The sequence below is a fragment of the Amycolatopsis sp. CA-211722 genome (genome assembly GCF_056828465.1).
In genome coordinates this window covers 8,669,929-8,726,615 of the sequence record NZ_CP184752.1, presented here as the reverse complement: position 1 = coordinate 8,726,615, position 56,687 = coordinate 8,669,929, and the positions used below count along the sequence as shown (strand labels likewise).

53 protein-coding genes (2 of these 53 only partly in view) are annotated in these 56,687 nt (G+C 69.2%); 33 read left to right on the top strand and 20 right to left on the bottom strand.

The annotated features are described in order from the left end of the window. The 7 genes from ACOCEP_RS40040 to ACOCEP_RS40010 all read left to right on the top strand — a co-directional run. On the top strand, positions 1–222 hold the end of the coding sequence (locus tag ACOCEP_RS40040; protein WP_482335130.1) for a benzoate-CoA ligase family protein. The gene continues 1,299 nt to the left of window position 1, outside the view; the window shows 222 of its 1,521 coding nt (coding positions 1,300–1,521); the start codon falls outside the window, past its left edge; the stop codon is at positions 220–222. Then, positions 215–1,126 (top strand): arylamine N-acetyltransferase family protein, encoded by a 912-nt coding sequence (locus ACOCEP_RS40035; protein ID WP_482335129.1) that lies wholly within the window; start codon positions 215–217, stop codon positions 1,124–1,126. The genes ACOCEP_RS40040 and ACOCEP_RS40035 overlap by 8 nt, the downstream gene beginning before the upstream one ends. Then, on the top strand, positions 1,060–2,424 hold the full coding sequence (locus tag ACOCEP_RS40030) for an acyltransferase family protein (RefSeq protein ID WP_482339910.1): 1,365 nt from the start codon (positions 1,060–1,062) through the stop codon (positions 2,422–2,424). The genes ACOCEP_RS40035 and ACOCEP_RS40030 overlap by 67 nt, the downstream gene beginning before the upstream one ends. Before the next feature lie 133 nt (positions 2,425–2,557). Continuing rightward, a complete protein-coding gene (locus tag ACOCEP_RS40025) occupies positions 2,558–3,667 on the top strand; it encodes a serine hydrolase domain-containing protein (RefSeq protein ID WP_482335128.1) in 1,110 nt (369 codons plus the stop codon). Beyond that, positions 3,645–4,511, top strand: coding sequence for a tryptophan 2,3-dioxygenase (locus tag ACOCEP_RS40020; protein WP_482335127.1), 867 nt, complete (start codon positions 3,645–3,647; stop codon positions 4,509–4,511). The genes ACOCEP_RS40025 and ACOCEP_RS40020 overlap by 23 nt, the downstream gene beginning before the upstream one ends. 55 nt (positions 4,512–4,566) lie before the next feature. Then, positions 4,567–5,799: a tryptophan 2,3-dioxygenase gene (locus tag ACOCEP_RS40015; RefSeq protein WP_482335126.1), complete on the top strand. Its 1,233-nt coding sequence runs from the start codon at positions 4,567–4,569 to the stop codon at positions 5,797–5,799. Then, positions 5,792–6,805 (top strand): methyltransferase, encoded by a 1,014-nt coding sequence (locus ACOCEP_RS40010; protein ID WP_482335125.1) that lies wholly within the window; start codon positions 5,792–5,794, stop codon positions 6,803–6,805. The genes ACOCEP_RS40015 and ACOCEP_RS40010 overlap by 8 nt, the downstream gene beginning before the upstream one ends. 361 nt (positions 6,806–7,166) lie before the next feature. On the opposite strand, the gene ACOCEP_RS40005 is transcribed toward ACOCEP_RS40010, so the two are convergent. The 6 genes from ACOCEP_RS40005 to ACOCEP_RS39980 form a co-directional block, all read right to left on the bottom strand. Beyond that, the gene (locus ACOCEP_RS40005) at positions 7,167–8,711 is read right to left on the bottom strand and encodes a 4-hydroxyphenylacetate 3-hydroxylase family protein (protein ID WP_482335124.1); all 1,545 of its coding nucleotides are present in this window, start codon (positions 8,709–8,711) and stop codon (positions 7,167–7,169) included. Beyond that, entirely contained in the window at positions 8,708–10,063 is a 1,356-nt protein-coding gene (locus ACOCEP_RS40000; RefSeq protein ID WP_482335123.1) for a condensation domain-containing protein, read from the bottom strand. Before ACOCEP_RS40000 ends, ACOCEP_RS40005 begins: the two co-directional genes overlap by 4 nt. Positions 10,064–10,113: 50 nt before the next feature. Next, positions 10,114–11,547: a tryptophan 7-halogenase gene (locus ACOCEP_RS39995; RefSeq protein WP_482335122.1), complete on the bottom strand. Its 1,434-nt coding sequence runs from the start codon at positions 11,545–11,547 to the stop codon at positions 10,114–10,116. 255 nt (positions 11,548–11,802) lie between these two features. Beyond that, positions 11,803–12,690: a phytanoyl-CoA dioxygenase family protein gene (locus ACOCEP_RS39990; protein WP_482335121.1), complete on the bottom strand. Its 888-nt coding sequence runs from the start codon at positions 12,688–12,690 to the stop codon at positions 11,803–11,805. Positions 12,691–12,692: 2 nt separating this feature from the next. Beyond that, positions 12,693–14,228, bottom strand: coding sequence for an amino acid adenylation domain-containing protein (locus ACOCEP_RS39985; protein ID WP_482335120.1), 1,536 nt, complete (start codon positions 14,226–14,228; stop codon positions 12,693–12,695). 11 nt (positions 14,229–14,239) lie between these two features. Further along, entirely contained in the window at positions 14,240–15,574 is a 1,335-nt protein-coding gene (locus tag ACOCEP_RS39980; protein ID WP_482335119.1) for an extracellular solute-binding protein, read from the bottom strand. A 149-nt stretch (positions 15,575–15,723) separates the two neighbouring features. Here ACOCEP_RS39980 and ACOCEP_RS39975 point away from each other — a divergent pair, with 149 nt between their 5' ends. The 13 genes from ACOCEP_RS39975 (at position 15,724) to ACOCEP_RS39915 (ending at position 32,342) form a co-directional block, all read left to right on the top strand. Continuing rightward, positions 15,724–17,316 (top strand): MFS transporter, encoded by a 1,593-nt coding sequence (locus ACOCEP_RS39975; protein ID WP_482335118.1) that lies wholly within the window; start codon positions 15,724–15,726, stop codon positions 17,314–17,316. A 102-nt stretch (positions 17,317–17,418) separates the two neighbouring features. After that, a complete protein-coding gene (locus ACOCEP_RS39970) occupies positions 17,419–18,807 on the top strand; it encodes an FAD-dependent oxidoreductase (protein WP_482335117.1) in 1,389 nt (462 codons plus the stop codon). Then, complete coding sequence (locus ACOCEP_RS39965; protein ID WP_126733806.1) at positions 18,797–19,045, top strand: phosphopantetheine-binding protein; 249 nt, start codon at positions 18,797–18,799, stop codon at positions 19,043–19,045. Before ACOCEP_RS39970 ends, ACOCEP_RS39965 begins: the two co-directional genes overlap by 11 nt. Positions 19,046–19,049: 4 nt before the next feature. Continuing rightward, complete coding sequence (locus tag ACOCEP_RS39960) at positions 19,050–19,814, top strand: FkbM family methyltransferase (protein WP_482335116.1); 765 nt, start codon at positions 19,050–19,052, stop codon at positions 19,812–19,814. A gap of 100 nt (positions 19,815–19,914) precedes the next feature. Next, positions 19,915–21,288 carry a nucleotide disphospho-sugar-binding domain-containing protein gene (locus ACOCEP_RS39955; protein ID WP_482335115.1) on the top strand — a complete coding sequence of 458 codons (1,374 nt, stop codon included), beginning with the start codon at positions 19,915–19,917 and terminating at the stop codon, positions 21,286–21,288. A gap of 16 nt (positions 21,289–21,304) precedes the next feature. Next, the gene (gene rfbB / locus ACOCEP_RS39950; RefSeq protein WP_482335114.1) at positions 21,305–22,300 is read left to right on the top strand and encodes a dTDP-glucose 4,6-dehydratase; all 996 of its coding nucleotides are present in this window, start codon (positions 21,305–21,307) and stop codon (positions 22,298–22,300) included. Continuing rightward, complete coding sequence (locus tag ACOCEP_RS39945) at positions 22,300–23,454, top strand: DegT/DnrJ/EryC1/StrS aminotransferase family protein (protein WP_482335113.1); 1,155 nt, start codon at positions 22,300–22,302, stop codon at positions 23,452–23,454. The genes rfbB and ACOCEP_RS39945 overlap by 1 nt, the downstream gene beginning before the upstream one ends. A gap of 25 nt (positions 23,455–23,479) precedes the next feature. Beyond that, positions 23,480–24,214: a class I SAM-dependent methyltransferase gene (locus ACOCEP_RS39940; protein WP_034324463.1), complete on the top strand. Its 735-nt coding sequence runs from the start codon at positions 23,480–23,482 to the stop codon at positions 24,212–24,214. A gap of 341 nt (positions 24,215–24,555) precedes the next feature. Next, complete coding sequence (gene cmdF, locus ACOCEP_RS39935) at positions 24,556–26,166, top strand: tyrosine 2,3-aminomutase (RefSeq protein ID WP_482335112.1); 1,611 nt, start codon at positions 24,556–24,558, stop codon at positions 26,164–26,166. Between the two features lie 307 nt (positions 26,167–26,473). Continuing rightward, on the top strand, positions 26,474–27,598 hold the full coding sequence (locus tag ACOCEP_RS39930) for an ATP-dependent DNA ligase (RefSeq protein ID WP_482335111.1): 1,125 nt from the start codon (positions 26,474–26,476) through the stop codon (positions 27,596–27,598). A 65-nt stretch (positions 27,599–27,663) separates the two neighbouring features. Continuing rightward, the gene (locus ACOCEP_RS39925; protein WP_482335110.1) at positions 27,664–29,952 is read left to right on the top strand and encodes an ATP-binding cassette domain-containing protein; all 2,289 of its coding nucleotides are present in this window, start codon (positions 27,664–27,666) and stop codon (positions 29,950–29,952) included. Between the two features lie 18 nt (positions 29,953–29,970). After that, on the top strand, positions 29,971–30,951 hold the full coding sequence (locus ACOCEP_RS39920; RefSeq protein ID WP_482335109.1) for a DNA polymerase domain-containing protein: 981 nt from the start codon (positions 29,971–29,973) through the stop codon (positions 30,949–30,951). 116 nt (positions 30,952–31,067) lie between these two features. Continuing rightward, positions 31,068–32,342: a class I SAM-dependent methyltransferase gene (locus ACOCEP_RS39915; RefSeq protein ID WP_482335108.1), complete on the top strand. Its 1,275-nt coding sequence runs from the start codon at positions 31,068–31,070 to the stop codon at positions 32,340–32,342. A gap of 196 nt (positions 32,343–32,538) precedes the next feature. Here the strand turns inward: ACOCEP_RS39915 and ACOCEP_RS39910 are convergent, their stop codons facing one another. From ACOCEP_RS39910 to ACOCEP_RS39900, 3 genes are all read right to left on the bottom strand, one after another. Continuing rightward, the gene (locus ACOCEP_RS39910) at positions 32,539–33,972 is read right to left on the bottom strand and encodes a cation:proton antiporter (RefSeq protein WP_482335107.1); all 1,434 of its coding nucleotides are present in this window, start codon (positions 33,970–33,972) and stop codon (positions 32,539–32,541) included. 40 nt (positions 33,973–34,012) lie between these two features. Next, positions 34,013–35,146: a nucleotide disphospho-sugar-binding domain-containing protein gene (locus ACOCEP_RS39905; protein ID WP_482335106.1), complete on the bottom strand. Its 1,134-nt coding sequence runs from the start codon at positions 35,144–35,146 to the stop codon at positions 34,013–34,015. A gap of 134 nt (positions 35,147–35,280) precedes the next feature. Continuing rightward, complete coding sequence (locus tag ACOCEP_RS39900; RefSeq protein ID WP_482335105.1) at positions 35,281–36,783, bottom strand: leucyl aminopeptidase; 1,503 nt, start codon at positions 36,781–36,783, stop codon at positions 35,281–35,283. 122 nt (positions 36,784–36,905) lie between these two features. On the opposite strand from ACOCEP_RS39900, the gene ACOCEP_RS39895 reads away from it, so the two are divergent. After that, a complete protein-coding gene (locus tag ACOCEP_RS39895) occupies positions 36,906–37,760 on the top strand; it encodes a hypothetical protein (protein ID WP_482335104.1) in 855 nt (284 codons plus the stop codon). After that, positions 37,753–38,379, top strand: coding sequence for a DUF402 domain-containing protein (locus tag ACOCEP_RS39890; protein ID WP_482335103.1), 627 nt, complete (start codon positions 37,753–37,755; stop codon positions 38,377–38,379). The genes ACOCEP_RS39895 and ACOCEP_RS39890 overlap by 8 nt, the downstream gene beginning before the upstream one ends. Here ACOCEP_RS39890 and ACOCEP_RS39885 read toward each other — a convergent pair. Next, on the bottom strand, positions 38,376–38,696 hold the full coding sequence (locus tag ACOCEP_RS39885) for a hypothetical protein (RefSeq protein WP_482335102.1): 321 nt from the start codon (positions 38,694–38,696) through the stop codon (positions 38,376–38,378). The genes ACOCEP_RS39890 and ACOCEP_RS39885 overlap by 4 nt on opposite strands. 117 nt (positions 38,697–38,813) lie before the next feature. Between ACOCEP_RS39885 and ACOCEP_RS39880 the strand changes: the two genes are divergently transcribed. Then, a complete protein-coding gene (locus tag ACOCEP_RS39880) occupies positions 38,814–39,917 on the top strand; it encodes a branched-chain amino acid aminotransferase (RefSeq protein WP_457960775.1) in 1,104 nt (367 codons plus the stop codon). 96 nt (positions 39,918–40,013) lie between these two features. On the opposite strand, the gene cobT is transcribed toward ACOCEP_RS39880, so the two are convergent. Continuing rightward, positions 40,014–41,090 (bottom strand): nicotinate-nucleotide--dimethylbenzimidazole phosphoribosyltransferase, encoded by a 1,077-nt coding sequence (gene cobT, locus ACOCEP_RS39875; RefSeq protein WP_482335101.1) that lies wholly within the window; start codon positions 41,088–41,090, stop codon positions 40,014–40,016. A 93-nt stretch (positions 41,091–41,183) separates the two neighbouring features. Here cobT and ACOCEP_RS39870 point away from each other — a divergent pair, with 93 nt between their 5' ends. Beyond that, positions 41,184–41,852 (top strand): IspD/TarI family cytidylyltransferase, encoded by a 669-nt coding sequence (locus ACOCEP_RS39870; RefSeq protein WP_482339909.1) that lies wholly within the window; start codon positions 41,184–41,186, stop codon positions 41,850–41,852. Here ACOCEP_RS39870 and ACOCEP_RS39865 read toward each other — a convergent pair. Continuing rightward, positions 41,849–42,253 (bottom strand): hypothetical protein, encoded by a 405-nt coding sequence (locus ACOCEP_RS39865; RefSeq protein WP_482335100.1) that lies wholly within the window; start codon positions 42,251–42,253, stop codon positions 41,849–41,851. The two genes, ACOCEP_RS39870 and ACOCEP_RS39865, sit on opposite strands and share 4 nt — an antisense overlap. Positions 42,254–42,423: 170 nt before the next feature. On the opposite strand from ACOCEP_RS39865, the gene ACOCEP_RS39860 reads away from it, so the two are divergent. Genes ACOCEP_RS39860 through ACOCEP_RS39850 form a run of 3 tightly spaced genes read left to right on the top strand, consistent with a single transcriptional unit; the run spans position 42,424 to position 44,241 of the window. Continuing rightward, positions 42,424–43,173 (top strand): GntR family transcriptional regulator, encoded by a 750-nt coding sequence (locus ACOCEP_RS39860; RefSeq protein ID WP_482335099.1) that lies wholly within the window; start codon positions 42,424–42,426, stop codon positions 43,171–43,173. Beyond that, positions 43,170–44,021 carry a phosphoribosylaminoimidazolesuccinocarboxamide synthase gene (locus ACOCEP_RS39855; protein WP_482335098.1) on the top strand — a complete coding sequence of 284 codons (852 nt, stop codon included), beginning with the start codon at positions 43,170–43,172 and terminating at the stop codon, positions 44,019–44,021. The genes ACOCEP_RS39860 and ACOCEP_RS39855 overlap by 4 nt, the downstream gene beginning before the upstream one ends. Then, the gene (locus ACOCEP_RS39850; protein WP_039795309.1) at positions 44,014–44,241 is read left to right on the top strand and encodes a hypothetical protein; all 228 of its coding nucleotides are present in this window, start codon (positions 44,014–44,016) and stop codon (positions 44,239–44,241) included. Before ACOCEP_RS39855 ends, ACOCEP_RS39850 begins: the two co-directional genes overlap by 8 nt. Before the next feature lie 67 nt (positions 44,242–44,308). Here the strand turns inward: ACOCEP_RS39850 and ACOCEP_RS39845 are convergent, their stop codons facing one another. Both ACOCEP_RS39845 and ACOCEP_RS39840 read right to left on the bottom strand, forming a co-directional pair. Then, positions 44,309–45,298, bottom strand: coding sequence for an aldo/keto reductase family protein (locus ACOCEP_RS39845; protein ID WP_257485323.1), 990 nt, complete (start codon positions 45,296–45,298; stop codon positions 44,309–44,311). Between the two features lie 157 nt (positions 45,299–45,455). Beyond that, positions 45,456–46,112 (bottom strand): DUF3043 domain-containing protein, encoded by a 657-nt coding sequence (locus tag ACOCEP_RS39840; RefSeq protein ID WP_482335097.1) that lies wholly within the window; start codon positions 46,110–46,112, stop codon positions 45,456–45,458. A gap of 143 nt (positions 46,113–46,255) precedes the next feature. Between ACOCEP_RS39840 and ACOCEP_RS39835 the strand changes: the two genes are divergently transcribed. Further along, positions 46,256–46,633 carry a HesB/IscA family protein gene (locus ACOCEP_RS39835; protein WP_005164197.1) on the top strand — a complete coding sequence of 126 codons (378 nt, stop codon included), beginning with the start codon at positions 46,256–46,258 and terminating at the stop codon, positions 46,631–46,633. Positions 46,634–46,706: 73 nt separating this feature from the next. On the opposite strand, the gene ACOCEP_RS39830 is transcribed toward ACOCEP_RS39835, so the two are convergent. Continuing rightward, positions 46,707–46,895: a hypothetical protein gene (locus ACOCEP_RS39830; RefSeq protein WP_482335096.1), complete on the bottom strand. Its 189-nt coding sequence runs from the start codon at positions 46,893–46,895 to the stop codon at positions 46,707–46,709. Between the two features lie 141 nt (positions 46,896–47,036). On the opposite strand from ACOCEP_RS39830, the gene ACOCEP_RS39825 reads away from it, so the two are divergent. Next, positions 47,037–48,026, top strand: coding sequence for a carbohydrate kinase family protein (locus ACOCEP_RS39825; RefSeq protein WP_482335095.1), 990 nt, complete (start codon positions 47,037–47,039; stop codon positions 48,024–48,026). 58 nt (positions 48,027–48,084) lie between these two features. On the opposite strand, the gene ACOCEP_RS39820 is transcribed toward ACOCEP_RS39825, so the two are convergent. Further along, complete coding sequence (locus ACOCEP_RS39820) at positions 48,085–48,738, bottom strand: alpha/beta fold hydrolase (RefSeq protein ID WP_482335094.1); 654 nt, start codon at positions 48,736–48,738, stop codon at positions 48,085–48,087. A gap of 56 nt (positions 48,739–48,794) precedes the next feature. Beyond that, the gene (asnB, locus tag ACOCEP_RS39815) at positions 48,795–50,729 is read right to left on the bottom strand and encodes an asparagine synthase (glutamine-hydrolyzing) (protein WP_482335093.1); all 1,935 of its coding nucleotides are present in this window, start codon (positions 50,727–50,729) and stop codon (positions 48,795–48,797) included. Positions 50,730–50,922: 193 nt separating this feature from the next. On the opposite strand from asnB, the gene ctaC reads away from it, so the two are divergent. Beyond that, entirely contained in the window at positions 50,923–51,861 is a 939-nt protein-coding gene (ctaC, locus tag ACOCEP_RS39810; RefSeq protein WP_482335092.1) for an aa3-type cytochrome oxidase subunit II, read from the top strand. A gap of 40 nt (positions 51,862–51,901) precedes the next feature. Further along, on the top strand, positions 51,902–52,321 hold the full coding sequence (locus ACOCEP_RS39805) for a cytochrome c oxidase subunit 4 (RefSeq protein WP_482335091.1): 420 nt from the start codon (positions 51,902–51,904) through the stop codon (positions 52,319–52,321). A 65-nt stretch (positions 52,322–52,386) separates the two neighbouring features. On the opposite strand, the gene ACOCEP_RS39800 is transcribed toward ACOCEP_RS39805, so the two are convergent. Then, entirely contained in the window at positions 52,387–53,262 is an 876-nt protein-coding gene (locus ACOCEP_RS39800; protein WP_482335090.1) for a DMT family transporter, read from the bottom strand. A gap of 82 nt (positions 53,263–53,344) precedes the next feature. On the opposite strand from ACOCEP_RS39800, the gene ACOCEP_RS39795 reads away from it, so the two are divergent. Continuing rightward, positions 53,345–54,307, top strand: coding sequence for a GlxA family transcriptional regulator (locus tag ACOCEP_RS39795; protein ID WP_482335089.1), 963 nt, complete (start codon positions 53,345–53,347; stop codon positions 54,305–54,307). Here ACOCEP_RS39795 and ACOCEP_RS39790 read toward each other — a convergent pair. After that, positions 54,304–54,693, bottom strand: a complete 390-nt coding sequence (locus ACOCEP_RS39790; RefSeq protein ID WP_482335088.1) for a cupin domain-containing protein — start codon at positions 54,691–54,693, stop codon at positions 54,304–54,306. The two genes, ACOCEP_RS39795 and ACOCEP_RS39790, sit on opposite strands and share 4 nt — an antisense overlap. A gap of 52 nt (positions 54,694–54,745) precedes the next feature. On the opposite strand from ACOCEP_RS39790, the gene ACOCEP_RS39785 reads away from it, so the two are divergent. Next, positions 54,746–55,711: a helix-turn-helix domain-containing protein gene (locus ACOCEP_RS39785; RefSeq protein WP_482335087.1), complete on the top strand. Its 966-nt coding sequence runs from the start codon at positions 54,746–54,748 to the stop codon at positions 55,709–55,711. Positions 55,712–55,910: 199 nt separating this feature from the next. Here ACOCEP_RS39785 and trpD read toward each other — a convergent pair whose 3' ends face one another. Next, on the bottom strand, positions 55,911–56,687 hold the 3' portion of the coding sequence (trpD, locus tag ACOCEP_RS39780) for an anthranilate phosphoribosyltransferase (RefSeq protein ID WP_482335086.1). The gene runs 255 nt beyond the window's last position; the window shows 777 of its 1,032 coding nt (coding positions 256–1,032); the start codon falls outside the window, past its right edge; it ends in the stop codon at positions 55,911–55,913.

The following is a 56,687-nucleotide window of genomic DNA, read 5'->3' as shown; positions in this document are numbered from 1 at the left end:
GCGGTGGTCGGCTACGAGGACGGGGGACTGACGAAGCTGCGCGCTTACGTCATCACCTCGGAACCGCTGGAGGCCGAGGATCTGCGGGACTTCGCCAAGGCGAACCTCTCACCGCACAAGCGTCCGCACGACTTCCGGTTCGTCGACGTCATCCCGAAGACCCCGTCGGGCAAACTCGACCGGCGCGCGCTGCGCGGGGAAAGGAAGCCTCTCGATGTTTGAGGTGGATGTCGCCGGCTATCTGGCCCGGCTCGGAATGCCCGGCGAGCACCATCCTTCGCCGCACGGACTGCGGGCACTGCACCGCGCCCATGTCGAGCGCGTGGCCTATCAGACGGTCGACATCCACCTCGGCAGGCTCACCTCGGTCGATCCCCGGGCGAGCGCGGACCGGATCGTCCGCCTCGGCCGGGGCGGGTACTGCCTGGTGCTCAACGGGGCGTTCGGCGCGCTGCTCGGCGCGCTCGGTTACCGGTTCCGGCGGCATCGCGGCGCCGTCCAGATCCGCCCGGACCACCCCGCGCCCGCGCTCGGCAACCATCACGCGCTGACCGTGCACGACCTGCCGGGCGAGGACAACCCCGGCGGGGAGTGGCTGGTCGACGTCGGTCTCGGCGACGCGCTCCACGAACCGTTGCCGCTGGTCGCCGGCGAGTACCGGCAGGGTCCGTTCACCTACGACCTCCGGCCGTCGCCGACGTTCTCCGCCGGGTGGCGGTTGGGTCACGACCCCGCCGGGGCCTTCGTGGCGATGGACTTCCTTGCGGAACCCGCCGTGCCCGCGGATTTCGCGGCCCGGCACATCGAACTCTCGTCCGCGCCGAACTCCCGGTTCGTCCAGGTGTTCTCGGCGCATCGCCGGGACGCGACCGGGGCGGACGCGCTCCGCGGGTGCGTGCTCTCCCGGACCGGGGCCGGCGCCGATGCCGGTCCCGTCGAACTCGCCCGGCGCGGGGAATGGTTCGAAGCGCTCGGTGATCTCTTCGGAATCGGTCTCGGTGATCTGTCCGACGCGGACCGTGAGCGCTTGTGGCGCCGGGTTCGCACGGCGCACGGGATATGGCGCCAAGGGCGCAGTCCAGAAGACGTCACCAATCCGGCGATTCGGACAGGATTAATCGCGTAATAACCGGGCCGATCAGCAGAGGGGCCATAATCATGTCCAGTGGAAAGGCCGGGCGTGTCGGGACGTTAGAGGGACTTCGCGGGGTGCTCGCACTCGGAATTCTGCTCTATCACGTCGCGTTCATGACCGGAGTAGCCAGTTTCATCGATCAGCCCGGCCACCCGTTCTGGGGTGTCTTAATCGACGGCCTGATGATCCTCCTGCCGCCGTTCTTCGTGATGTCCGGCATGTTCCTTTTCCGGGCGCATGCGCGGAACACCGTCCTCGGGACGAAGAAGCCGTCGACGAAGTCCTTTCTCTGGGGACGTGCGCTGCGCATTCTTCCCGGTTATTGGGTACTGGTGATCGTCGGTCTGCTGACGATCAACCTGACGGCGATCGACAGCGCCGGTGACATTCTGCGCCCGCTCACGATGCTGCACTTCTTCTGGTGGGACGGTCAGCCCGTGATCGGGCTCGAACACACCTGGACGGTGCCCGCCGAATTCACGTTCTATCTGCTCATGCCGATTCTCGGCTGGATGGCGCACCGATTCGCGCGGAACGGCGCGACGCCGGCACAGCGTGCGCGCCGGATGCTGATTCCGCTCGCCGGTTTCTCGCTGATCGGTTTCGGCTGGATCCTGCTGACCAACTTCCCGGGCTTCACCGCGCCGTCCCAGCTGTGGTTCTGGCCGATCTACTTCTTCCCGGTCTTCGCGGTCGGCATGGCGCTGGCGGTGCTGGCGGCCTACGCGGAGGTCGCGCCGCGCAAGCCCGCGATCTATCGCATGGTGCTCAAGCGGCCGAACCTGTTCTGGGTCGTCGCGCTGGTGCTGTTCGCGGTCTACACCTGGAAGCCCATCGGTATCCCCGGTATGGGTGACGTTCCCGCCATGCTGCAGGAGTTCCTCGGCTTCTTCCTCGGTCTCGCCTTCGCGGTGCTGCTCGTGCTGCCGCTTTCGGTGCCGGGTGCCACTTCGAAGTTCCAGGAGCGGGTGCTGGCCAACCGGCCGATCCGGTTCGCGGGCAAGATTTCGTTCGGTATCTACCTCTGGCACGTCGTCATCGTCGAATATTGGTTCGCCAATGGCAGCATTTTCGGTGTCGAAGCCGTGCACGACATCGTTTTCCGCGGTACGACCGGATTCTGGCCGATGCTCGCGTTCGTTCTCGGCTTCACCGTGATCGCGGCGACGCTCAGCTATTACCTGATCGAGCGTCCGGCACAGCGGTTGCGGCACCGTCGGACCAAGGCGCCTGTCACCCAGTTGAGTGTTACCGGTGATCAGCCGCAGACCGACACCCGTGCCGCCTGAAGCGTAGAGCGAAATCGCAGCAACCAAGGAGATGCTTCACCGAATCGGACGACCCTATCGTTCGCTTCGAGGCGGCCTATGAGGTCGTCCTGATTCGGACTCCTGTTTTCGGGAATCTTCAGAGAGGAAACCGATGAGTGACATCCAGGCGAAAGTTCAGCAGGTACTCGACGAAGCCGTGGCATCCGGCGCGGAGCGAGGCGTGCAGGCGGCCGTCTACCAGAACGGCAAGCTGGTGGTCGACGCCGCGGCGGGCGTGACCGACGCCGAGTCGAACACGCCGGTGACGCCCGACACCTTGTTCTTCGCCACCTCCACCGGCAAGGGCCTGACCTCCACCATCGTCCACGTCCTCGCCGAGCGCGGCGTCATCGACTACGACGAGCCGATCGCGAACTCGTGGCCCGAGTTCGCGGCGCACGGCAAGGAGAAGGCGACGCTGCGTCAGGCGCTCTCCCACACCATCGGGCTGCCGGAGATGCCGAACGACATCACCCCCGACGGCCTCGCCGACTGGGACGCGGTCTGCTCCTTCATCGCCGACTCCGAGCCGTGGTGGACGCCGGGCACCAAGACCGGTTACCACGCGCTCAGCTTCGGCTACATCATCGGCGAGGTCGTGCGGCGCAAGACCGGCAAGCCGATCGACGAGGTGCTGGACGAGGTCGTCGCCGGCCCGCTCGGGATCTCGAAGGAGGTCTTCTTCGGCGTGCCGGAGTCGGAGCTGGGCCGGGTGGCCAAGCTGGAGGACGTGGAAGGCGCCGCCGAAGCGCTCGCCTCCATGCCGGCCGACATGCCGCTGTTCAAGGCGGTCCCGCTGGGTGTCGCGCCGCAGGCCGACATCTACAACCGTCCCGGCTACCTCAGGGCGAACGTCCCCGGTGGCGGCACCATGACCGCGCGCGGCGTGGCCAGGGTGTTCGCGGCGCTGGCTGGCGAGGTCGACGGCGTCCGGCTCATCTCGGACGAGCGTCTCCACGAGGTCGCCAAGCCCGCGGCGACGGACGAGGACCAGATCTTCGGCTTCCCCGCCACCAAGACGCTGGGCTACGACTTCGGCATGCCGTTCAAGAACACCAGCGAGACCCCGAACGAGTTCGGCGCGGGTGGTCTCAACGGGTCGGCGGCCTCGATCGACATCGCGACCGGTACGGCCATCGCGGTCAACAAGAACCGCATCACGATGGGTGACTACAGCCTCTTCGAGAAGGTTGCGGAAGTTGTCCGCGAGCACGTCAGCTGAACCCCGTGGTGACGGCGACCCGGAAGACGTCGCCGTCACCACTCCGGGCGAGGCGACGACCGCCGACGGTTCCCACGACACCGCGTACAGCACGTACCTGGCGCTGGACACGCTCCTCGCGATCCAGCGGCCGAAAACCGAACAGCACGACGAGCTCCTTTTCGTGATCGTCCATCAGATCCACGAGTTGTGGTTCAAGCAGTTGCTGCACGAGCTCGGTAACGCGCAGAGGAGCCTGGCCTCGGCGGCCGACGGCCCCGCCCTCCGGGCGCTCAGGCGTACCCGGTCCATCATCCGGGTCCTGATCACCCAGATCGACGTACTCGAGTCGATCACACCGGAACAGTTCGACGCGTTCCGTGAGTTGCTCGGTGGAAGCGGGCACCAGTCCGCGCAGTTCCGGGAGATCGAGGTCGTCTTCGGCCGAAGCGACCGGTTCGCCGCCGAGCAGTTCGCGCCGGGCAGCCCCGACCGCAAGCGGATCGAGGGCAGGCTCGGGGAGCCCGCGTTGTTCGATTCCCTCCTTCGTTACCTCGCGGCGTCGGGTTATCTCCCGGCGCCGCGGGGCGCGCGGGTGGCTCCGGACAGCCCCGAGATCCAGAAGGCGCTGCGCGCCGCGTATCGCGACGACGGGGTGGCGGCGCAGATCTGCGAGCGATTCGTGGATCTGGATCAGCTGCTGCAGGAATGGCGGTTCCGGCACTCCGTGCTCGCCAGGCGGGTCATCGGGGACCAGACCGGCACAGGTGGCTCCACTGGTGCGGCGTACCTGCGCGAATCCGTTTTCAAGCCGTCCTTTCCCGCGCTGTGGCACGTGCGGGACACCGGGTGGGCGGCGGACTAGGAGAGGACGTCAGGTGGATGCGGTGGATGCGTCGTCCATAAGGGACGGTGTCGGTGTGGGGGGCGTCAGGCGCCCGGGGAGGCACCGGTCCCCGGTCAAGGCGCTCAATCGCCTCCACCGGTGGTGGCGGGGCGGCGCGTCCGCGGCGTCCTTCCCTTACCGGCCGGTCCTCGGGCACTTCCAGGCGGTGGGCCGCAACCACGCGGACCCCGGCCTCGTCGCCGCGCTGCGTGCGGCGCGCGACGTGCTGCCGGCCGGCCATGACGACGTCCGCGCGCTGGTCCTCCGGCGATGGCTGCCCAGCACGGTCGACCAGGAGGACGGCGACTACGACACCTACGCCGGTGTCACGCTGCTGAATCTCCTGGCCGACTCGTACGGTTCCGGCGAGGTGGTCGACGACACGCTCGACGCCCTGCAGGTGGTCATCCTGGCCGATCTGCTGCGCTACGAGACGTCGGCGCTGGTCGCGGAACCCGATCTGCTGCGTCAGCAGGTCCGCGTCAAGGCGTGTCTGCGCGCCTTGGCGCGGGCCGACGAGCTCGCCCCGCGAGCCCGCCGCCTGGTTCCGGCGAATCCGTTGGGGGACAACGCGATCCGGGATCTCGGCCGGGACGATCTCCTGGCCCGCGGCGCCGAACTGTCCCGTGCCGTGCGGTCGGTGGCGTCCCCCGCGATGCGGGACGCGGTCGAGTTCGCGATGCTCCCGACGACCTGGCTGCACGACGAAGTGATGTTCATCCGCAGCATCCAGTCCTTCGAAGTGGTCTACCGGCAGGTGGCGCGCTGCCTCGAACGGGCGACCGCGGCGCTGGACGCGGGCCGCCCGGCCGCGGCGTCGGACGAACTGCGCGACGCGACGAGACGGATCACCGCGACGAGCATGCTGTACCGGATCCTCACCTCCATGCCGCCGGACGCGTTCGCGATCATCCGCGCCTACACAAACGGCCGCAGCGCCGTGCAGTCCCGGTCGTTCCGGTTGGTGGAGCAGTACAGCGCTCCGTCGGCCGAGCTTCCCGGACCGTCGTTGCAAGAGGTGTACGAGGCGCGGCTGGCCATCACGGGGCCGGCGTCGCTGAGCTATCTCACCGAGACGATGCGCGGTCTCGACTCGGCGTGGCGGCTGATGAAGCGCACCCACTGGGGCATCACTCTCAAGGTCATCGGGAAGGTGCGGGGCACCGGGGGGACGGCCGGTGCGGCCTACCTCGAACAGGCGGCGGCCCGTCCGCTGTTCCCTGTGCTGCACCCGCGGGAAGACGAGCGGAGGGACCGGATTGCCTGAGCACGAGGGCGATTACCGCGCGCTGCGCCGGAAGATCATGGGATACATCGTCTCCCAGGCGATCTTCGCGGTGACCGAAGCCGGTGTCGTCGACCAACTGGCCGAAGGGCCGGCCGAGGTGGAGACCCTCGCCGGCGAAGCCCGGGTGGACGTGGACGCGCTGACCCGCTTCTTGCGCGTCCTCGTCGCCGAGGACCTGTTCGTCGAAGAGCCGCGTGGCACCTTCGGGTTGACCGCGGCCGGCGAACTGCTGCGCTCCGACCAGCCGGGGTCGCTGCGTCATCTGGTGACGCTGATGCGGGGTGAGTCGTACCTGGCCTGGCAGGACGCCGGCCATTCCCTCCGCACCGGAGAGGCGGGTTTCGACGCCGTGTTCGGCAAGCCGTTGTTCGAATGGCTGGCCGCGCACCCCGCGCAGGCGGCCGACTTCGACGCGGCCCAGGCGGGCCTGGTGGCGAAGCGGATGGAGCCGCTCCTGGGCACCGCTTGGTGGGACTGGAGCGGAACATCGTCGGTCGTGGACGTCGGCGGCGGCAACGGGACGCTGCTCGGCGCCCTGCTGGCGCGCCACGATCACCTGACCGGGCGGCTGTTCGACCAGCCGCACGTCGTCGAGCACGCCGACCTGACCGCGCACGGCGCCGGTGTCGCCGACCGCTGTGAAGTGGTCGGCGGGGACTTCTTCGCCGCGGTCCCCGGCGGCGCCGACGTCTACCTGCTGGCGCAGATCCTGCACGACTGGAGCGACGAGGACGCCGTCCTGATCCTCCGCCGGATCCGGGAGGCGATCCCGCCGCACGGCAGGCTGCTGATCCTGGAGCAGATCATCCCCGACGACGACCGGCCGCATCCGGAGAAGCTGCTCGACCTGCACATGCTCGTGCTGCTCGGCGGGCGCGAACGCGGGGAATCGGAATGGCGCGGGCTGCTCGTCGAGGGCGGTTTCGAGCTGGTGGAGGTCCACCGGGGGCCGCGTTCTTCGTTGCTGGTGGCCGCCGGCAGGTGACTTCGGTACAGGAAGGCCCCCTTCCTTGCGCCTGACGCAAGGAAGGGGGCCTTCCTGTACTTGGAGGGCAGCCCCCACAGACCTATTTCGCGTAACTCGCGTGATCAGACGCGTAACTCGCGTGATCAGACGCGTAACTCGCGTGTTTAGGGAGCGATCTCGCGTGTCGGAGGGCGCACGCTGTGTTCGCCGTTCAATCACGCGAGTTACGCCTTCGATCACGCGAGTTACGCCTCTGATCACGTGAGTTACGAGTTCGGCTCGGCCGGCACGCGTGATCGGACGGACGACACGCGTGATGGGACGGACATGAGAGATCCCCTCCGGCGAAGGGGAGCCGGAGGGGATCGGTGAAGCGAGGTCAGCCGTTGAACATCGTGGAGCGCAGCCGGGCCAGGTCGTCGAAGGACGAGAGGTCCGGCACCGTCCAGCCGTTCAGGTCGTACTCGCGAAGGCACTTCTCGGCGAATTCGCGGTATTCGTCGAGTTGCCCGCCCGCGCGCTGGCCGGCGAGCAGCTCGAGCCGGACCGACTCGTGGTTGCCCGAGTAGTTGCGTTCGTACAGTTCGTGCCTGCCGCCGAACTCGGTCCCGACGGCGTCCCAGAGCAGCTTCATCACCTTGACGCGTTGCTCCGCGTCGGCGCCGTGCGAGCCGCGGAGGTACTTGTCCAGGTAGGGCCGGACCTCGGGGTTGCGGAAATCGTCCGTGGTCGAGTTGACGTAGATCAGGCCGCTCGCGACGTCCTGCTGGATGATCTCCTTGATCTTCGGATACGCGAGCTGCATGAACCACCGGTACGCCTGACCGTACTGGGGGTTGGGCATGACCGCGCCGTTCTTCCACGGCACCGGATTGCGCGCGGCCGCGTCGGAGAGCCCCCAGAAAAGGTTGCGCCAGGCCAGAACCTCGCCGACGCGGGTCTGCACGCCGCGGAAGTTCAGCGTGCCGGTCAGTTCGAGGGCCTTGATCAGCAGCCCGACGATGAAGTCGAGTTTGACCGCGAACCGGGTGCAGCCGTGGAACGCGGCGCGCTCCATGAACCCCGACTGGCTGGAGAACACCTGGACCTTGCCGAGGTGGCCGTGGACGAAGACGTTCTCCCAGGGGATGAGCACCTTGTCCAGCACCATGAGCGTGTCGTTCTCGTCCATCCGCGAGGAGAGCGGGTAGTCGAACGGGCTGCCCATCACCGCGGCCGACGCGCTGTAGGAGGGACGGCAGATCAGCTTCAGGCCGGGCGCGTTCATCGGCACGGTGGCCATGATCGCGAACTTGCGGTCCTTGATCGGCAGGCCCACGTGCGCGAGGAAGTTGTAGTGGGTGAGCGCGGATCCGGTCGCGACCACCTTGGCACCGCTGACCACGACGCCGGCGTCGGTCTCCTTCTCCACGTGGACGAAGACGTCGGCGACCTCGTCCGGCGGGCGGTCCCGGTCGACGGGCGGATGCACCAGCGCGTGGTTCCAGTAGAGCACCTTCTCCTGCGACTCCCGGTACCACCGGCGCGCGTTGTCGGCGAAGGGTTCGTAGAAGTCGGCGTTGGCGCCGAGCGTGCCCAGGAACGAGGCCTTGAAGTCGGGGCTGCGGCCCATCCACCCGTAGGACGCCCTGGCCCAGGTCGCGATCGCCTGCTGATCGGCGACGAGGTCTTCGGCGCTGTGCGGCGTGGTGAAGAACCGGTGGGTGTAGCCGTCGCCGGAATCGGTCGGCCGGGTCAGCACGTCGTGCGTTTCCGGCGCGTGCAGGGAATCGTAGAGCCGGGCGATCATCCGCACGGGATTGTGGAACGCGGGATGGGAGGTCACGTCCTTGACCCGCTCGCCGTAGAGGTAGATCTCCCGGCCGTCCTGGAGGCTCTGGATGTACTCGTCCCCGGTGAAGGGACGAGTGCCGGGCGCGGTCACAGCGAACCCAGTGTCGCGTCGGGGTTCGTGACGACCTTGCGCAGCACGGTCAGGTAGTCGGCCAGCAGATCCGACATCGTGTCGGCGGTGAACCGGTTGGTGTTGAAGCCGAGGCTGCCGACCGCGTCCGTGCCGGGGCCGAGGTGCAGCGTCCACAGGATGCCGTCCGGGACGTCGGAGCCCACCGGCTGCGACAGCTCGCGGCGCCACAGCTTCGTGAACTTGAGGTCGCCCACCTCGACCGCCTTCATCATGTGCGGCGACCGGAGCGCCTGGAACGCGCCGACCTGACGGTGCTCGTCCATCGCGGGCACCATCAGCTGCGGGGCCTCCGCCATCAGGTGCATGAACGGGATGTCGTGCGAGTACGCCTCGACGCAGACCCGCCGGGTCCGCGCGATCGCGTCGCCGGCCGTGGCGCAGTCCCGCAGATCCGTGCGCAGCGGCATGAAGTTGACGAACGACCCGACGGTGTCGCGGAACCTGCTGTGCCCGCGGCCCGGCGTGAAGGTCGGGGTGACGACGTCGGTGACGCCGGTCAGCTTCCGGAGCAGCAGCTGGTGCGCGGTGAACAGCACCATGAACGGTGACGACTTCGTCCTGCTCGCCAGGTCCGTGGTCGCGGCGACGAGCCCGGGGTCGATCCGGAACCGGTGCCACGCCGTCTCTTTCGGGATCCCGCTCGACCTCGGCAGGTCGGTGGGCAGCGTGGTGACCCCGGCGCCGTCCAGCGTCCTGCGCCAGTAGGCGCGCGCCTTGTCCGCCGCCGGGCTCGCCAGGTGCTCGCTCTCCCAGCGCGCGTAATCCTGGTACTGCAGGGTTTCCGGCAGCTCGGGCGTCTTGCCCGCGCTCCGGTCCCGGTAGCAGGCGCCGATGTCGCCGGCGATCCGGTCCATCGCCCACGCGTCGGCCGCGGTGTGGTGCGCGTTGAGCATGAGGACCGAGTCGTGCTCGCCGAACCGGCCGAGGACCGCCTGGACCAACGGGAGTTCGTTGACGTCGTTACCTTCGGCTTCGACCTCGTTGAGCAGTTCCTCGATCTGCCGCTGACGGTCCCCGGACGGCGAAAGCTCGCGGACCGTGAGGCGGGGCTGTGCCGGCGGCTGGATCGACTGGTGCGGTGGGTCCTGGTCGCGGACGACCACCGTGCGCAGTGCCTCGTGCCGCGCGACGACGTCGTACAGGGCCTGGCGCAGCAGGTCGAGGTCGAGGCTTCCCTCGACCTGCCACGCGCCGACGACGTGATAGAGCGGGCCGAACGGGCCGTCGGCGGGCCCCGCGTCGAACATGCGGAGGAATTCCTGGGCTGCGGTGAGCGGAATCCGATCCGTGGGAGCGTCCGTGACGGACATGGCTGCACCTTTCGTTGGCGGCCGCGGTGGATGAAAGTGCTGGACGGACGTCAGGAACGGACCCAGCTCAGCCCGTCGTCCGAGGCACGGAGGCCGCCCGGTTCGAGCGCCGCGCCTTCACCGGACCTCGACCCGAGCAGGGCCCGGCCCTGCAGGCCGGCGCCCGCCTTGAGCATCCGGGTGAGGACCGAGCCGTTCGCGGCCCCGCCGGGCTTGTGCTCCACCGAATCGACGGTGGCGGCGAGGTCGTCGGCGGTGAGCCGGAGGTCGTTCGAAGCGACACCGCCCACCAATTCCACGAAGGCCTCGACGTCGTTCGAAGCGCTCTCGGAGACCTTGCGCGCCTGCCAGAAGTAGGAGTCCTCGGACTTGTTCATGTCGTAGAACCCGATGAGGAACTCGTGGAAGAGGCCGTACTCGCGGCGGTACCGCTTCTCGAACTCGTCGAACGCCGCTTCCTCGTCGACCGTTCCGGCGAGGCAGCCGTTGATCGACCGCGCCGCGAGCAGCCCGCCGTAGGTGGCCAGGTGCACGCCGGAGGAGAAGACGGGGTCGACGAAGCACGCCGAGTCGCCGACCAGCACCATGCCCGGGCCGGAGAAGGTGGAGTTGCAGTACGACCAGTCCTTGCGGACGCGGTACGAACCGTACGGTCCCTCGGTGACGCGTTTGGCGTCGCCGAGGATGTCCTTGATCCGCGGGCAGGCGTCGATGAACCGCCGCATCGCCTCGTCGGGGTCGCCCTGCACCAGTTCGGCGGAGTCCTGGTGGACCACGGCGCCGACGCTGGTCAGGTTCGGGCGCAGCGGGATGAACCAGAACCAGCCGTGTTCGAAGGCGACGCTGAAGATGTTGCCGGCGTTGGGTTCCGGAAGCCGTCCGGCGCCCTCGTAGTAGGTGAAGAGCGCGAGGTTCCGGAAGAACGGCGAGTAGTGGCGCTCCGCGCCGGAGGCCTTGAAGAGCCGGCTCGTGTTGCCCGAGGAGTCGACGACGTAGCGCGCGGACACCTCGTGCACCTCGCCGTCGGCGTCCTTGTAGTGGACGCCGGCGACCCGGCCGGTCTCGTCGGTGATCGCCTTGACGACGGAGCTTTCCTCGCGGACCTCGACACCGTGCTTGCGCGCGTTGCGCAGCAGGATGTCGTCGAACTTCATCCGCTCGACCTGGTACGCGAACGACGTCGGGCCGGGCATCTTGCTGGAGACCGCGAACTCGAAGGTCCACGGCTCCGGGCGCTTGCCCCATTTGAACGTGCCACCGCGCTTGATGGTGAAGCCGGCTTCGGCGACCTCCTTCTCGACGCCGAGAATCGGGATCACGCCGTGGACCGTCGCGGGCAGCAGCGACTCACCGATCTGGTAGCGGGGGAACTTTTCCTTCTCCAGCAGGAGAACCCGGTGTCCGGCCTTGCTCACGAGGGTGGACACGGTCGAACCGGCCGGCCCTCCTCCAACCACGATGACGTCGTACTGCGGCGAACTCACCGGTTCTCCACCTCTTTCCGTTCAGGGGACGGCCTGACCACCATCGTCGCTGGCGGTCAGGCCGGATCACGACTTCCTGATTGCCGATTGTGTTGCGGGAAAAGGCGAACGTGCCTTGCTGACGGGCCGCCTGGTGGTCGTGGTTCATGTCGTGTCTCGTAGCGGGACATGTCCCGAAAGTGGCTTTCGCGACACGACCACGGTGACCCACCACGGCACGTTCGCCCGCCCTCGATATGGTGCGGGACAGGCGATTCAGGCCGCGGCGTTGAGCCCGAGCCGGTCGGCGGCGGCGCGGGCGGCGTCGATGTCGTCGTGTTCGAGGACCATGTGCGGGTCCTGCAGCTCGAACCAGCCGACGCCCGGCGCGCAGCGGTCGTAGCCGAGCAGCCGCCGCACCTCCTCCGGGTACGCCAGGACCTTTTCCTTCGGCACCGCGAGGTACTGGTTCTCCTCCTGCCGCAGGCTGCCGAGGTCCAGCGACAGCGTCAGCCCGGTGCGTGCCTTGTCGGTGTCGTTGCGGCCGCCGCTGTGATAGGTCCCGCCCTGGAAGATCAGGCCCGATCCGGCGGGCATCGCGGCGGGCACGCACTCGGCGTACCGCGGGGCGCGGTTGTCGTCCCAGAGGTGGCTGCCCGGGATGACCAGCGTGGCACCGTTCTCCGCGGTGAAATCGCTCATCGCGAGCATGAGCTGCATCCGGATCACCGGGCCGGGGTGCGGGCGCAGGTACAGGGTGTCCTCCCGGTGCAGGGGCTGCTTCCCCTGGCCGGGGTCGATCTGGATCGCCTGGCTGGCGCTGATCTGGATGCTCGGCGTCATCTCGATCTGCGACCGGCCGATCCAGATCGGGACCGGCTTCTGGATCAGGCGGCGGGACGCGCCGAGGTAGAGCGGCTGGGTCACGATCGGCGTCAGCCGCGTGGTGCGCGCGAACAGCGAGGAGATGCGACGCGTGCGGTGGCCGTCGTAGCCGACCTCGCAGTAGTCGGAGTCCTGCAGATCGGGGCCGAGGTCCTCCCACAATCCCGCCAGCGTCTCGGAATCCGCGAAGTTCTCGATGATGATCGCGCCGTCGCGTTCCATGATCTCGGTGACGTGGTCGAGATCCGCGTCCGGACCCACGTGCTGCAGCTCAGCCATGTTCATCGCCTTTCTGGTGCCGGGAGTCGCCGCCGGTCGACTTTGCCGATGGCGTTGCGCGGGAGCCGTTCCCGCAGGACCGTGAACAGGATCGGCGGCATGTCCCGCCCGAGCCGTTCACGCAGTGCCGTCCGCCAAGCCCGCGGTGGCCGTCCATCCGGTGCCGCGCCGGGCGCGGGCACCACATAGGCGACCAGCTGGGCCGCCAGGCCGTGGTGGTCGGTCTTGGCGACGACGGCGCATTCGACGATCGTCTCCTGCGCCGAAAGGGTCAGTTCGATGTCGGTGAGCTCGATGCGGTGGCCGGCCACCTTGACCTGGTTGTCACTGCGGCCGCGGAACTCCAGCGCGCCGTCGGCGCGACGGCGGGCGAGGTCGCCCGTCCGGTAGGTGCGGACGCCGGCCTCGTGCGCGGATTCCGTGCGCAGCGGCCGGAAAGCGGCGTCCCGGTCGGCGGCGGCGCCGGTGTAGCCGGGGGAGACGTACGGGCTCAGCACGACGATCTCGCCGGTGACGCCGTCCGGGCAGGGCCCGTCGTCCTCGTCGACGACGAGGATCCGCCGCCCGGGGATGGCCCGCCCGATCGGGACGGCCTCGGTGTCCGGCCCGGTGATCGGATGCCAGGTCGCCGCGATCGTCTCGGTCGGCCCGTAGAGGTTGACCAGGCGGGCGGCGGGCAGCGCCGCGCGGAGCCCGCGCACGAGGTCGCCGGAGACGGCCTCGCCCATGAGCACGAACTGCTCCAGCGATGTCAGCCCGGCGGCGAGGTCGTGCTTCTCGATCGCGCGCACGATCTCGGCGGCGAAGCTGGGGATCGTCTGGAGATGGGTGATCCCGTTGTCCCCCAGCCATTTCGCCAGTTTCACCGGATGCGCCCGGACACCCTCCGGTACCGGATGGACGGTCCCGCCCGCGACCAGCGTGGCGAAGAGCTCGATCAGTGCCGGGTCGTGTTCCGGGGTGACCCACTGCGCGACCCGGGATCCCGGGCCGATGCCGAACTCCGCGGCGAACCAGGTGGTGAACTGCGCGAACGCGGCGTGCGTCTGCGGGACACCCTTGGGCACGCCGGTCGACCCGGAGGTGTGCGCGACGTAGGCCCGGCCGGATGGTTCCACTGTGGACGGTACGGCGAGCCCCTCGGTGCCGAGCACGCCGGCGTCGACGAGCTTGCCACCGCATTCGTCCCGGTACCACGACGCCAGCGTGTCGTCCGCGCCGTCGCCGTCGATCAGCAGGTACGCCGGGCGGAGATCGCCGAGGATCACCCGGCCCCGCTCGCCGAGGTCGCCGGTGCCGAGCCAGGACAGGTGCGCGCCCGCGCCCAGCACGCCGAGCAGGGCCGCGATCCGGGTCTCGCCCTGTGGCAGCCGGACCGCGACCGCTTCGTCGGTGCCGCCGAGGGCCGCGGTCACCGCGACGGCCCGGTCCACCAGTTCCCGATAGGACAGATCTTCGCCCTCCCACCGGATCGCCGGGGCGTCCGGCGTCCGGTCGGCGTGGGCGCGGACGAGCTCGTGGACCAGTTCGGACACCATTTCGCCCGCTCTCAGCCGATCGAAAGGGAACTAGGGGTACGCGGCACGTCGCAGTCGGCGTTGTAGTCGTCGAGCAGCCGCTGTGCCTCTTCGGTGGCCTGCCGGAACCGTTCGGCGGGAACGGCGTCCCGGACGAGCACGTCCTCCAGCGCCTGCGTCATCGCCGCGTTCACGCCCGCCGACGGGCCGATGAGCGGTCCTCGCGCGGCGGCCGAACCGTCGCCGGCGCGGAGCTGCTCGGTGCCCGCGCGCTGGTACGGGTGCTCGGCGAACCAGCCTTCGTCCTCCAGCAGGAGGTCCGCGGTCCCGGTGACCGGGACGAACCCATGCGCGCGATGCCAGGAGGCGGCGTTGACCGGGCTGGCGAGATACTGCAGGAAAGCCAGCGCGCCGTCACGGGTGACCGGGTCGATGTTCCTGGCGAGCCACAGGGAATCGCCCGAGACCGGATTCCCCGCGTAGGGCGCGTTCTCGTTGCGCGGCATCGGGCCGACGCCGACCTCGAAGCCCTGGCCGCGGCCCGTCCGCACGAGATCCATCGCCGCCTTCGACGAATCGACGACGAACGCCGTCCGGCCGCTCGCGAACGCCTGGAAGTTCCCCATCCAGTCGCCCTGGGTCCCGGTGTAGTGGTAGAGCCCGTCCTTGTGCAGGCGGCGGCACCAGTCCACCCACGCCAGCAGCTCCGGCGAGTCCAGGCCGACCCGGCTCGCGCGGCCGTCGCGGCCGTTCCCGTTGTCGGTGAACACCCCGCCCTGGGAGGACACGGCCTGCTGCATCAGCCAGCCGTGGATCGGCCAGGTGATCGAACCGGGGCCGATCTTCTGGCAGGCGGCGGCGATTTCGGCCCAGGTGCGCGGAATTTCGGTGATTCCCGCGGCGCTCAGCAGCTCCATGTTGGCGTACAACAGGAACGTGGTCACGCTGAACGGCTGGGACAGGAGTTCTCCGCCGCTCCCGGTGTAGGCCTCGCGCAACGCCGGTTCGAGGTCGTCGAGGACGACCGGTTCGCCGAGGATCTCCTCGCGTCCGGCGATCGCGCGTTCCACCGAGGTGAACATCGGCAGGCCGTCCCGGTCGAGCGTGTCGAGGGCGAGCCTGCTCGCGCTGGCGTAATAGCCCGCCACGTCGGGCGGTTCGGCGGCGCGGGCGACCTCCTCCGCCATCGCGGGGAAGGGATGCCCGGTCACCTCGATCAGGTACTCCGGATGCGCCTGGCCGAACTCCTCGGCGCGCTCCCGGACGGGATCGAGGAACTGCCTGCCGTCGTAGGTCTGGAACGGGTAGTCCGCGAACCAGACGCGCACGACGACGCGGCCGTCCGGCGTTCTGCGGATCGGGCGCATGTATCCCTCCAAGTGCGATTACGCTGCCGCTCCAGCACATACGTTCTCACCTGTTCAGGGCTACTTTTCCTTTGCGGACAAGGCCGGACGGAGGCGCAAGTCTGAAGGTGCGTGCGGCCGAGCGGCGCGCTCATAGTGGGGGAGTGACTATGGATACAGCTGCCCCCCGAGCCGCCGGGCGCCGCGAGTGGATAGGCCTCGCCGTCCTGGCCTTGCCGACCATGCTCGTTTCGCTGGACATCAGCGTCCTCTTCCTCGCGCTCCCGCATCTGTCCGCCGATCTCGGCGCCAGTGCCACCGAGCAGCTGTGGATCACCGACATCTACGGGTTCCTGATCGCGGGCTTCCTGGTCACCATGGGCACGCTCGGTGACCGGATCGGCAGGCGCAAGCTCCTGTTGATCGGCGCCACCGGGTTCGGTGCCGCGTCGGTGCTGGCCGCGTTCTCCGGCAGCCCCGAGATGCTGATCGTGTCCAGGGCGATCCTCGGTTTCGCCGGCGCGACCCTGCTGCCGTCGACGCTGGCGTTGATCAGCACGATGTTCCAGGTACCTCGGCAGATGGGCGTCGCGATGGCCATCTGGGGGACGGCCTTCATGGCGGGTGTCGCGCTCGGCCCGGTGGTCGGCGGCATCCTGCTTTCGGCCTTCTGGTGGGGCTCGGTGTTCCTGATGGCCGTGCCGCTGCTGGCGATCCTGCTGATCGCCGCGCCGCTGCTGCTGCCGGAGAGCCGCGCGCCGGAGGCGGGACGGATCGACCTCGGCAGCGTGGCGCTGTCGCTGCTGGCGATCCTGCCGCTGGTGTACGGCCTGAAGGAACTGACCAGGTCGGGCGCGGGGGTGGTGCTGCCGATCGTCGCCATCGTGATCGGCGCTACCGCCGGGACCCTGTTCGTGCTCCGTCAGCGCCGGCTCGCGGATCCCTTGCTGGACCTCAAACTCTTCCGCAACCGCCAGCTGAGCGCGGCGGTGCTGATCGGGCTGATCGTGGGCGCCGTCCAGAGCGGCACCGGGCTGTACATCGCGCTGTACCTGCAGACGGTCGAGGGATTCGGCCCGCTGCAGGCCGGGTTGTGGCTCCTCGTCCCGAACGCGGCGCTCGTGATCGGCATCAACGTCTCGCCGAAGCTCGCCCAGCGCTTCCGGCCGGGTTACGTGCTCGCCGCCGGGCTCGCGGTTTCGGCGCTGGGGCAGTTCCTGCTGACCCAGGTGGACAGTGCCGACGGGCTGGCACTGCTCGTGATCGGCGTGAGCGTCGGCTACCTCGGTGTCGGACCGGCATCGGCGCTCTTGAACCACCTCGTGATGGATTCGACTCCGCCGGAGCAGGCGGGTTCCGCGGCGTCGCTCTCGGCGACCGGTGGCGAATTGGGTGTCGCGGGCGGGATCGCCGTGTTCGGCAGCATCGGCGCGGCCGTGTACGGCAGCACCCTGCTCATCCCGGACGGCGTTCCGGCATCGGCCGCGGGGGCCGCGGAAGAAAGCATCAGCGGTGCCGTCACGGTCGCGGGCGAGCTGGAGCCCGCCGTCGGCGCTTCGCTGCTCGATTCCGCACGGGAGGCCTTTACCAGCGGCCTGACGACCATCGCCGGGCTGAGCGTTTTCCTCTTCCTCGCGCTGGGGGCGCTCGCCGCCTTCCTGCTCCGGAACGTCCGGCCCGTCGATCACGAAGAGCCGGGGAGCGAAGCGGAGGACGAGGTGGAGGCGGGTCAGGCGCCCGACTCGGTGCCGACTCGCGGCTGAGCCGTCGGCGGCAGCACGACCCAAGGGGCACGGTGGCGCGGGTGAACTCTGCCCGCGCCAAGGATCGGCCGGTCGAACGGCCAATGGTGGAGGCGAATCCGGATGGGGCAACTGATCGGAGACCGGGCCGTCGTGCTCGGCGCTGGTATGGCTGGACTGCTGACGGCGCGGGTGCTGTCGGAGTCCTACCGGAGTGTCGTCATCGTCGACCGGGACGACGTCGAGGGAGTCGAGGGGGCACGCCGCGGTGTGCCCCAGGGGCGGCACGCGCACGCGTTGCTCGCCAAGGGACAGCAGATCCTGCAGGAGCTCTTTCCCGGCCTGGACGGTGAACTGGCCGCGTCCAACGTGCCGGCCGGTGACCTCGCGGGTGATCTGCGCTGGTACTTCAACGGGCAGCGGCTGGCACCGGCGCGGTCCGGGCTGATGAGCGTCTCGTCGACCCGGCCGGTGCTCGAATTCCACGTGCGCAACCGGGTCGCGGCGCTGCCCCAGGTCAGCTTCAAGACCCCGTTCGCCGTGCGTGGCCTGCGCACCGGCGGCCAGGGGCGGATCATCGGGGTGACGATCGCCGGCGAGGACGGCGAGGTCGAGGAGCTCGCCGCCGATCTCGTGGTGGACGCCACCGGCCGCGGCTCGCGGTCACCGGTCTGGTTGCGGGAGCTGGGTTTCGCCCCGCCCGCGGAGGACCGCATCGTCATCAACCTCGCGTACACGACCCGGCGGTTCCTGCTGAACTCCGACCCGTACGGCGCGGACCTTTCGATCAACCCGGTGGCCTCGCTCGACAACCCGCGTGGCGGGTTCTTCCCGAAGCTCCACGACGGCAGCTCGATGCTGTCGCTGACCGGGATGCGCGGCGACCACCCGCCCACCGATTCCGAAGGGTTCCTCGCCTTCGCGAAAACCCTTGCCGCGCCCGAGATCTACGAGGCCGTCAAACACGCGGAACCGCTGGACGACCCGGTCACCTTCAAGTACCCGGCCAGCGTGCGGCGCCGCTACGAGCGGCTGGTCGACTTCCCGCGCGGGTTCCTGGTGATCGGCGACGGCGTGTGCAGCTTCAACCCCGTCTACGGGCAGGGGATGACGGTCGCCGCGCTGGAAGCGACCGTGCTGCGGGAGCAGCTCGCGCAGGGCAACGAGCCCGACGCGATCCAGTTCTTCCGCGCGATCGCGCCGCTGATCGACTCCCCGTGGGACATCTCCGCGGGCGGCGACCTGAACTTCCCCGGGGTGGAAGGGCCGCGCACGCTGAAGGTCCGCATGGGCAACGCGTACATGGGCAAGCTGCACGCCGCCGCGACGCGCGACCCCCGGGTCACCGAGGCCTTCTTCCGGGTCGCCGGCCTGGTGGATCCCCCGCAGGCGCTGATGCGCCCGTCGATGATCCTCCGCGTCCTCCGCAATGCCAAGCCGGCCGCCGACAGCGGGCGGCCGCCCGTCTCCGAGCAGGTTCACGTCGAAAGTGGGAGCAGAAATGACCAGTGAGAACGTCAGCGCCGCCGGTCGGATCGAGGCGATCTGGAAGGACGTGCTGGACGTCCAGGACATCCGCCAGGAGGACACGTTCTTCGAATTGGGCGGGCAGTCGGTCACCGCGGTCTTCGTCGTCGAGCGGATCGAGGCCGAGTTCGGGGTCTCCCTCGACATCGGTGACCTCTTCGAGGACCCGGATCTCGCCACGTTCACCCAGGACGTGCTTTCCCGCAGCCGTAAAGCGGCGTGACGGCATGCCGCTGCGAAGGCTGCCCAACGGGTTGGAAGTCGCGCAGGTCGATCCGGGCGAGGCCGCGTTCCTCTACCGGGAGATCTTCGTCGAGCGGTCCTATCTCCGTGACGGGTTCCCGAATCCCACGCCGGAAGTGATCTTCGACATCGGGGCCAACATCGGCATGGCCTCGATGTTCTTCGCGCAGACCTTCCCCGGCGCGTTCATCGTCGCGGCGGAACCGGCCCCCGAGCCGTTCGCCGCGCTGACGGAGAACTTCCGCAGGCACGTGCCCGGCGGGGTGACGCACAACGTCGCGCTGGCCGACCGGGAGGGCACGCGGCGGCTCGGCTACTACCCGAACGCCACGGCCGAGTCGGGGTTCTACGCCGACCAGGACAGTGAGACGGAGCTCGCGCGCCGTCTCCTGGTGGAGCGTGGGCTTTCCCCGGCTCAGGCCGGGGCGATCGCCGAGTCCCGGCACGAGCTGTCCTACATCGACTGCCGGACGACCACGGTGTCCGCGCTGATGCGCGAGCATTCGGTCGACCACGTCGATCTGCTGAAGATCGACGTGGAGAAGAGCGAGATCGAGGTACTGGCGGGGATCACGGAGCCGGATTGGGGCCGGATCCGCAACGTCGTCCTGGAGATCCACGATTTCGACGACCGGCTGCACCAGGTCCTCACCCTGTTGAAGGAACGCGGTTTCACCTGCGAGACGGAGCAGGAGACCGAGCTTTCGGCCTCCGACATCTTCATGATCTACGCGACGAAACCGGGGTGAACCCCGCCGCAAACGTGGAGACGTCCCGGCGGTCGCTCGTATCCGAGGATAGAGCAGGAATGCTTGTGCGACAACAGTTCTGACACGGAAAGGGAACACGATGCGGGTGCTGTTCTGCGTTTTCCCCGCACCGGCGCATTTCCTGCCGCTGGTCTCCTACGCCTGGGCGCTCCAGGCGGCGGGCCACGAGGTGCGCATCGCCGCGCCGTCGGGGCAGGACACCGGGATCACGTCGGTCGATTTCGACCGGGTGGTCACGGCCACCGGGTTGATCCCGGCGGTGTGCGGGGAGCCGGAGCCGCTCGCGGTGCACGACCGCGGCCATCCGGGCTGGCTGGATCTGCTGCCGACCGAAGCGGAGACCGAGCGGTTCTCCGAGGTGCTCGACCTCGACGCCGCCGGTCTCCACGTCTGGGAGATGTTCCACTGCTTCCAGGTGCTCGCGGCTCGTGACTACCACCCGCCGAAGCCCCGGCAGGACGTGCTGGCGCTGGTCGACTTCGCCGTCGAATGGCGGCCGGACCTGGTGCTGTGGGATCCGTGGCTCCCTGGCGGTGCCGTGGCGGCGCGGGTTTCCGGCGCGGCGCACGCCCGGGTGCTGAACGCCCCCGACTACTCCGGTTTCGTGCTGGACCGGATCGCGCGGCGGCGGGCCGAAGGCGTCGACGTGCCGGAGGACCCGCTGACCGCGACCGTCCGCCCCCTCGCCGAGCACTTCGGCCTCGCCCTGGACGAGGAGCTGCTGCTCGGCCAGTGGACGGTCGATCCCTTCCCCGACGGTCTCCGGCTGCCGAGCCGGGTCCCGTCGGTGTCGGTGCGCAACGTCCCGTTCAACGGCGCGGCGCCGGCGCCGGACTGGCTGCACACCCCCTCCGACCGGCCGAGGGTCGGCCTGTCGCTGGGGGTTTCGGTCCGCAAGTTCATGAAGGGTGACTGGGGCCGGACGGCGAAGCTGCTCGACGCCGTCGCCGATCTCGACGTCGACGTGATCGCCACCCTCGACAAGAACCAGCTCGCCGACCGCCCGGCCGGCGTGCCGTCGAACGTCCGCACCGTGGACTACATCCCGCTCAACCAGCTGCTGCCGACCTGTGACGCGCTGATCCACCACGGCTCGACCGGCACCTTCGCCTCGGCGACGGCGTTCGGGGTGCCGCAACTGATCTGCGACACCGACGAGCCCGTGCGGTGCTACGGGAAGCCGACCGAGGACGGGATCGAGTGGCGGTTCGACTGCCAGAAGCAGCTCACCGCCACCGAAACCGCCGAGGTGGTCACCCGCCACGGCGCCGGCTTTCGCATCGATCACCAGAAGCAGAGCGCGGAGGAGATCCGGGATCGCCTCCGCCGCGTACTCGAGGAGCCGTCCCACGCCGAAGGCGCGGCGGCTCTGCGGCGGGGCTGGCTGGCCACGCCCGGGCCGACGGAGATCGTCGGCGTCCTGGAACGGCTGACCGCCGAGAACCGCGCCTGAGACGAGAGGAAGCGACATGAGGATCCTGGTGACCGGAGGGGCCGGATTCATCGGCTCGGAGTTCGTCCGCGCGGCGTTGCGCGGGGAACTTCCGGGGCTTTCCGAGGCCGAGATCACCGTCTTCGACAAACTGACCTATTCGGGGAATCTGGCCAATCTCGCTCCGGTCGCCGAAGCGGCGGGGTACCGGTTCGTCCGCGGTGACACCGCCGATCCGCGCGCGGTGGACGAGATCGTCGCCGGGCACGACGCCATCGTGCACTTCGCCGCCGAGACCCACGTCGACCGGTCGATCGTGAGCGCGGCGCAGTTCGTGCAGACCAACGTCGCCGGGACCCAGCTGCTGCTGGAGGCCGCGCAGCGGCACGGTGTCGGCCGGTTCGTGCACGTCTCGACCGACGAGGTCTACGGCTCGATCGACTCGGGTTCGTGGACCGAGCAGTCGCCGCTGGACCCGAATGTCCCTTACGCCGCCGCGAAAGCCGGTTCGGACCTGCTGGCGCTGGCGTTCCACCGCACGCGCGGGCTGGACGTCATCGTCACCCGGTGCACGAACAACTACGGGCACTACCAGTACCCGGAGAAGGTGATCCCGTTGTTCATCACCAATCTCCTCGACGGGAAGTCCATCCCGCTCTACGGCGACGGCCGCAACGTCCGTGACTGGCTGCACGTCTCGGACCACTGCCGCGCGCTCGCGATGGTGCTGAACCGCGGCCGCGCCGGCGAGGTCTACCACATCGGCGGCGGTACCGAACTCGACAACAACGGCCTGGTCGAGCGGCTGCTCGCGGCCTGCGGCGCGGGCTGGGACCGGGTGCGGCACGTTCCGGACCGGCTCGGGCACGACCGCCGCTATTCCTTGGACATCACGAAGATCCGCGACGAACTCGGCTACGAGCCGGAGGTCCGGTTCGAGGACGGCCTCGCGACGACGATCGAGTGGTACCGAGACAACCGCAGCTGGTGGGAGCCGCTGAAGGCCGACGCCACCGTCACCAGGGCGGCGTGATGGACCCGAAGATGATCAACGTCTTCCAGCCGTCGCTGGGGGACGACGAACTCGCCGCCGTCGGCGAGGTGTTCAAGACCTCGTGGATCGGGCGCGGTACCAAGGTCGCGGAGTTCGAAGAGGCCTGGGCGGCGCACCTCGGCGTCGGCCGTTCGCACGTCACCTCGACGAACTCGTGCACCGAGGCGACGTTCCTCGCGATGGAGCTGTTCGGCATCGGGCCGGGCGACGAAGTGGTGCTGCCGACGGTGAACTTCGTCGGCGCGGCCAACGCCGTCGCCGCGCACGGCGCCCGGCCGGTGTTCTGCGACGTCGACCCCGAGCTGCTGAACCCGACGGTCGAGGACATCGAGCGCTGCCTGACCCCGAAGACCCGCGGCGTCCTGCTGCTGCACTACGGCGGGCGGCCTGGGCACATCGTGGAGATCGCGAAGCTGTGCCAGGATCGCGGGCTCTGGCTCATGGAGGACGCCGCCAACGCGCAAGCGTCCTCTGTGGACGGTAAGGCGGCCGGGACCTTCGGCGACATCTCGGCGTGGAGCTTCGACTGGGGCAAGATCGCCGTCGCGCTGGACGGCGGCATCCTGTACGCGAAGGACCCCGCGGTCACGGCCGAGGCGGCGAAACGCGCGTACCTGGGCATGGCGCAGTCGAGCGGTTTCTCCGAGGCGCACCGGACACAGACGCGGTGGTGGGAGTTCGAGGTCTCCTCGTTCTCCCGCCGGTCGATCATGAACGACGTCCAGGCCGCCGTGGGCACCACGCAGCTGGGCAAGCTCCGCGACTTCGTCAAGCGCCGCAGGCTGATCGCCGAGTTCTACGATTCCGCGTTCGCCGAGGTGCCGGGGCTGCGCACCCCGCCGCCGCTGCCCGACGGGCACGAGAGCTCGTACTACATCTACTGGGTGCAGATGGATCCGGAGATCCGGGACGCGGTGGCACGGCGACTGTTCGACGAGGGGATCTACACCACGTTCCGCTATCAGCTGCTGCACAAGGTCGACGCCTACGGTTCGGCCGCCGAGCTGCCCTCGGCCGAGAAGGCCGCGGCCTCGACGCTGTGCCTGCCGATCCACCAGGCGCTGAGCGACAGCGACATCGGGCGGGTCGTCGACACGCTCGCACGGGCCGTGCGGGACCGGACTCACGGCTGACCCGATCCGAGAACAGGGAGCGAACATGACATACGGGCACGATCACGTCGAACTGTACGACCTGGTTTTCCGTAGCCGGGGCAAGGATTTCGGGGCCGAGGCCGAGGAACTGGCCGCGTTGATCCGTGACCGCAAGCCCGGCGCCGCGACGCTGCTCGACGTGGCCTGCGGGACCGGCGCCCACCTCGAACGGCTCGCCGGGCTGTTCGACGAGGTCGAGGGCGTGGAGATCGCGCCGGCGATGCGGGAGTTCGCGCAGCTGCGGTTGCCCGACATCGACATCCACCCCGGTGACATGCGGGACTTCGACCTCGGGAAGAAGTACGACTCGCTGATCTGCATCGGCAACGCGGTCGCCTGCATGCTGTCGAGCCACGACCTGGACAAGGCCGTCGCGCGGATGGCGGAGCACCTCGACCACGGCGGCGTGCTCGTGGTCGAACCCTGGTGGTTCCCGGAGAACTTCATCGACGGCTACGTCGGCGGGCACGTGGTGCGCGAGGACCGCCGGGTGGTCTCGCGGCTGACCAGGTCGGTGCGCGAGGGACTGACGACGCGGATGGAGATCCGGTTCACCGTCTCGGAACCCGAAGGTATGCGCGCCTGGACCGACGAGCTGGTGACCAGCCTGTTCACGCGCGAGGAGTACGAGCTCGCGTTCGAGCGGGCCGGCTGCACGGTCGAGTTCCTCTCGGACCCGCTGCAGCTGTCCGACGGCCGGGCCAACGCGCCGGGGCTGTTCGTCGGCGTGCGCAAGTAGGCCGGTAGGGGTGACGGGCGTTGCGAAAGCCACTTTCGCAACACTGAAGGTTGCGAAAGCCACTTTCGCAACACCCCACAGCCCCCCAGCCCCAAAGCCCGGGGCGCGGGGGCTTTCCCCACGTCGGATGTGGGGAAAGCCCCTCGCCCTGCCCGCTTCGCCCCGGCCGCGCCGACCGCGCGACCGGGGCGAAACCGTGTCCTGGCAAGGAAAAACTCACGCAACGCTAGAGAAGACCCACGACGAGTCCCGGTGCGACCGTAGTGGTGAGGGCGCCGGAGAGACCAGGCGGCGACACCGCGGCGACCAAGCGGGACCCGAGCGACGAAAGGTGAACACAAGTGACGACAGCAGAGACTGCGGTGCCTGTGCGGATCGACGGGGAGACGCTCGACATCCCGGGTGTGCGCAAGATCGCCGAAGACGGCAGCCCGGTCGAGGTCACCTCCGAGGCCTTGGCCAAGGCGACCAAGAGCCGCCGGGTTTTCGAGGACATCGCCCGCCAGGACATCCCGATCTACGGGGTGACCACCGGCTACGGCGAGATGATCTACATGCTGGTGTCCACGGCCAAGGAGACCGAGCTGCAGACCAACCTGGTCCGCAGCCACAGCGCGGGTGTCGGTCCGCTGTTCGCGGAGGACGAGTCCCGTGCCATCGTCACGGCGCGGCTGAACGCGCTGGCCCGCGGCTACTCCGCGGTCCGTCCCGAGGTGCTGGAGCGGCTCGCCCTGTACCTGAACGAGGGCATCGTCCCCGCCATCCCGGAGATCGGCTCGCTGGGCGCGAGCGGTGACCTGGCGCCGCTGTCCCACGTGGCGACGACCCTGATCGGCGAGGGTTACGTGCTCGGCCCGAACGGCAAGGTCCCCACCGGCCGGGTGCTGCGCGAGCGCGGCATCGAGCCGTTGAGCCTGAAGTTCAAGGAAGGCCTCGCGCTGATCAACGGCACGTCGGCGATGACCGGCGTCGGCTCGCTCGTCCTCGACCGCGCCTTCGCCCAGCTGCGCCAGGCCGAGATCGTGACGGCGCTGATCGTCGAGGCGCTGCAGGGTTCGAAGAGCCCGTTCCTCGCCGAGGGGCACGACCTGGCCCGTCCGCACCCCGGCCAGATCGACACCGCGGCCAACATGCGCGCGCTCACCAGCGGCAGCAAGCTGACCGTCGAGCACGCCCGGCTGCGCGACCAGGTCGCCGCCGGCGCGGACGAGACCGGTGACGGCGTCGCCCGCACCCAGGTGTACCTCCAGAAGGCGTACTCGCTGCGGGCCATCCCGCAGGTGCTCGGCGCGGTGCGCAGCACGCTGAACCACGCCGCGGACACCGTGCGGGTCGAGCTGAACTCCTCGAACGACAACCCGTTGTTCTTCGAGGGCCAGGAGATCTTCCACGGCGCGAACTTCCACGGCCAGCCGGTCGCGTTCGTCATGGACTACACGACGATCGCGCTGACCCAGCTCGGCGTGCTCTCCGAGCGGCGGACCAACCGGGTGCTCAACCGGCACCTCAACTACGGTCTGCCGGAGTTCCTGGTGGCCGGTGACCCGGGCCTCAACAGCGGGTTCGCGGGCGCGCAGTACCCGGCGACGGCGCTGGTGGCGGAGAACCGCACGATCGCCCCGGCCAGCACGCAGAGCGTGCCGTCCAACGGCGACAACCAGGACGTGGTCAGCATGGGCCTGATCGCCACCCGCAACGCGCGCCGGGTGCTGGCCAACAACCAGTACATCCTGGCCGTGGAGTTCCTGGCGGCCGCGCAGGCGGTCGACATCTCCGGGCGCCGCGACGGGCTCAGCCCGGCTTCGCTGGCCACCTACGAGAAGGTGCGCGAGCTGGTGCCGACGCTGGACCAGGACCGCTACATGGCCGACGACATCGAGGCCGTCGCCGCCGCGCTGGCGCGGGGCGAGTTCCTCGACGCGGTCGAGTCCGCGGGCGTCGAACTGCGCTGAGGGATCGTGTCCAGGTGGTCGTGAGTGGCGTTTCGGGCACTGGCCGTGTGGATTTTGGTGCGGTGGATGCACCGAAATCCACACGGTCCCTCGTGACCGGTCCGGTCGTGTAGGGGTGTGTGGAAACAGGGGCGTTGAACGTCCCTGTTTCCACACACCCCTCACCCCCGGTGACGCCTCGCGCTTGCCACGCGGCCGGACACGTTTGCCTTACCCCTCAATAACCCGGAACGCCACTCACGACCCACGTGACCCCAGGGCACGACCGGAGTGGCCGGAGGCACGCCGCGGAGGCAGAATCGCCGCCATGGCACTGCCCTTCGGACCTCCGGTCGCCCCGATGCTCGCGAGGCCGCTGACCGCGATCCCCGAGGGCTGCTTCTACGAGCCCAAATGGGACGGCTACCGCACGATCGTGTTCCGTGACGGGGACGACGTGGAGATCGGCAGCCGGGGCGAGAAGCCCATGACGCGGTACTTCCCGGATCTCGTCGAGGCCGCGCGCCGTCAGCTCCCGGAGCGCTGCGTGGTCGACGGCGAGGCGGTCGTCTTCGCCGAAGACGGCCAAGGATTGGACTTTTTCGCGCTGCAGCAACGGGTTCACCCGGCGGCGAGCCGCGTGAAACAGCTCAGTGAGGACACACCGGTGTCGTTCGTCGCGTTCGATCTCCTCGCCCTCGGCGACACCGATCTCCGGGAAGAACCGTTCGAAATCCGTCGCGCGCGGCTGGAAGAGGCACTCGACGGCGCTGGCCCGCCGGTCCACGTGACCCCGGCGACGCGCGACATCGACGAGGCGCGCCGGTGGTTCGCCGAATTCGAAGGCGCCGGGATCGACGGCATCATCGCGAAGGATCCGAATCAGCCGTATCTGCCCGGAAAACGGGTTCAGGCGAAGATCAAGCACGTGCGGACCGCGGATTGTGTCGTCGCCGGCTATCGGGTGCACAAATCGGGCCCGGACCGGATCGGTTCGCTGTTGCTGGCGTTGTACGACGACATCGGCGCATGGGCGGGTTTCGAACAGTGGGTGACCCTGGTCGACGGCCTCGCCCCGGTCGGGGTGTCGGCCGCGTTCAGCCTGGCCAGGCGCGAGGAATTGTTCGAAGAACTCCAGCCGCTCGTCACGGATTTCGACCGGCACCCCTGGGGATGGATGGCCGACACCATCGAGGAACGCAAACGGCTCGGGCAGGGCGCGAGCCGGTGGAACCGGGAGAAGGATCCGACTTTCGTGCCGCTGCGGCCAGAACGGGTGGTGGAGGTCCGGTACGACTATCTCGAAGGCGTGCGGTTCCGGCACCCCGTCCAGTTTGTCCGCTGGCGCCCGGACCGCGACCCGGAATCCTGCCGCTACTCACAGTTGGAAAGGCCGGTGCGAGTCGATCTCGATCGGGTGATCGGGGCGAATCGTCCGATACGGCACGAATAGAGAAGTCCCGAATCCCCGTTCGCGGCATAGTTGCGTGGCGACTATAAACTGGATTGGGGATAATAGTGAGTGGCACCAAACGAACGAACTCGTCCTCGGTCGACGAGGAGATCCGCGTATCGGGCGCACGTGTCCACAACCTGAAGGACGTCACCCTGTCCGTGCCGACCGGGAAGATCACGGTCTTCACCGGTGTCTCCGGCTCCGGCAAGTCGTCCGTGGTGTTCGACACCATCGGTGTGGAGGCCCAGCGCCAGCTGTACAGCACGTTCCCGTGGTTCATCCGCAACCAGCTGCCGCGCTACGAACGGCCCGCGGTGGACGCGGTGGAGCGCCTCGGTACGCCGGTGCTCGTCGACCAGAAACCCCTCGGTGGCAGCGCGCGCTCGACGGTCGGCACGATCACCGACATCCTGCCCGTGCTGCGCACCCTGTTCGCCCGGCACGCCGACCCCGAACACGGGCGGCCTTCGCAGTACTCCTTCAACAACCCGCAGGGCATGTGCCCGGACTGCGACGGGCTCGGCAAATCCGTGCGGCTCGACCTCGACCGGATGCTCGACACCTCGAAGTCCCTCAATGACGGCGCGGTGCTGTTCCCCGAGTACAAGGTCGGTGGCCCGGACTTCCAGATCTGGGCGAACTCCGGGATGTACGACCCGGACAAGCCGCTCAAGCGGTTCACCAAGAAGGAGATGGACGACTTCCTGCACGGTACCGGCGGGAAGGTCACGGTCAAGACCAAGAACACCTCCTTCGCCACGAACTACGAGGGTCTCGAAGACCGGTTCACCCGGCTCTACCTCAAGCGCGACATCAGCACGCTGAGCGAGCGCAAGCGGGAGACCGTCAAGCAGTACGTCACCGACGGCGAATGCGCCTCGTGCGGCGGCACCCGGCTCAACGCGGCCGCGCTGGCCACCAAGATCCAGCGCAAGAACATCGCCGAATGGGCCGCGCTGCAGGTCGACGAGCTGATCGAGCTGCTCGGGAAGCTCACCGGCGCGACGGTGAAGGCCATCGCGGACAACGCGCGGGTCGGCCTCGAACGGATGGCCGCCATCGGGCTCGGCTACCTGACCCTCGACCGGCAGACCTCCACCCTCTCCGGTGGTGAGGCGCAGCGCCTGAAGCTGGTCCGGCACCTCGGCAGCGACCTGACCGGCATGCTCTACATCTTCGACGAGCCGAGCACCGGCCTGCACCCGCACGACGTCGGCAGGCTCACCGCGCTGCTGAAGGCGTTGAGCGACCGCGGGAACACCGTCCTCGTCGTCGAGCACGACCCGGACGTCATCGCGATCGCCGACCACGTCGTGGACCTCGGTCCCGGCGCGGGCGTGCACGGTGGCGAGGTCGTGTTCGAGGGCACGGTCGCCGCGCTGCGCAAGTCGTCGACGGCCACCGGCAAGGCGCTGAGCGCGCCCACGAAGCTCAACACGACGCCGCGCACCCCTTCCGGCAAGCTGCCGGTGAAGAAGGCCGCGCTGCACAACCTGAAGAACGTGTCGGTGGAGTTCCCGGCCGGGGTGCTCACCGCGGTCACCGGTGTCGCCGGCTCCGGCAAGTCGACGCTCGTCGAGCAGGTCTTCCTCGCCGAGTACCCGGACGCGATCTTCGTGGACCAGAAGCCGATCTCGGCCTCGCTGCGGTCCACGCCGGCGACGTTCATCGGCGTGATGGACGGGATCCGGAAGCTGTTCGCCAAGGCGGGCAAGGTTTCGGAAGGCCTGTTCAGCTTCAACTCCAAGGGCGCCTGCGAGGAGTGCGAGGGCCGCGGGGTCATCATCACCGAGCTCGCGTACATGGACCCGGTGACGAGCGAATGCGAGAGCTGCGGCGGCCGCCGGTTCACCGACGCGGTGCTCGAACACGAGCTGCGCGGCAAGTCGATCGCCGACGTGCTGGAGATGCCGATCTCCGAAGCGGCCGAGTTCTTCACCGAGCCCGCGCTGGCGCCGAAGCTGAAGGCGCTGGTCGAGGTCGGCCTCGGCTATCTGAGCCTCGGCCAGTCGCTCAGCACGCTCTCCGGTGGTGAGCGCCAGCGGCTCAAGCTGGCGAACGAGCTGCACCGCGAGGGTTCGGTGTTCGTGCTCGACGAGCCGACCACCGGTCTGCACCTGTCCGATGTGGACACGTTGATGGGGATTCTCGGTACGCTGGTCGAAAAGAACAACACGGTCATCGTGATCGAGCACAACCTCGACGTGATCCGCCAGGCCGACTGGATCATCGACCTCGGCCCGGAGGGCGGCACCGCCGGCGGCGAGATCGTCTTCACCGGCAAGCCCGCGGATCTGGTGAAGCACCGCACCTCGCTGACCGGACAGCACCTCAAGCGGCACTGCGGCTGATCGGGAGGCGGCACTCGGATGGCGGCCAAGTACCTTGAGCTGCAGGTGCGTTCGCCCGCGGGCGAACGCACCGTCCGAGTGTCCAATCCGGACAAGATCTATTTCCCGGACCTCGGCGCGACGAAGCTCGAACTGATCGAGTACTTCGTCGCGGTCGGGGACGGGCTCCTGGCCGCGACGCTGCACCGCCCGACCACCCTCGAACGGTGGCCGGGCGGTGTGCAGCCGGAGTCCAAGCTCACCGAATGGAACGGCGCGCGCGGCTCGGCGTTCTTCCAGAAGCGGCTGCCCAAGGGCGCGCCGGAGTGGGTCCGGACGGTCCGCGTCCCGGTGAACGACGACATCGTCCTCGACGAGGTCTGCCCGACCGAGCTCGCGGTGCTTGTGTGGGGAGCGAACCTCGGCACCCTGACGTTTCACACCTGGCCGGTCCGCGAGGGCGATCTCGGCCGCCCGGACCGGCTCCAGATCGACCTGGACCCCGGTCCCGGACGCACCTTCGCCGACATCGCAGGAGTGGCTCAGGAGCTGCGTGCGCTGCTGGCGGAGTCCGGGATGACCGCCGGCCCCAAGACCTCCGGCAAGGGCGGCCTGCACGTCCTGGTGCCCATCGCGCCGAAATGGTCGTTCGCCGACGTCCGCCGGGCCGCGATCGCGCTGGGCCGGGAACTCGTCCGGCGCAGGCCGGATCTGGTCACCATGGAATGGTTCAAGAAGAACCGCGGTTCGCGCGTGTACTTCGACTACAACCAGGTCGCCGCGACGGTCGGTTCGGCGTACTCGGTGCGACCCACGGCGCGCGGCCTCGTGTCCGCCCCGCTGACCTGGGACGAGCTCGCCGCCGCCGAACCCGCCGACTTCGACATCCGCACCATGCCCGCCCGGTTCGCCGCCGTGGGGGACCGGCACGCGTGGCTGGACGACGTCGGCCACGACCTGACACCACTGCTGGAGCAGGCCGAGCGCGACGAGCGCGCCGGCCTTCCCGACCTGCGCTGAACCACGGCTTTCCTCGGCAGGTCAGGAGACGCCGCCCTCGCGTGCGCGGACGACCATGGATCCGGAGACAGCCCGCAGCACCAGTAGGCGAACGATCACTTCCATCAGGAGGCACGATGCAGGACGTCATCAGGACAATCGACACCTGTCGGGTGTGTGGCGCCGATGACTGGCTCGAGGTCTACTCGTTCGGGTCGCACCCCCTGGCGAACGGTTTCCTCGAACCGACGGACCCGCTCCCCGAAGAGCCCGCCTTCCCGCTGGACGTCGTGGTGTGCCGGGACTGCCGGCTGATGTCGATCCGGCACGAGGTCCGGCCGGACGTGATGTTCAGCGACTACGTCTACGTGACCTCGGAATCCGCGCTGATCGCGGGGCACATGGAGCGGATCGTCGACTGGGCGCACGAGCGCGCCGGCCTCACCGAGGGCGACCTGGTCGTCGAGCTGGGCAGCAACATCGGCACCCAGCTGACCTACTTCCAGCGCCGCGGGCTGCGGGTGTTCGGGGTGGACCCGGCCCGCAACCTGATCGAGATCGCCAACGAGAAGGGCGTCCCGTCGCGTGCCGCCTTCTTCGGCCGCGAGTCGGCGGCGCGGGTGGCCGCCGAGCACGGCAAGGCGAAGTTCGTCCTCGGCAGGCAGTGCTTCGCGCACATCCCGGACGTGCACGACGTCCTCGACGGGGTGATCTCGGTGATCGCCGACGACGGCGTCCTCGCCATCGAGGTGCCGTACCTGGTGGATCTGCTGGCGGAGAACCAGTTCGACACGATCTTCCACGAGCACTTCTCGTACTACTCGGTGTCCACTTTGGACAGGCTGTTCGCCTCGCACGGGCTCCGGCTGATCGACGTCCAGCGGGCGCCGGTGCACGGCGGGTCGATCATCGTCTTCGCCACGCCTCAGGACAGCCCCGTGGCCACGCGGGAGACCGTCGGGGCGATCCTCGGGCACGAGCGGAAGCTCGGGCTGCTCACCGACCGGCCGTACCTGGAGTTCGCGGCGAACACCGCGTCGGTGATCGACCACATCCGCGACTTCGTGCGCGGCCTGGTCGCCATGGGCAAGCGGGTCGCGGGCTACGGCGCGCCGTCGAAGGGCTGCGCGCTGCTGCAGTTCTGCGGGCTCACCGCGGCGGAGATCGAATTCGTCACCGACACCACCAAGGGCAAGCAGGGCAAGCTCACCCCGGGCACGCACGTCCCGGTGCGCTCGCCGGAGGAGGCCAAGGACACGCCTCCGGACTACTACCTGCTGCTGGCGTGGAACTACGCCGACGAGATCATCGCGAACGAGCACGAGTTCCTGGACGCGGGCGGCCGGTTCGTGGTGCCGATCCCGTCGCCTCGCGTGGTTTCGAGCCGGTGGCGGGACTCCGCCGCGGCCTGAGCCCGACCCGCCGATGCCCCGTCGCTTCCCGCGACGGGGCATCGTCTTTCCCGCAACTCACGTGATCAGAGACGTAACTCGCGTGATCAGAGACGTAACTCGCGTGATCAGAGGCGCAACTCGTGAGTTACGCCTTCAATCACGCGAGTTACGTGTTCGATCACGCGAGTTACGTCTTCGAGCCCGGTGCCAGCGGTCAGGGGCGTGGCACGGGGAGCCGGCTCGAGCGCCGCTGCCGGGGCACCTCCACCAGCGTCCCCTCCCGCCGCGCGAACCACGCCGCGAGCGGGGCGGCCATCGCCGTCGAGACGAGCGCCATCAGCACCAGCATCGTGAACAGCGTGGGGGACAGGACCCCGAGCTGGAGCCCGACGTTCAGAACCACGAGCTCGGTCAGGCCGCGGCAGTTCATCAGGGTGCCGATCTGCAGCGAGCGGTTCCAGGTCTCGCCGACGCTGCGGGCCGCGATCGCGGCACCGCCGAGTTTGCCGACCACGGCCACGAACACGATCGCGACACACCACAGCCACAGCCCGCCGTCGGCCAGCAGGCCGATGTCGGTCCGCAATCCGCTGTAGGCGAAGAAGAGCGGCAGCAGGACGGCCGCGGTCAGCCCCCCGGTGTTCTGGCGCAGCCACGATTCCGCCGCGTTGTCGCGCGGGAAGACGAGGCCGAACATGAAGGCGCCGAACATCGCGTGCACGCCGATCCATTCGGTCGACATCGCGCACAGCAGCACACCGACGAGCGCGAGCGGGGCCAGCTTGCGCAAGGTGCTTTCGGAGGTGCGCCGCGCGACCCGTTCCAGCAGCGGCCTGGCCACCAGGAGCAGGAACGCGATGAACACCGCCGCCAGCACCAGCGTCACCACGACACCGGTCAGCGAAGACGCCGTCACCAGGGCGACGACGACCGCGAGCAGCGTCCACGCCGTGACGTCGTCCACCACCGCACAGGTCAGCGCGACGACACCCACCTCGGTACGGAACAGTCCGACGTCCTGGAGGATCCGGACCAGCACCGGCAGCGCGGTCACGCTCAGCGAGACACCGAAGAACAGCGCGAACGCGAGGAAGCCGATGCCCTCCGGCGCGAACCGCGTGTAGGCCACGATCGCGAGCGCGACGCCGAGCAGGAAGGGCACCGCGATGCTGACGTGGCTGACCACCACCGCGAGATGACCTTTGCCGCGCAGCAGCCGGGTGTTGAGTTCGAGGCCGGTGAGGAACACGAACAGCACGACCCCCACCTGCGCGAGGGCGTTCAGCTCCGGCAGTACCGAAGCGGGGAACAACGCGGCCGCGCCCTCCGGCCAGGCGGCGCCGAGCGCGGACGGGCCGAGCAGGATGCCCGCCGCGATCTCCCCGATGACCGGCGGCTGGCCGATCCGCTGCAGGAGTGCTCCGACGAGTTTGCAGGCCGCCACCACGACCGCGATCGCGAGCAGGAGATGCGCGAGAGGATGCCCGGTCACGGTCTCCACCGCGGCCGCGGAAGTGCCCTCGCCGCCCCCGCCGACGAGCAGGCCGACCGCCAGCAGCACCGGCGCGACGACCAGCAGGCCGTAGACGGCGATCGCGCGGACGTGCCGCGATCGCCTGGTCGCGCGCTCGGACGTTCGCTCGGACATACCCATCACTCCCTCATCGTGTGCCGTCGGGACGAACCGGTCAGGCGGCTCTGCCGAGCGGCTCGCGCGCCAGGTCCGCCAGTACGCGCACGGTGTCCGCGGTGGACGGTTGGACGGCGATCTCGGCGGCCACGTCCGCCGCGGCGCGGGCGTACCCGGGCCGGGCGAGCACCTCGGCGGTACGAGCGGCCACGGACGCGGGAGTCACCTCGTCCGGCAGCAGGCGCAGCCCGCCGCCCGCCCGCACCACGGCCTCGGTGTTGTCGAACTGGTCGTCGAAGACCGGCAGCATCACCTGTGGCCGTCCGGCGGCGAGCGCGGTGAGCGTGGTGCCCTGTCCGCCGTGGTGGATCACCGCGTCACAGGCGCCGAGCGACTGGGACAGCGGCAGCCAGCCGAAGTGCCGCACGGCGTCCGGCAGGGCGGGCCAGCGGGCCGCCACGGCCTCGGAGACGGCGACGACGAGTTCGACGTCCAGCCCGGCCAGCGCGAGCAGGACCGGATGCCACGCCGACACGACGTCCTCGCCGATGCGGGGGACGACGGTGCCGAGCGTCATGCAGACCCGGGGCCTGGTACGGCGTTCGAGCGCCCAGCCGGGGACGAGGGCGTCACCGTTGTACGACTCGTGGCGCACGCTGAGATGCCCGTCGGCGTAGGGCAGCCGCAGCCCGGGCGGCCACGGGTTGAGCGAGGCACGCGGGGCGGGCAGCCCGGCCAGCCCGCGGGCGGCGAGGGTGGGCCGGAGTTCGTCGGCCGCGGCGATCCGGTACTGCGGCAGTGCCGCGCGGCCCCAGTGCAACTCGATCTGGGGGATGCCGAGGGTGTGCGCCGCGATCGGGCCGGCGAATTCGGCGCGCTCGCTGACCACGAGGTCGGGCCGCCAGTCTCGGAGCAGCCGCTCGGTACGAGGGAGCCGCTGGCGGGCGATCCGGCCGAAAGCCCGCCCGTTGGCGTACTCCTCGTCCTGTACCCCGCCGTGGGTCACCAGGTCGACGAAATCCGCCGCCGGTCCGCACGAGGCGACCGGCAGCCCGGACCGGACGGCCGCGGCGGTGAAGCCGTCCGTGGTGACCATGAGGACGTCGTGTCCCGCCGACCGGCACGCCCAGGCGAGGGGCACCAGTGGGTAGAAGTGTCCCGGCAGACCGATCGCGGTGAAGGCAATGCGCACATCGATCAAGGTCGCATTCGCGGTCCGGCACCCGCGTCTTGTGGGTTGCGACCCGGTCCGAACGCCATGAACGGTCCGTTCCTTGCGAAATTCGCAAGGAACGGACCGTTCATGGCGCGCTCAGGGAGCGGAGGTCAGCCGTTCGCGGCGATGTCCGCGAGGACCGCCGCGATGGTGCGGACCGGGACGCCGGTGCCGCCCTTGCCGGTGTAACCCCACGGTCCGGCGGTGTTGAACGACGGGCCCGCGATGTCGATGTGCGCCCAGGGCAGGCCCTCGGTGACGAACTCGCGCAGGAAGATGCCCGCGGCGAGCATGCCGCCCCAGCGGTGCCCGGTGACGTTGGCCAGGTCGGCGAGACGCGAGTCGAGGTCGGCGCGCAGTTCCTCCGGCAGCGGCATGGCCCAGCCGCCCTCACCGGTGGCCTGCGCGATCGAGGCGATCCGGTCGCGGAACTCGTCCGAGCCCATGACGCCCGCGGTGCGGTTGCCCAGCGCGACGACCTGCGCGCCGGTCAGGGTCGAGGTCTCGATCAGGTAGTCGGGGTTCTCCTCGCCCGCGCGCACGATGGCGTCGGCCAGCACGAGACGGCCTTCGGCGTCGGTGTTGAGCACCTCGACGGTCTTGCCGCCGTACATGCTGAGCACGTCGCCCGGCCGGTACGAGGTGGCCGAGGGCAGGTTCTCCGCGAGCGGGATGTGCGCGACGACCTCGAGCGGGTACTTCAGCTTCGCGGCCAGCACCACCGAGGCGAGCACGGCGGCCGCGCCCGACATGTCCGAGGTCATGTGGTCCATGTTCGCGGCGGGCTTGATCGAGATGCCGCCCGAGTCGAAGGTGATGCCCTTGCCGACCAGCGCGACCTTCTTCGAGGCCTTCGCGGGCTTGTAGGCGATGCGCAGCAGCCGCGGCTGACGCGACGAACCGCCGCCGACGCCGAGGATGCCGCCGAAGCCCTTGCGCTTGAGGGCCTTCTCGTCGAGGACCTCGAAGTCGAGGTTGTTGGCCTCGGCCAGTGTCTTCGCGCGGTCGGCGAAGGAGGCCGGGAACAGGTCGTTCGGCGGGGTGTTGATCAGGTCGCGGGCGACGATGACCGACTCGGCGATCAGGCCGGCGGCCTTCAGCGTCGCCTTGTGGTCCTTGGCGGCGCCCTCCTCGGGGCTCACGAAGTCGACCTTGGCGACCGGGCCGTCGCCCTTCTCGGAGCGGTACTCCGTGAAGTTGTAGGCGCCGAGCACGGTGCCTTCGACGGCGGCCTGCAGGTCGATCGCCGACAGCGTGACGAACGCGCGGTCGGTCCCGCTCAGCGCCCGCGCGGCGGCACCGGCGCCCCGGCGGACCTGCTCGGCGGTGACGCCGTCCGCGCCCGCCTTGCCGAGACCGACGGCCAGCACGACACCGGCGGACAGCTTGCCCAGCGTCGGTACCTTGACGACCTCGTCGGCCTTGCCGGACGCGCCGAGGGTGCCGAGGACGTCGGCGAGCTTGCCGTCGAAGGCGGAATCGGCGACGGAGGAGCCGGCGGCGAGGGCCAGGCCGTCCTCGCCCTGCAGGGTTCCGATGACGACGACGTCGGCGCGCGTCTTGGCAAGCGCCGCTTCGGCGTTCTCGGTCAGGGCAAGCTTCGGCACGGTCACTTCTGGCTCCTCGCGCGTTCGCGGTGGTACCGGGCGGCCGCCCGGTTGGATCGTGAGCCATGCTAATGACAGCGGGACCTGGGGTAACAGCGGGGCCGATCGTGTACGGGAAGGGAGACGGCGTGCGGCTGGCTGGCGGTCTGCTCATCGCACTGGCGGTGGGCACCTCCGGAGCGGGCTACTGGGTGCTCGCCGCGGTCGTGGTCGCGGCCGTGGCCGCCGTCGGGGCGGAGGCGCTGCTGCCGCCGGTGGGCGACACCCGCCCCGGCCGGATCGTGGGTTCCGTTTCGCGGTTGGGCCTGGTCCTGGTGTTCGCGACGACGTTCGGCCAGTACGTCTTCCCGTCCGCGCCGGGAGCCGCCGCCGCGGTGTTCGCCGTCGTGGTGACCGTCGCCGACCTGGCGGGTGTCCGCCTCGGCGACTACGCGGCCCGCTGGATCACCGGACTGCTGCTGGTCGCCGCCGCGTCGCTGATCGCCATCTGCGTCGGGATCCCGCCGCTGGCGCAGTTCATCGCGCCGGACCCGCCGTCCGTGCCGGGGCTCGGCCTCGCCGTGCTGGTGCTGCTGCCGTTCCTGCTGCCCCGCCGCCCCGGCGCGGGCCGCGCCGCCGCGGTGGGCGCCGTGGCCGTCGCGATCACCGCCGTCGCGCTCTACCAGCTGGGACCGGTCCGGCTGGGGCTTTCGGCGACGTCGTTCCGTGAGCTCCTCGCCGCGGCCGACGCGGTCTCGCTGCTGCCGGTGCTGACCGTCGTGGCCGCCGTGGCGACCGTCCCCGTCGCGGTGGACGCCTTCACCGACGGCCGCGAGCGGCTTTCCCCGGAACGTCCGAAGGCGACACTCGCTTGTGGACTGATCGTGGCCGTCACCGCGGCGTTCGCTGGGCCGGTCGTGGCCCTCGGGCTCGCGGGAGTGGGAACGCTCGCCGAACTGGTTCTGCGGGTCCGCGCCCGTAGGTACCGTGCAAGGCGTGCGTGATCCTCTCTGGACCCCGGGCGACACGGTCGTCGAACGCTTCCTGCGACCGGACGGCTCGATCGGCCAGCATCACCCGCTGCGCGTGATCTCCGACGACGGCACCGTGCTGCTCGGCTGGCTGCCCGCGGACACCCCCATCGTCGGCAGCAGGCTCGCCGACGGCCGGCTCTTCCGCGAGGCGCCGCTTCAGGAGCGGTTCCGGGTGCCGAGGGTGCGCGTGGCCGACTTCTGGCGCGACACCTCGACGCTGCGCCGCATCGCCGACGACGAATGGTCGTCGGTCTGGTGGTTCTTCGACGCCGGCGGCCGTTTCCTGAACTGGTACGTCAACCTCGAGGTCCCGCTGGGGCGCACGCCGTCGGGACCGGACCGCATCGACGGCATCCTCGACGTCGCCGTCGAGCCAGGCGGACGCTGGCAGTGGAAGGACGAGGACGAGGCGGAGGAGGCCGTCCTCGCCGGCCGTATCACCGCCGGTCAGCTGGAGCGGCTGCGCGCCGAAGGCGAGCGGATCGGGGCGCTCGCGGACGCCGGGCGCTTCCCGTTCGACGGGACGTGGACCGACTTCCGGCCCGACCCGGACTGGCCCGCGCCCGGCCTTCCCGAAGGGTTGCTCTAGCTCACCTGGAGGAGCAGGAGCAGCACCAGCACGACGTTGACCACCGTGAGGATGACCACCGACTTCGTCCCGAGCTCGCGCGGGAACACCTTGCCGTGGATGCTCTTCCACCAGAAGATGCCGAAGAAGCCCGCGATCAGGCCGAGGAACGCGCCGAAGCCGCTGTCGAGCAGGGCCCAGCCGTCCATCATCAGCACGCCGGTGCCGAAGGTGAGCAGCACGGCCGTCACGAAGGTCTTGACGTCGGCCCCCGCGCCGGGGGTGGCGGACTTGGCCGGTTGCGCCGGGTGGGCGGGCTGCATCTGGTTGTACGTCACGCCGCCATCCTAGGGGCGAGGGCCCTCCCGCGTTCGTCGCGACGGACAGATCGAGGGAGGTAAAGATATGCGGACGTCCGACTAACGTGGGTCCGACCAAGCGTTATCGTCTTGGGTATGACGACCTCGACGCAGTTCAGCCACCTCCCGCACCCGAGCCCCGCGAGCCCGGAACGCGTCGCGGACGTATTGGCCGCACCCGGCTTCGGCCTGCACTTCACCGACCACATGGTGACCGTGAAATGGAGCGCCGAGCAGGGCTGGCACGAGGCGACCGTCGGGCCGTACGCGCCCTTCGCGCTCGACCCGGCGACCTCCGTGCTGCACTACGGCCAGGCGATCTTCGAGGGCCTCAAAGCCTACCGCCAGCCCGACGGCACGATCGCGGCGTTCCGCCCCGACGCGAACGCGATCCGCTTCCGCAACTCGGCCGAGCGGCTCGCCATGCCGCAGCTGCCGGTGGAGACCTTCCTCGACTCGATCCGCGAGCTGATCGCGGTCGACAGCCGCTGGGTGCCGACGAAGCCGGGCGAGTCGCTGTACCTGCGGCCGTTCATGATCTCCACCGAAGCCGGGCTCGGCGTCAACCGGCCCGCGAACGAGTACCTCTACGCGCTGATCGGCTCGCCCGCCGGCTCGTACTTCTCCGGCGGCGTGAAGCCGGTGAGCGTGTGGCTCTCGACCGAATACGTGCGCGCCGTCCCAGGCGGCACCGGGGAGGCGAAGTGCGCCGGGAACTACGCGGCGTCCTTCGTCGCGCAGGCGCAGGCCGTGGAGAAGGGCTGCGACCAGGTCGTGTGGCTCGACGCGGTCGAGCGGCGCTGGGTCGAGGAAATGGGCGGGATGAACCTGTTCTTCGTCTTCGGCTCCGGTGACGAGGCCCGCGTCGTCACGCCGGAACTGACCGGTTCGCTGCTGCCGGGCGTGACCCGCAAGTCGCTGCTGGAGCTGGCGAAGTCGTTCGGGCACCGGGTCGAGGAGCGGCGCGTCTCCACCGACGAGTGGGAGAAGGCGGCGGCTTCGGGCGAACTCACCGAGGTGTTCGCCTGCGGGACCGCGGCGGTCATCACGCCGGTCGGGCACGTGAAGCACGCGGGCGGTGAGTTCTCCGTCGCGGGCGGGCAGCCCGGCGAGCTGACGATGAAGCTGCGCGGCGCGCTGACCGGGATCCAGGAGGGCACCCGGCCCGCCCCGGAAGGCTGGATGTACCCGCTGGGCTGACGTTCAAGTACGTGAAGGCCCCCTTCATTGCGCTAGACGCAATGAAGGGGGCCTTCACGTACTTCCGCATTTAGAGGACTAAACGCGGAAGGAGGGTCAGGCGGGAGGGGCCTCGATCAGGGGGCCGCTGACGCCGGCCTGCTCGTGCGTGGCCATCTCCGCGAGCACCCGCGTCGCCATGAACACCAGCGGCAGCGCCGCGACCGCGCCCGTCCCCTCGCCGAGACGCACGTCCAGGTCCAGGATCGGCTCCAGGTCGAGGTGCTCCAGCGCCAGCGCGTGCGCGGGTTCCCCGCCACGCTGGCCGGCGGCCCACCACTGACGCGCGCCGGGGACGAGTTCCTCGGCGACCAGCGCGGCCGCGGAGGCGACCAGCCCGTCGAGGATCACCGGCGTCTTCCGGAGCGAGGCCTGCGCGAGGAAGCCCGCCATCGCGGCGATGTCGGCGCCCGCGGCGGTGCGCAGCAGCGCGACCGGGTCGGCCAGTACGGTCCGCGCGCGCCGCAGCGCGTCCCGGACGGCCGCGGCCTTGCGCATCCAGGTGTTGTCGTCGATCCCGGAACCGCGGCCGACGACGGCCACCGGCTCGCTGCCGGTCAGCGCGGCGACCAGCACCGAGGCCGGCGTGCTGTTGCCGATCCCGAGGTCGCCCGCGATGAGCAGGTCGGCCCCGCCGTCGACCTCGGCGTCGGCGATCGCCCGGCCCGCGCGGACGGCGGCCCGCGCCTCCTCGTCGGTCAGCGCGTCCTCGACGTCGATCGAGCCGGAGCCGCGCCGCACCTTGAACTCGCCGATCGACCGCGTCGCGGGGGCGTCGCTGTCGACGGACATGTCGACGACCCGGACGCTCGCGCCCGCCGACGCCGCCAGGACGTTGATGGCCGCGCCGCCGGTCAGCATGCTGCCGACGAGTTGCGCGGTGACCTCACCCGGATAGGCCGAGACGCCCTTCGCGGCGATGCCGTGGTCTCCGGCGAACACCACGACCCGGGGCCGCGTGAACGGACGCGGCGGAGACTGGCCCTGGCAGGCCGCGACCCAGACGCCCAGTTCTTCGAGCCTGCCCAGCGACCCGGCCGGTTTGATCAGTTTCGAATGCAGGGCGATCGCCGCCGAGCGCGCGTGTTCATCAGGCTGCTCGACTTCGGCGAACTCGAGGATTTCGTCGTCCAACGCCCTGCCCCTTCGGATCGCTTCGGTGGCCGGGCCCAACCTACCCACCCGCCTGTGCAAGAGTTGCCTGTGGCTCAGACGAAGGCCGCCGGGGTGGTGCTCGCGAGCGGCGCGGGCACCCGGGTCGGCGCCAAGCTCAACAAGGTCTACCTGCCGGTGGCGGGCGAACGGATCGTCGCGTGGTCGCTCGCCGCCTTCGCCCGCGTGCCCGGGATCGACGTGCTCGTGCTGGTCGTCCGGCCGCAGGACACCGAACTCGCGCACGAGGTGCTCGCCGCGCATCCGGGCGAGGTCGAACTCGTCCACGGCGGCGCGACACGCCAGGGCTCGGAACTGAACGCCTTGCGCCACTTGGCTTCCCGCATCGAAAGCGGCGAGATCGACGCGGTCCTGCTGCACGACGCGGCCCGTCCGCTGGTCACCCCGGAACTGATCGCGGACGTCCTCGCCGCCACCCGGCGTCACGGGGGAGCGGTGCCCGGCGTCGCGGCCGACGACGTCGTGCGGGTCGACGGCGACACCGTTTCCGGCGTGTTGCCCGGGGCGATCAGGGTGCAGACACCGCAGGGTTTCCGCGCCGCCCCGTTGCTCGAAGCCTACGAAACGGCCGAGCGGGAGGGTTTCGTCGGCACGGACACGTCTTCGTGCATGGAAAGGTTCTCCGCGCTGCCGGTGCGGTGGGTTCCGGGCAGCGCGGAGAACCTCAAGATCACCTACCCGCACGACCTCGTTGTCGCCGAGCAGGTGATCGGCCGAGGTTAGGGATCTCCCTGGTCGGCCTTGGCCGGTATGGCGGGCAGGATGGTGACCGGTCTTCGCGCCTCCATCGGGATCACGCAGTCCGGATGTGGTTGCAGCAACTGGATCGGCGCGGCGGCGTCGCCGGGTGGCGGGATGGTGAGGACCGCGCGCAGGGTCCAGTCGGCCGTCGAGTGGTACTGCCACGAGACGAGCGCGGGGTGGAAGACGTCCGTGTCCGGGAGGGTCGTGACCCGGAAGGCGCTCGCCCGTTCTTCCCCGCGGAGGACGAGGACGTCGGCGCAGGTGTCCCACTGGAACACCGCGGCGCAGACCTCCGGTTCCTCCCGGGGGCCGAAGATGTAGACGACCCACCGGCGTCTTCGAAGCTCTTCGAGCAGTTCGTCGATGCTCAGGTGGTTCATCGAGCCCCCTAACGGGTTTCGGGAACTTCTCGGAGAGTAACAGGTGTACTAGAGCACCGTCCAGAATGTGTACTAGTACGTAATAATGGGGTGTGAGCAGGATCCTTGGTGCTCGCCCATTGGTGTGCTAGAACGCTTGTGCGCACCGCGCGACCTTGTGAGGAGTCACCTTGCCCGCCGTCGATCGACCCGAACCGCCGTATCTCCAGATCGCGGGCAACATTCGCGACGACATCGTTTCGGGCAGGCTCAAGGAAGGCGACGCGGTTCCGTCCGCGCGTGAGATTGCCAGGAACTGGAACGTCGCGATGGCGACGGCCATGAAGGTGCTCTCGACGCTCCGCGCCGAAGGTCTGGTCCGCGCGATACGCGGCGTCGGCACGGTGGTGCAGACCAGGACACTGCACCGCTCCGCGCACGATCGGACGATCTCGATCGCGCGAACCGGCAAGGTCTATCCGCCGGGCCACTACGCGAAAATCCGTGAGGCGGGCCTGCTGCCCGCGCCGGACAGGGTGGCGGGCGCGCTCGGAATCGATGAAGGCGCTCCGGTGATCCGGCGGCGCAGGACCACGTTCGCGAGCGAAGACCGGCCGGTGTCGACGTCGGTCTCGTGGTTCGACGGCGCTGTCGCGTCGAAGGCTCCGTTGCTCTTCGAACCGGTGCGGATCGTCGAAGGAACGGTCAAGTATGTGGCGGACCGGACAGGCCGGGTTCTGACCTCGACTCATTCTCAGCACGCCGCGGGGCTGGCGGGTGCCGAGGACGCGGCGGAACTCGGCGTGGCCGAAGGTTCGGCGATTCTGTTGAGTCGCAACAGGTTCCTGTCCGCCGAGGGTGACGTACTCGAGTACGGCGAATCGGCGGCCTTGCCGGACCACTGGATTTTCTACGAATACGACATCGAGGACGGGGCATGAAGCACATTCACGCGGGTAAGGTCCGGGACCTTTACGAAATCGACGGCGACATTCTGCTCGTCGCGTCGGATCGCGTTTCGGTCTACGACGTCTCGCTGCCGACCCCGATCCCGGACAAGGGCGCGCTGCTGAACCAGCTTTCCGCCTGGTGGTTCGAAAAGATGGCCGACGTGGTGCCGAACCACGTCCTCTCCACGACGGACGTCCCCGCCGAATTCGCCGGTCGCGCCACGCGGTGCAAGCCGCTGAAGATGATCCAGGTCGAGTGCATCGCGCGCGGTTATCTCACCGGTCTCGGAATGCGTGAATACCGGCGCGACGGCAAGGTTTCCGGCGTCGAACTGCCCGCCGGTCTCGTCGAGGCGGACAAGCTGCCCGAGCCGATCTTCACGCCCACCACGAAGATCTCCGACACCGGCCACGACGAGTTCATGACCTTCGCCGACGTCGTGAACGAGATCGGCCAGGAGACCGCGGACCGCATCCGCGAGCTGACGCTGGAGGTCTATACCAAGGGTGCGGAGCACGCGGCGAAGAACGGCATCATCATCGCCGACACCAAGATCGAATTCGGGTTCGACGCCGACGGTGTGCTGACGCTCGGGGACGAGGTGCTCACGTCGGACTCGTCGCGGTTCTGGCCCGCCGACGACTACGAGCCGGGCCGCACGCAGCACGCGTTCGACAAGCAGTTCGTCCGCGACTGGTCCACGACCACCGGCTGGGACAAGACGCCGCCCGGCCCGGCCATCCCCGACGAGATCGTCGAGGCGACCCGCAAGCGCTACACCGAGGTCTACGAAAGGATCACCGGGAAGACCTGGATTCCCGGTGGTGGTCATGCCTGAACAGCAGGTCTACGACCCGTACCGGTTGATCGACGACGTCGAAGGCCTGCTGATCCAGCGGGGCCACCGGCCGGAACGGCTCGACGGCCGGACCGGCGACCGGGTCGCCGGCGCGAGCAGGTTGCTGCGGGGCTTGGGCATCGATCCCTTGCGCGCCCCCGGTGACGCCCTCGATCTCGACGGCCAGATCGCGTACCAGTCCCGCGTACACGGCGACTGACCTCTGTCGCAAGTAGTCGGCTAAATGCGGGAAAAGTGTCTGCATTTAGCCGACTACTTGCGGGGGATCAGGGGGAGCGGGTCAGCGTCGGGTCGGTCTCGGTGACGCCGTCGAGGGCCTCGTCGATCGCGGCGAGCAGATCCGCGTCCAGCTTCACGCCGGCCGCCTTCACGTTCTCGTGCACCTGCTCCGGCCGCGAGGCACCGATGATCGCCGAGGCGACGTTCGGGTTCTGCAGCACCCAGGCCACGGACAGCTGGGCCATCGTCAGGCCCGCCTTGTCCGCGATCGGCTGGAGCCGCTGGACGCGTTCGAGGACGTCGTCGTTGAGGAAGCGGGCGACCATGTTGGCGCCGCCCTTCTCGTCGGTCGCGCGGGAGCCCTCGGGCAGCGGCTGACCGGGCTTGTACTTGCCGGTGAGCACGCCCTGCGCGATCGGCGACCAGACGATCTGGCTGAGCCCTTCACGTTCGGACGCCGGGACGACCTGCGCCTCGATGACCCGCCACAGCGCGTTGTACTGCGGCTGGTTCGAGATCAGGGGCACCTTCAGTTCACGTGCGATCGCCGCGCCCTGGGTGATCTGCTCGGCGGTCCACTCGGAAACGCCGACGTAGAGCACCTTGCCCTGGCGGACGAGGTCGGCGAAGGCGAGGAACGTCTCTTCGAGCGGGACGGTCCGGTCGAAGCGGTGCGCCTGGTAGAGGTCGACGTAGTCGGTGCCGAGCCGCTTCAGCGAAGCGTGCGCCGACTCCATGATGTGCTTGCGGCCGAGGCCCTGGTCGTTCGGGCCCTTGGGGCCGGTCGGCCAGTAGACCTTGGTGAAGATCTCCAGGCTTTCGCGGCGCAGGCCCTTCAGGCCGCGGCCGAGCACCGATTCGGCGGCCGTGTTCGCGTAGACGTCGGCCGTGTCGAACGTGGTGATGCCCACGTCGAGCGCCGCCTTGATGCAGGCCTGGGCCTGGTCCTCTTCCACCTGGGACCCGTGGGTGAGCCAGTTGCCGTACGAGATCTCACTGACATTGAGGCCGCTGCGGCCCAGTCGTCGAAACTCCATGAACGCGACTCTACCCCAGGCCGTTAGCCACGCTAACGACCCGGGTTTCCCCTGCTCAGTGCTGGTCGGCGCCCTGCCACCGCGATAGCGGGGCCTCCGGCCGGGCGGGTTCGCGCCCGGCCCCTTCTCCGATACGGCGCGGCTCCGCCTGCTGTTCTCAGACCTTGTCGCCCGGGCTCACGCGCGGCTTCGGGACCCGCAGCTTGCGGATCTGGCTCGCCCGGATGAACGAGTACCAGCCGACGGAGGTGCCCTTGATCGTCTCGTTCGGGAACTTCAGGCGGACCATCTTCGCGATCCGGCGCCCGCTGAGGAAACCTTCGACGATCATGCCGAGCAGCATCACGGTGCACAGGAGCGTCGCGTACCGCTGGACCTCGGGGTACGGCAGGATCAGCGCGACGAACACCAGGATCGCCAGCGGCATGAACAGGCCGAGCAGGTTGCGCCGCGAGTCGACCAGGTCACGGATGTAGGCCTTGACCGGGCCGCGGTCACGGGGGAGCAGGTACTTGTCCTCGCCCGCCATCATCCGCTCACGGCGTTCCTTGGCGGCGTTGCGCTGCTTGAGCTTGTACTCCGGGTCGGCCTTCGCCGACTTCCGGAGCTCCTTGTTGCGCTTCATCGCCTCCCGCATCGTGGTCGGCGGGGGCGCCACCGGGCCGCGGCGCTTGGCCTCGGCCTCACGCCGCTTGGGCGTGGCCTTGCCCTTTCCGGGCGTGTACGACTTGGCCTGGACCTCGACGACGTCGTCGCCGGGGGTCTCGGTGTCCGTCGTGGCGGAGTCTGTGGTGCTACGGCGCAGGAACCTCACCCCACCAGGGTAGTCGCGGGCGTCACGGTCCCACGCACCAGGCCGAGCGATATGTCACCATGGTGGGGAACAGATCGGGACTCCGACGTGTTGGACCATGTGCAAGACGAGTACCCGCAGCGAGTTCGACCAGAGGGAGAACCATGACGACCGCTGAGCAGGCAGCCGCAGCTCAGGCCGAAACCGCCGAGGAGACCCACGGCGTCACGTTGACCGACGCCGCCGCCGTCAAGGCGAAGGCCCTGCTCGAGCAGGAGGGCCGCGACGACATGCACCTGCGCATCGCCGTCCAGCCCGGTGGGTGCGCGGGCCTGCGCTACCAGCTGTTCTTCGACGAGCGCACGCTCGACGGTGACCTGTTCCGTGACTTCGACGGCCTCCGCGTCGCCGTCGACCGGATGAGCGCGCCGTACGTGTCGAGCGCCGTGATCGACTTCGTCGACTCGATCGAGAAGCAGGGCTTCACGATCGACAACCCGAACGCGACCGGGAGCTGCGCCTGCGGCGACAGCTTCCACTGAGCCGCGCCGAGGCATGAAGAAGGGCCGCGAACCTCACCCAGGTCGCGGCCCTTCTTCATGCCCGGAACGCCGATCAGACGTAGGCGTCCAGATCGGCCACCTGGGCGTGGCACCGCTCGTCCACGGTCCAGGGCGGAGCGATCTGCCGGGGCAGGGGCAGGTTCTCGGCCTGGAGGGACGCCGGGATGTCGGCACAGTCGGCGATGAGTTCGCCGATCGATTCCGGTTCGAGGTGATACGTGGAAGTGGTCACGAACGACAAGCTAATGACTCGTGTTCGAGTAGGACACCACTACCAACCGGTAGTGTCGATGGCCGTGCCCGAAGCAACCCGTATGGGGCATGACCTGCGGGTAACTTAGCCGTCCTCGCCTCGGCGGGGCCGACCGACCAAGGAGAACCGGTGGCAGACAACGCCAGGATCGCGGTATCCGGCAGTATCGCAACCGACCACCTCATGCACTTCCCAGGCAGGTTCGCCGAGCAGCTCGTCGCCGAGCAGCTGCACCGGGTGTCCCTGAGCTTCCTGGCCGACGACCTCGTCGTCCGGCGGGGCGGGATCGGCGCGAACATCGCCTTCGGGCTGGGTGTGCTGGGCAAACGCCCGATCCTGGTCGGCGCGGTGGGCTCGGACTTCGCCGACTACCGGTCCTGGCTCGAGCGGCACGGTGTCGACACCGCCGGGGTGCTGGTCTCCGAGGTGGCGCACACCGCCCGCTTCGTCTGCACCACCGACGAGGATCTCTGCCAGATCGCCACCTTCTACGCCGGTGCGATGGCGGAGTCCCGCAACATCGAGCTGGAGCCGGTCGCGGCGCACGCAGGCGAGCTTTCGCTGGTGCTCATCAGCCCGGACGACCCCGAAGGCATGGTCAGGCACGCCGAGGAGTGCCGCCAGCGCGGTTACACCTTCGCCGTCGACCCCTCGCAGCAGCTGGCCCGGATGGACGGCGCGCAGGTGCGTGCCTTCGTCGAGGGCGCGAAATACCTGTTCAGCAACGACTACGAGTGGGAACTGCTGCTGCAGAAGACCGGCTGGTCCGAGGCCGACGTCCTCGACCGGGTCGGGATGCGGATCACCACGCTCGGGGAGAAGGGCGTCGAGATCGTCGGCAAGGACGGCCTCGCCCTGCAGATCGGCGCCGTCCCGGAACGCGGCAAGGTCGACCCGACCGGCGTCGGCGACGGCTTCCGCGCCGGGTTCATCGCCGGTCTCGACGGCGGGCTCGGCCTGGAGCGTTCGGCGCAGCTGGGCTCGCTGATCGCCGTGCTGGTGCTGGAGACCGTGGGCACGCAGGAATGGTCCTTCGACCGCGCCGACGTCCTGGGCCGCCTCAAGGAGGCCTTCGGCCCGGAGTCCGCCGAGGAGATCGCGGCGATCCTGCCCGCGTGAGCTGATTCGAAGTACGTGAAGGCCCCCTTCATTGCGTCTAGCGCAATGAAGGGGGCCTTCACGTACTTCCGGTCAGGATCCCGGCGAGTTCGGCGGGCCGGGACAGCTGCGGACAGTGCCCGGAGTCGATCTCGATCGCGGTGACGCCGAGCCGTTCCCTGGCCGCTCGCCGCATCCAGTCCGGTTTCAGAGCGCGGTCCCGCGTGGGGACGACCACCGTCGACGGGATCTCCGGCGCTGCCCCGGCGGGATGAGTCGCGAGCACCGCGGGGTCGAACAGCCGCAGGCTCTCCAGCGCCGGCCGTTCGGTCTCGGGATCGCAGTCGTGGAAGAGGAATTCCGACGCTTTCGCGGGATCCGCCGTGGGATCCACCCCGATCCAGTCGGGTTCGAACACGGCCCGCGTCTCGTCCCGCAGGCTCCGCCCACCGGTGAAATCGGGGATGTAGGCGGCGACCCACACCATGGTCCGCGCGTCGAGTGCTTCGGCGATCGCGGGCAGCAGGACTCCCGCGCCGGAATGCGCCACGACCACCGGCCGCTCGCCGTCGTACTGATCTCGCGCGTGCTGCGCGTAGCCCTCGACCGGCAGCTCCACCGGGGTCAGCAGGTCCACGGCGATCGTGCGGTGCCCGGCGGCGGTGAGCAGCTTCGCCACCCTGTCCCAGCCCGCCGGGCTCTGCGTCGTGCCGTGCACGAGGACGAAGTCCATCGCACCATGCTGGCCTCCACCGCGTCCACGGTGAAGGCCGGCCGCACGAGTCGTGACTAGAGCTTCACCGGGTAGACGGGTTCCGGCACCTCGGGCTTGATGCGGTTCTCGACGAAGATGCCGTGCCACAGCATGAACACCAGCAGCGCCCACAGCTGACGGCTGCGGTCGAGCTGCCCGGCCTTGTGCTCTTCGAGCAGCGCGAGGACGGCCTTCTTGTCGAGCAGCGCGTCAGTCTGAGAGTCCGAGATGATGCCCTTCGCCCAGTCGTACATCTCGTTGCGCAGCCACAGCCGGATCGGCACCGGGAAGCCCAGCTTGCGCCGGTTCAGCACGTGACCGGGAATGATCTTCGCCAGGGCCTGGCGCAGCGCGTACTTCGTGGTGCCGTGCGCGAGCTTCTGGTCCAGCGGGATGGTCGAGGCGACCTTGAACACCTCGGCGTCGAGGAACGGCACCCGCAGTTCCAGCGAGTTCGCCATGGTCACCTTGTCGGCCTTGACCAGGATGTCGCCGCGCAGCCAGGTGTAGAGGTCGACGTGCTGCATCCGCGCGACCGGGTCCCAGTTCTCCGAGATCTTGTACCAAGGCGCGGTGACGTCCTTGAAGCCGATCCCGTCCTCGTACGTGCGCAGCACCTTGCGGAGCTGGTCGTCGCGGAAGTTGCGCGCGTTGCCGTAGTAGCGGTCTTCCAGCGGCAGCGCCCCGCGCCGCAGCAGGTCCTTGCCGCGGGTGCCCTCCGGGATCTTCGTGGAGACCTTGCCGATGATCTTCCGCATCCCGCCCGGGATCTTCTCGAACGGCGCCAGCGAGATCGGCTCGTTGTAGATCGTGTAGCCGCAGAAGAGCTCGTCGGCGCCTTCGCCGGACAGCACCGCCTTGACGTGCTTGCGGGCTTCGCGCGCGATGAACCACAGCGGCACGAGCGCCGGGTCCGCCACCGGGTCGTCGAGGTACCAGACGATGAGCGGCAGCGCCTCCATCATCTCGTCCGCCGAAACCGTGCGGACCACGTGCTTCACGCCGATCGCGGCGGCCGATTCGGCGGCGACGTCGACCTCGGAGTAGCCCTCGCGCTCGAAGCCGGTGGTGAACGCGATCAGGTTCGGGTTGTGCTCCTTGGCCAGCGTCGCGGTCGCGGTGGAGTCGATACCGCCGGAGAGGAACGCGCCGACCGTGACGTCCGGGTCGGAGATCATGTGCTTGCCGACCGAGTCGCGCATCACATCGGCGATGCGCTCGTACAGCTCCTCGGCCTCGGCCTGGCTGTTGACCGGCTTCGCGTTGAAGGCCGGGTGGAAGTAGCGCGTGAACTCGACGTCGCCGCCGGGGACCACCCGGAACGACGTCCCGGACTCGACGCGGCGGACGCCGGTGTGCATCGACTCCGGTTCCGGCACGTACTGCAGCACCAGGTAGTGCTGCAGGGCCGTCTTGTCCAGCTCGTCCTCGACGCCGAGCACGCTCGACAGCTCCAGCAGGCTCTTCTTCTCGCTGGAGAAGGCGACCTTGCCGGGGCCGGCGGAGTAGAACAGCGGCTTGATGCCGAACGGGTCGCGCGCGCCGAAGACGACCTTCTCCTGGGAGTCCCAGATCATGAAGGCGAACATCCCGCGCAGCTTCTTCACCGCGTCGTCGCCGAGGTAGTGGTACGCCGCGACGATCGCCTCGCCGTCACCCTCTGTGGCGAATTTCGCACCGTGCTCGGCGGCCAGCTCGTCACGCAGCTCTTTGTAGTTGTAGATCTCGCCGTTGAAGTTCAGCGTGTAGCGCTCGGGGGCCTCCGGCGGACCCCAGATCAGCGGCTGGTGGGCGTGGTCGACGTCGATGAAGGCCAGCCGGTTGAAGCCGTAGACGACCTCGGCGTCGGCCCAGGTGTCGTGCTCGTCGGGGCCCCGGTGCCGCTGGCAGCGCATGGCCGCGTCGACGGCGTCACGGGCGCTCGCCGCGTCGGCTTCGGTCGAACAGATCAGTCCAAGCAGGCCGCACACGTCTAGTTCACACACCTCTTGTTGGCCGAGCGGGGGAGAAGGGCCCAGTATGCCGGTGGGTGTGTACACCCGGATGTGGTGGGGGATACGCGTGTTGGGGTTACCCCTTAGTCAGCGCGGCGCCGCAACTCGGCTAGGCTCCGGCTGTCACAAAGATCGGTCGAGGAGGCTCTGGGTGAAAGGGCAAGGCGCAGTGGGAAATCCAGAGCGCACCCCAGTCAAGCGGTCTGGTCGCGTCGTCGCGCTCGCCGTGCTGGTGATGCTGACCGCGACGGGCTGTTCCGGGGAAGAGATCCTCCGCTTCGGCTGGCCCGCCGGGGTGACCCCGCAGGCGCACGACATGCGCACCCTGTGGACGTGGACCGTCATCGCCGCGCTGGCCGTCGGTGTCATCGTGTGGGCGCTGATCTTCTGGACCGCGATCTTCCACCGCAAGAAGAAGACCGCCGACGGCGCGGAAGAGGAACTGCCCCGTCAGTTCCAGTACAACATCCCGCTGGAGATCTTCACGGTCGTCGTCCCGACGATCATGGTCTGCGTGCTGTTCTTCTTCACCGCGACCACCGAGAACCGCGTGCTCGCCGAGACGGACGACCCGGACGTCACGGTCGACATCGTCGCGTTCCAGTGGAACTGGGAGTTCAAGTACAAGAGCGACTCCAAGAACCAGGCCGACCCCGAGATCACCACGGTCGGCAGTTCGACCGAGATCCCGCTGCTGGTCCTGCCGACGAACAAGACGATCCAGTACAACCTGCGGTCGGCCGACGTCATCCACTCGTTCTGGGTGCCGGAGTTCCACTTCAAGCGGGACGTCATGCCGGACCCGGAGAAGAACAACCAGGACTTCACCTTCCAGAACTCGATCGACAAGGAAGGTTCGTTCGTCGGCCGCTGCGCCGAACTGTGCGGCACCTACCACTCGGGGATGAACTTCGAGGTCAGGGCGCTCTCGCCGGACAAGTACGCGCAGTACATCCAGCTCCGCGGCACGGTGAACCCGAAGAGCGGTAAGCCGAACACCGCCTCCGAGGCGCTGACGGCGATGAACTGCGGCGAACTCTGCTCGCCCTACGCCGTCACCACCACCCCGTTCAACACCGACCGCACCGCGCGGGTCGCGTCCAACTGACCCGGCTGTTCGAGCCCGAAACAGGAGTGAGGCAACGTCCATGAAGGTCGAAGGACGGATTTTCTTCCTCGTCGCGGTCTTCTCCGTCGTCGTGGCGGGTATCTACGCGTACATGACCGGAACGATGACCCGGGACGGCGTCGAGCCGGTCGGTGTGGTGGCCCTGATCCTCACCGGTGGCCTGGCCTTCCTGGCCGGCAGCTACCTGCAGTTCGTGGCGCGGCGCATCGAGCCGCGGCCGGAGGACCGGGAAGACGCCGAGATCAGCGACGGCGCCGGTGAGCTGGGCTTCTTCAGCCCCGGCAGCTACTGGCCGGTGGGTCTCGCGGCGGCCGCCGCGCTGACCGGTGTCGCGCTCGCGTTCTTCCACATCTGGCTGCTGATCATCGCGCTGGGCCTGGTCATCATCGCGATCGGCGGACTGGTGTTCGAGTACCACACGGGCCCGAACCACGAGTGACGTCTTGACGCCGAAACGGCGCCCCGCTCCTTGCCGGAGCTGGGCGCCGTTTCGCATTCAGAGGACTAAACGCGGGCGGGTCGCCGTGCCGGCGTGCGCTTCGGCGCGAGCGCGGCCGCCAGGACGGCCAGCATGCCGAGGCCTTCCGGCCAGGTCGGCCGGTGGCCGTAGGCGAGGACGTCCACGACCACCGCGACCACCGGATAGACGTAGGAGAGCAGCGCCACCGTCGTGGTCGGCAGCTTGCCGATGCTCGCGTACATCAGGACGTACATCAGCGCGGTGTGCACGGTCCCGAGCAGGACCAGCCACAGCAGGCCTGAGGTGTCCGTGGGCAGCGGCGTGACCAGCAGGGCGGGTGCGAGCACGATCGTGCCGGTCACCAGCTGGACGGCCGCCAGGACGTGCGGGCGGACGTGCTTGAGCTGCTTCGCGACGAAGGAAGCGCCGGCGTACAGCGCGGCCGCGCCGAGGGCGAGCGCGATCCCTTCCAGCCGCACGGGTTTCCCGTCGGCGCCGTGCGCGGACAGCGAGATGAGCGTCACCCCGCCGAACGCGATCAGCGCCCGGACCAGCTGGCTCTTCGCCATCTTCTCGCCGAGGAACGCCGCCGCGAGACCGACCAGCATCAGCGGTTGCGTGTGGTAGACGACGGTGCTGACCCCGATCGACGACAGCGAGTACGAGGCGAACAGCAACACCCAGTTCCCGACCAGGAACAGCCCGCCGAGGACGGCGAGCAACAGGTCGCGGCGGCCGAGTGTCCACGGGCGGAGCCAGCCCCGGGCGGCGCTCCACACCAGGAGCAGCAGGCCGCCGACCAAGCTGCTCGCGAACGCCACGGCGGGTGCTTCGGCGCCGCTTTCGAGGACGACGGCGCCGATCGTGCCGGAGAGTGCCATCGCGGCGGTCCACTGCAACACGGGGTTGTTCTTGTTCATGGCGACCACTTTCGCCCTCGCGTCCGCGTCCAACCAGTGTCAGAGATGACATCGACCGCAAAGCTTGTGACAGACTGCCCGGATGGATGTGAAGAAGGTCGCGGTGGTGCTCGCCGACCAGGTCTCGCCGTTCGAACTCGGTGTCGCCTGCGAGGTCTTCGGTACCGACCGCAGCGCCGACGGCATCGAGGGCTGGGACTTCGCGGTCTGCTCGCCCGGCGGCGAGAACGTCCTGAGCTGGTCCGGTTTCGGGCTGAACGGCCTGCAGAGCCTGGACTTCGCGGCGTCCGCGGACTTGCTGATCGTCCCGACCTGCGCGCCGCGCAGCGCGAGCCCGCCGGAACCGGTGCTCGAAGTCCTGCGGGACGCGGCGGGCCGGGGCGCCTGGGTCGCGGGCTTCTGCGCGGGCGTCTTCTCGCTCGGGTACGCGGGGCTGCTCGACGGGCGCGACTGCACCGTGCACTGGGTCTACGAGCAGGAGTTCCGGTCGCGCTTCCCGACGGCGAAGGTGGATCCGAAGGCGTTGTACGTCGACGACGGCGGCGTCCTCACCAGCGCGGGCACCGTCGCCGCCGTCGACCTGTGCCTGCACCTGGTGCGGGAACTGCGCGGCGTCGCCGCGGCCACCACGCTGGCCAGGCGGATGGTCGCGGCGCCGCATCGGGTCGGCGGGCAGGCGCAGTTCGTGCAGGCGCCGGTGCCCGAGACCGCCGCGCCGGACGACACCGTGCTCGCCGAAGCGCTCGAATGGATCGAGCGGCGCTTGGATCAGCCGTTCACCGTCGCGGAACTCGCCCGGCGCAGCGGGTTGGGGGAGCGCACGTTCCTGCGCCGGTTCTCGGCGGCCACTGGGACGACGCCGCACCGGTGGCTCACCGAACGCCGCCTGGACCGGGCGCAGTCCCTGCTCGAAGAAGGCAGTCTGTCCATTGAGGACATAGCGGTCGCCTGTGGTTACGCCTCCGCCGCGGCGCTGCGCCATCAGTTCGGCAAGCTGCGCGGGACCAGTCCGAGTGCTTACCGCAGAACGTTTTCCGTCGGCTAGATCTCCTGCCCCACGGTGACTTGGACGTGGTCGGGGATCTCGTCGTGCTCGTCGCCGACCGACAGGGTCCCGGTCGGTTCGACCAGCAACAGCGACGCACCGTCCACTGAGGACGGTTTGTGGAACGTGCCGCGCGGGACGACGAACACGGAGCCGCGGGGGAGCGTGACGACTCGTTCACCCGTGTTCTCGCGCAACGCGATGTCCAAGGTGCCGTCGAGGACGAGGAAGAACTCGTCGGTGTTCTCGTGGACGTGCCAGACGTGCTCGCCCGCGACCTTGGCGAGACGGACGTCGTAATCGTTGACGTGGGCGACGATCCGCGGGCTCCAGATCTCGTCGAAGCCGGCCAGCGCGGTGCCCAGGTCGATCGGGTGCTTGCTCATGCTCCGATCCTGGCCGCTGGACCGCCGCGGGCGTGAGTGCTAGGAATCGCATATGTCGCATGATTCCTCGCACGAGGTCGCCGTCCTGGTCGACGAAGGATCCAATCCCTTCGAGATGGGCGTCGCGACCGAGCTCTTCGGCCTGCGGCGACCGGAACTGGAACGGCCCTGGTACGGCTTCACCCTGTGCGCCGCCGAGCCGTCGGTGCGGATGCATCTGGGCATGTTCACGCTCACCGGGGTCGCCGGGCTCGATGCCGTCGAGACCGCGGACACGGTGATCGTGCCCAACCGGCCCGATCCGGAGACCCCGGCCAGGGCGTCGGTGGTGAAGGCCATTCGCACCGCGTCGGAGCGGGGTGCCCGGCTGGTGAGCTTCTGCACCGGCGCCTTCACCCTCGCGCAGGCCGGTGTGCTGGACGGAAGGCGCGCGACGACCCACTGGAAGTGGGCGGGCCTCTTTTGTGAGCTGTACCCCGAAGTACTGCTGGAGCCCGACGTGCTCTTCGTCGACGACGGCGACGTCCTCACCGCGGCGGGCAGCGCGGCCGCGCTCGATCTGGGGCTGCACCTGATCAGCCGGGACCACGGCGCCGAGATCGCGAACGCGGTGAGCAGGCGGCTGGTGTTCGCCGGGCATCGCGACGGCGGGCAACGGCAGTTCGTCGAGCGTCCGCTGCCGCCGGTGCCGGACACCTCGCTGGCGCCGGTGCTCGCCTGGGCGCGGGAACGGCTGGACCGTCCGCTCACCGTCGCCGACCTCGCCGCGCGGGCGGCGGCCAGCCAGGCGACGCTGCACCGGCGGTTCCGCGCCGAACTGGGGACGACGCCGCTGGCGTGGCTCACCACGGAACGGATCGCGCTGGCGTGCCGGCTGATCGAGCGCGGGGAGCAGCGGCTGGACCTGGTGGCGCGGGCTTCGGGTTTCGGGACCGCCGCGAACCTGCGTACGCAGCTGCGGCGGGCCACGGGACTGACGCCTACGGCTTACCGGGCGCGCTTCAGCACCGACTCGTGACTGGCCGCCGATGCTATGAACGGTCCGTTCCTTGCAAAATTTGCAAGGAACGGACCGTTCATAGCGCTCTCTCGAGGGGTGGAGTCCGGCGGGGTGCCGACGGTCCCGCAAATGTCATGAAAGGGTCGTTCAAGACGAAAAACGTCTTGAACGACCCTTTCATGACCTTTGCGGGACCGAGGGTAGGCCGAGCCCAGGGTCAGGCGAAGGCGATCCACCGGTTCAGCAGGTCGGCCGCCGCACCGGAGTCGACGGCCGACGCCGCCCGCGCGAACCCGGCGGCCAGGTCGTCTTCCAGCGATCCCGAGAACCCGGCGAAGGCCGCCAGCGCGGCCGCCGAGTTGAGCAGCACCGCGTCCCGCACCGGCCCGGTCTTCCCGGCCATCACCTGACGGAAGACCTCGGCGTTGTGCGCCGCGTCGCCGCCGCGCAGGTCCTCCGCGGTCACCCGGGGGATGTCCAGCGACGCGGGATCGAAGCTCCGCTCGGTGATCTCGCCGCCGGAGACCACCCACACCGAACTCGTGGTCGTGGTCGTGATCTCGTCCAGCCCGTCGTCGCCGCGCACGAGCAGTACGGTCATGCCGCGTCGCGCGAACACCTCGGCCAGTACACGGGTCTTGTCCTCGTACGCGCAGCCGATCAGCGAACTGCGCGGTTGCGCCGGATTGGTCAAGGGACCGAGCAGGTTGAACGTCGTCGGCACGCCGAGTTCGCCGCGGGTCGGCCCGGCGTGCCGGAGCGCGGGGTGGAACTTCGGCGCGAAGCAGAAGCCGATGCCCAGCTCGTTCACGCTGCGCTGGACCGTCTCCGGCGGCAGGTCGATGGTGACGCCCAGCTCCTCCAGCACGTCGGCCGCGCCCGACTTCGACGAAGCGCTCCGGTTGCCGTGCTTGGCCACCGGGGCGCCCGCCGCGGCCGTCACCACCGTGGCCATGGTGGAGATGTTGACCGAATTCGAGCGGTCGCCGCCGGT

Coding starts and splice junctions, on each gene's coding strand:
- ACOCEP_RS39855 (WP_482335098.1), top strand. CDS start 43,170: ATGAAGCACATTCACGCGGGTAAGGTCCGGGACCTTTACGAAATCGAC.
- ACOCEP_RS39985 (WP_482335120.1), bottom strand. CDS start 14,228: ATGGTGTCCGAACTGGTCCACGAGCTCGTCCGCGCCCACGCCGACCGG.
- ACOCEP_RS39845 (WP_257485323.1), bottom strand. CDS start 45,298: ATGGAGTTTCGACGACTGGGCCGCAGCGGCCTCAATGTCAGTGAGATC.
- ACOCEP_RS39975 (WP_482335118.1), top strand. CDS start 15,724: ATGGATACAGCTGCCCCCCGAGCCGCCGGGCGCCGCGAGTGGATAGGC.
- rfbB (WP_482335114.1), top strand. CDS start 21,305: ATGAGGATCCTGGTGACCGGAGGGGCCGGATTCATCGGCTCGGAGTTC.
- ACOCEP_RS39785 (WP_482335087.1), top strand. CDS start 54,746: ATGTCGCATGATTCCTCGCACGAGGTCGCCGTCCTGGTCGACGAAGGA.
- ACOCEP_RS39835 (WP_005164197.1), top strand. CDS start 46,256: ATGACGACCGCTGAGCAGGCAGCCGCAGCTCAGGCCGAAACCGCCGAG.
- ACOCEP_RS39850 (WP_039795309.1), top strand. CDS start 44,014: ATGCCTGAACAGCAGGTCTACGACCCGTACCGGTTGATCGACGACGTC.
- ACOCEP_RS39955 (WP_482335115.1), top strand. CDS start 19,915: ATGCGGGTGCTGTTCTGCGTTTTCCCCGCACCGGCGCATTTCCTGCCG.
- ACOCEP_RS39960 (WP_482335116.1), top strand. CDS start 19,050: ATGCCGCTGCGAAGGCTGCCCAACGGGTTGGAAGTCGCGCAGGTCGAT.
- ACOCEP_RS39980 (WP_482335119.1), bottom strand. CDS start 15,574: ATGCGCCCGATCCGCAGAACGCCGGACGGCCGCGTCGTCGTGCGCGTC.
- ACOCEP_RS39820 (WP_482335094.1), bottom strand. CDS start 48,738: ATGGACTTCGTCCTCGTGCACGGCACGACGCAGAGCCCGGCGGGCTGG.
- ACOCEP_RS39945 (WP_482335113.1), top strand. CDS start 22,300: ATGGACCCGAAGATGATCAACGTCTTCCAGCCGTCGCTGGGGGACGAC.
- ACOCEP_RS40030 (WP_482339910.1), top strand. CDS start 1,060: ATGGCGCCAAGGGCGCAGTCCAGAAGACGTCACCAATCCGGCGATTCG.
- ACOCEP_RS39865 (WP_482335100.1), bottom strand. CDS start 42,253: ATGAACCACCTGAGCATCGACGAACTGCTCGAAGAGCTTCGAAGACGC.
- ACOCEP_RS40025 (WP_482335128.1), top strand. CDS start 2,558: ATGAGTGACATCCAGGCGAAAGTTCAGCAGGTACTCGACGAAGCCGTG.
- ACOCEP_RS40035 (WP_482335129.1), top strand. CDS start 215: ATGTTTGAGGTGGATGTCGCCGGCTATCTGGCCCGGCTCGGAATGCCC.
- ACOCEP_RS39930 (WP_482335111.1), top strand. CDS start 26,474: ATGGCACTGCCCTTCGGACCTCCGGTCGCCCCGATGCTCGCGAGGCCG.
- ACOCEP_RS39800 (WP_482335090.1), bottom strand. CDS start 53,262: ATGAACAAGAACAACCCCGTGTTGCAGTGGACCGCCGCGATGGCACTC.
- ACOCEP_RS39790 (WP_482335088.1), bottom strand. CDS start 54,693: ATGAGCAAGCACCCGATCGACCTGGGCACCGCGCTGGCCGGCTTCGAC.
- ACOCEP_RS39805 (WP_482335091.1), top strand. CDS start 51,902: ATGAAGGTCGAAGGACGGATTTTCTTCCTCGTCGCGGTCTTCTCCGTC.
- ACOCEP_RS39970 (WP_482335117.1), top strand. CDS start 17,419: ATGGGGCAACTGATCGGAGACCGGGCCGTCGTGCTCGGCGCTGGTATG.
- ACOCEP_RS39940 (WP_034324463.1), top strand. CDS start 23,480: ATGACATACGGGCACGATCACGTCGAACTGTACGACCTGGTTTTCCGT.
- ACOCEP_RS39910 (WP_482335107.1), bottom strand. CDS start 33,972: ATGTCCGAGCGAACGTCCGAGCGCGCGACCAGGCGATCGCGGCACGTC.
- ACOCEP_RS39915 (WP_482335108.1), top strand. CDS start 31,068: ATGCAGGACGTCATCAGGACAATCGACACCTGTCGGGTGTGTGGCGCC.
- ACOCEP_RS39965 (WP_126733806.1), top strand. CDS start 18,797: ATGACCAGTGAGAACGTCAGCGCCGCCGGTCGGATCGAGGCGATCTGG.
- ACOCEP_RS39795 (WP_482335089.1), top strand. CDS start 53,345: ATGGATGTGAAGAAGGTCGCGGTGGTGCTCGCCGACCAGGTCTCGCCG.
- ACOCEP_RS40000 (WP_482335123.1), bottom strand. CDS start 10,063: ATGTCCGTCACGGACGCTCCCACGGATCGGATTCCGCTCACCGCAGCC.
- ACOCEP_RS39990 (WP_482335121.1), bottom strand. CDS start 12,690: ATGGCTGAGCTGCAGCACGTGGGTCCGGACGCGGATCTCGACCACGTC.
- ACOCEP_RS39920 (WP_482335109.1), top strand. CDS start 29,971: ATGGCGGCCAAGTACCTTGAGCTGCAGGTGCGTTCGCCCGCGGGCGAA.
- ACOCEP_RS39880 (WP_457960775.1), top strand. CDS start 38,814: ATGACGACCTCGACGCAGTTCAGCCACCTCCCGCACCCGAGCCCCGCG.